Raw genomic sequence first — 57,671 nt, forward strand, 5'->3', positions numbered from 1 at the left:
TGCCCGCGCTGCTGATCGCGTCCTTCCCGCTGGAGCCCACCCGCCGCCACACCGCCCCCGGTCCGCTCACGGACTTCCTGCTGGACCGCGCGGCCGAGGCGTACGCGACGCTGCTGCGCGACTGGCATCCGGTCTCGGTCGGCTCGATCGACCTGGTCCCGGGCCAGCTGGGCCGGGGCGAGCTGGACGGGGAGCTGCGCCAGCGGGTGCTGGAGCGGCTGCCGAGGGTGCCGTTCCTGCCCAGCGCCGCCGCCCCGGCGGTGGGAGTGGGCACGGAGGACGCGGCCGTGGCCGAGGCCGTGGCGGGCTGGCTCGGCTCGCCGGAGGCGCTCGGCCCGGACGCCGCCCAGGGCGGCCCCGCGGCGGGGGAGCCGGTTGCCGCCCCGTCCGCGCCCGCCCCGGCCGACTGGGACGACGACGTGCTGGCGCGCGGCGGCGCCGAGGGCGAGCCGTACGCGCTGCGGCCCCGGGACGCCGAGATCGTCGAGGGCGCGGGCGCGGAGACGGTGGAGGTGCTGGCCGAGCTGTTCCCGACGCTGCTGCCCGCGGGTCTTGAGCGCCGCTCGGAGCTGCGGGTGCTGGGCGTGGCCCGGGTGCCGCTGGGCGAGCTCATCGACCGGCTCGCGGGGGTGGAACGCGCCCCGGCCTGGTGGCGGCGGCTGTACGACTCGCTGGGCGGCATCGACCCGGACCGGCTCAGCGGACTGCCGGTGCCGCTGGCGGACGGCCGGACGACGATCGGGCCCCGGCAGGTACTGCTGCCGCTGCCGGGCGAGGCCGACGGCGACCTGGACAGCCTGCACGGCCTGGACAGCGGCGGCGAGCTGCACGGCCTGGACAGCATCGGAACCGCCGAGTCCGCCCGAACCGCCGAGTCCGCCCGAACCGCCGGGTCTGCCGGGTCCGCCATGACCACCGAGCCCCCCGAGCCCGCCGAGCCCGCCGGAATCGCCGGAACCCCCGGGCCCGTCGGAACCCACGGACCCGCCGGAACCTCCGAGTCCGCCGGAATCGCCGAGTCCGCCGCGCCCGCGCGGACCCCCGAGCGCGGCGCCGCGGTCAGCGATACGCATCGCACCCTCGCCCGCCTCGGCCTGAAAGTTGCACATCCGGACGCCGCCCATCCGCTGCTGGAGAAGCTGGGCGCGACCCCCGCCACGCCCCGCGCCGTGCTGACGACCCCGCAGGTGCGGACCGCCGTCGCGCATTCGCTGGAGGGGGAGGACGAGTACGACCCGTTCGCGGCGGAGGGCGAGGGCGGCCTGGGCGCGGCGCTGGACGCCGACACGCTGGCCGACACCGTCCTGGGCCTGGTCCAGCAGGCCCGGCTGGCACCCGGCGACGAGCCGTGGCTGGCCGCGCTCGCCCTCCCGGACGAGGACGGTGAGCTGGCCCCGGCCGGTGAGCTGGTCCTCCCCGGCAGCGCCTTCGAGCAGGTGATGCGGGAGGGCGAACTGGCCGCGTGCGACGCCGAGCTGGCCGAGCGCTGGGGTGAGCAGCCGCTCGCCGCGGTCGGTGTGCTGGCGGGCTTCACGCTGGTCAGGGCCGCCGATGTGGTGCTGGACCCGGATGAACTGGAGCCGCGCGAGGGCGACTACACCGAACCGGATGACGTGGGTGTGCTGGACGCCGTCGACGTGTGGTGCGAGGACGTGCTGGACCGGCTGCCGGAGACGCCGGTGCCGCCGGTGGCCACCGAGATCGTGGCCGTACGCGACCTGGACCTGGTCGACGACGACGCCTGGCCGCGGGCGCTCACCATGCTCGCCCAGCCGCCGCTGCGCGACGCGCTGACCGCGCCGGTGCGGGTGCTGCTGCCGGACGGCACGACGGAGATCGTGCGCTCGTACACCGCGTGGTGGCTGCGCGGCCATCCGGTACTGGACGGCCGCCGCCCCGCCGGGCTGCGCGCGGCCGGGGGCGATCCGCTGCTGGCCGGGCTGTACGAGGCGGTGGACGCGGCCGGGTTCGAGGACGAGCAGGTGCTGCGGGCGCTGGGCGTACGGACCTCCGTCGCCGCGCTGCTGGACGAGCCGGGCGGCGCCGCCGAGCTGCTGGCCCGCCTCTCCGACCCGGACCGCGAGGTGACCCCCGCCCAGCTGCACGCCATCTACGGGCAGCTGGCCGACCTGGAGCCCGAGCAGGTCACCCTGCCGGACGAGCTGCGCGCCGTCGTGGACGGTGAGCCGACGGTGGTCGACGCCGGCGAGGCGATGGTCGCGGACGCCCCGGACCTGATGCCGCTGGCCGAGGCGGACGGCCGGGCGCTGCTGCCCGTACGGCCCACGCGGGCGGCGGAGCTGGCTGAGCTGTTCCAGGTGCGGCGGCTGAGCGAGGCGTACCGGGCGCGGGTGATCTCACAGGGCGATCCGCACGAGGTGCCCGAGGCGGTCCGCGAACTCCTCCCGGGCGCGCCGCTGTCGTACATCGAGCACGAGGAGCTGCTGATCGAGGGCTCGGGTGATGGCGAGGGCACGGGGGAGATCGAGCTGGACTGGCGGTATGTGGACGGCACCCTGCACGCCTCGACGGTCGAGGGCGTCGCGGCCGGTCTGTCCTGGGCCGCAGGCCACTGGGCGCGCCGGTTCGAGGTGGCGGCCCTGCTGGAGGATCTGACCCGTACGGAGGAGCTGGCGCGGGCCCGCTGGTTCGACTGACGGACGCGCGCGTACGGGGTGTGCGCGGGCCTTGCCCCGGGGCAAGGCCCGTTCCTCGGGGTGAGGCCCGTTCCTCGGGGCAAGGCGCGTCCCCGGGGCAAGGCGCGTCCTCGGGGCAAGGCCCGTCCCGGTCAGGGCTTGCGTGCCACGCCCGCGAAGATCCACAGCTCCTTGGCCTCCGCCTCGGCCCTGGCCTGCTCGTTCTCGGGCTTCCAGCGGTGCGGCATCACCACGCCCGGATCGATCAGCTCCAGCCCGTCGAAGAACGGAAGGATCTCTTCCTGGGTGCGTCCCTGCACATGGATGCCGCTGCTGCGGTAGAGGTTGGTAACCGCGTCCGAGACCCCGGGGCGGGGGTCGAGCGCACCGTGCGAGAGCACGAGATAGCTGCCCGAGGCCAAGGGCTCGACCAGTTGGCGCACGATCTCGTACGGCTTCTGCTCGTCCGCGATGAAGTGCATGATCGCATTCAGCGACAGGGCGACCGGTTGGGACAGATCGAGGGTGTCGTTCAGATCCTCGGCGGCCAGGATCCCCTCCGGATCGCTGACGTCCGCGTGGATGTAGGCGGTGCGGCCCTCGGGCGTGGAGAGCAACAGCGCCTGTGCGTAGGCCAGCACTATCGGGTCGTTGTCCGCGTAGACGACCCGGGAGTCCGGGGCGGTCTTCTGGGCGACCTGGTGGAGGTTGGGCTCGGTGGGGATGCCGGTGCCGATGTCCAGGAACTGCCGTATGCCCGCCTCGCCCGCGAGCCAGCGGGTCGCGCGGTGCATGAATGACCGGTTGGCACGGGTCCACGGCTTGACGTCGGGCCAGACGGCCTCGACCTGTTCGGCGGCGTGGGTGTCGACCGCGTAGTGGGTCTTGCCGCCCAGGAAGTAGTCATACATGCGGGCCGAGTGCGGCTTGCTGGTGTCGATTTCATCGGCACGAAAGCGGTTACCGGTCATATCCCTCACATTACTGGTGAGTTGGCGACCACAAGACGGTAGTTCCCGAACAAAGTGCCCGTCGTGAGGCTTCCGCAACATTGTGAACGGCCCGTGAAGATCGTACAGTTGGCCCATCCGGCTCCGCCCGCGCGTCCCCGCGGCGGAGCCCTCATCTTTCTGTGCGCACCACGGACGGGTGAGCGGGTGCGTCACGAGGAGGGGAGCGCGCCCGCGCACCAGGCCAGGGCGCCGGGCCGCTGCCGGGAACGGCGGACGTCGGACGGCCCGGCGCCGCGCCGTCGCGGGTGCCGCATTGTGCGCGCTCGGGGGCGCGTCAGCCGTTCTGCGTGTCGGCTGTTCTGGGCGTCGGCCGTTCTGTGGGTCGGCTGTTCTGCGCGTCAGCCGTTCTGCGCGTCAGCCGTCCGTGCGTCGCCGTTTCGCGAGTCGCGGCGGATCGCCGCCTCCCGGGCCCGTACGTACCAGACGCCGAGCAGTCCGAGGCCGCCGCCGGCCAGGCAGGTCCACAGCCACCACAGATGTCCGTGCTCGTGGAACCAGCCGTAGAAGGGCAGCTGGGCAAGGAAGAGGACGAACCACACGATCGTGCCGCCGGTGATCGTGGCCACGACATTGCCCTCAAGGGGCTCCGGCGCCTCGTGCTTGGGGGTCCACTTCGTCATGGCCACAGCTTAAGGGGGCCGGTCATGGGCCCGGCCGGGGTCGTGCCGGACCTCACAGAGGCCTCATAGGAGGACTCGTCGGGACCGGTTTGGCGATCGGACCTTGATAGTTTCATACTGAATACTTCTGGGTCTGAGTGGAATGTCTCGTTCGATCGTCCAAAGGGCCCGCCGTTGATGTTCACGCACACTGAGGTCCTTCATGTCCCCCTCGGCCACCGCGCCGGTCGACGCCAGTAAGCAGGCTCCGACTCCCCCCGCCAACGGCATCGACAAGTTCTTCAAGATCAGCGAGCGTGGTTCCTCGATCTCCCGGGAGATCCGGGGCGGACTGGCCACGTTCTTTGCGATGGCCTACATCGTCGTACTGAACCCGATCATCCTCGGGGCCGGTACGGACAAGTTCGGGCATCAGCTCAACAACGGCCAGCTGGTCACCGCCACCGCCCTGATCGCGGGCCTGACCACGCTGCTCATGGGGATCATCGGCAACGTCCCCATCGCGCTCGCCGCCGGACTCGGCATCAACGCCGTGGTCTCGCTCCAGCTCGCGCCCAAGATGAGCTGGCCGGACGCGATGGGCATGGTGGTGCTCGCGGGCCTGGTGCTGATGATCCTCGTCGCCTCGGGGCTGCGGCAGCGGGTGATGGACGCGATCCCATCCGGGCTGCGGCGGGCGATCGCGATCGGCATCGGTCTCTTCATCGCCCTGATCGGTCTGGTCGACTCCGGCTTCGTCAGCCGTAACCCCGACTCCGCGCACACCACCGTCCCCCTCGGCCTGGGCGTGGCCGGGCGGCTGCAGGGCTGGCCGGTGCTGGTCTTCGTGGCCGGTCTCGCGCTCACCTTCATCCTGATCGTCCGCAAGACGCGCGGCGCGATCCTGATCGGCATCGTGACCATGACCGTGGTCGCGATCGTGATCAACTCCCTGGCCCAGATCCCGGACGCCCAGTGGGGGCTGACCATCCCCTCGGTGCCGGAGAAGGTGGTCGACACCCCGGACTTCGGCCTTGTCGGCGATGTCAGCCTCTTCGGCGGCTTCCATGAGGTCGGCCTGCTCACCGGCTGTCTCTTCGTCTTCACCGTGCTGCTGTCCGGCTTCTTCGACGCGATGGGCACGATCATCGGCGTCGGCGAGGAGGCCGGGCTGACCGATGAGCGCGGTCAGCTGCCGGGCATGGGCCGGATCCTGATGATGGACGGCGTCGCGGTCGCGGGCGGCGGCTTCGGCTCGGCCTCGGCCAACACCTGCTTCGTGGAGTCAACGGCGGGCGTCGGGGAAGGCGCGCGCACCGGGCTCGCGAACGTGGTGACCGGCGTGCTCTTCCTGCTCGCGCTGGTCTTCACCCCGCTGGCCAAGGTGGTGCCCTCGCAGGCCGCGACCCCGGCGCTGGTGGTCGTCGGCTTCCTGATCATGGCGGCGAACGTCAAGGAGATCGACTGGAGCGATTCCACGATCGCGATCCCGGCCTTCCTGACCATGATCTCGATGCCGTTCACGTACAGCATCACCAACGGGATCGGGCTGGGCGTCCTCTCGTTCCTGCTGCTGCGCATCGCCACCCGGCGGACCCGGGAGATCCCGTGGCTGCTGGGCGCGGTGGGACTGTGCTTCCTGGTGTACTTCCTGCTCAACCCGATCGAACAGGCACTCGGCGTCTCCTGAGCCGAGCCGGGCGTCTCCTGAGCCGAGCCCGGCCCGGCCTGAGCCGAGTCTGGCCTGGTCCGGCCTGAGCCGAGCCCGGCCCGGCCTGAGCCGAGTCTGGCCTGGTCCGGCCTGAGCCGAGCCCGGCCCGGCCTGAGCCGAGTCTGGCCTGGTCCGGCCTGAGCCGAGCCCGGCCCGGCCTGAGCCGAGTCGTCGTCCAGTCCCTGACGTACGTCATGCCGCCCCGCGCCCTGGCGCATGAGCGTTCCGCACTGAGCGCCCCGGACCCCCGTGGTCCTGGGCGCTCATGCGTGCCGCCGTACGTCACTACCCGGAGTCAACTCACTCGTTCGGGTGAAATAGAAATAAGGGCGCAACCAGGGTTTTCATTAGACGAGGTAATGAGTTATGCTAAAGACCATGCCGGATCTGTCCCGCCCCCAGCACCAGGCGGAGGCGCCGCCCGACGACGCGGCCGCCGTGAGTGCCCTGCGGTCCGGAGTGATGCGTCTGTCGCGGCGGCTCAAGCACCAGCGGGTGGACGAATCGCTCAGCCCGACCGAGATGGCGGTCCTGGGCACGCTGGCCCAGTGCGGCTCCGCCACCCCCGGCGAGCTGGCCCGCAAGGAGCACGTCCAGCCGCCGTCGATGACCCGCATCGTGGCGCTGCTGGAGGCCAAGGGACTGGTCAGGCTCAAGCCGCATCCGGAGGACCGGCGGCAGAAAGTCGTCTCGCCGACCGAGCGGGCAGAGGCCATGCTCGAAGAGAGCCGACGCAAGCGCAACGCCTGGCTGGCCGAGCTGGTCGGGGAGCTGACCGAGGACGAGTGGGACGTGCTGCGCGCCGCCGCGCCCGTGCTGGAGAAGCTCGCGCACATGTAAGAACGAACCCGAGGCAGCCAGGAGGCGAACGCACTTGAGTACGGGACCCGGAGCAGACTCCGCACCCGCACCGAAGAACCCCGCACACCCCGGAAGCCCGGGATCCCCCGGAACCTCCGGACCCCCCGGGACCCCGAGAACCTCCGGAACCCCGGGAATCTCCGGAACCCCTGGTCACCCGGGAACGCCTGGTCACCCGGGAAGCCCCGGAACTCACGGAACCCCCGGAACCCCCGGAACACCGGGAATCTCCGTATCCGACCCCGCACCCGCCGTCGGCGCGGGACGCACGCGGGGCGGCGGGACCTTCCGTTCGCTGAGGATCCGCAACTACCGCCTGTTCGCGACCGGTGCCATGATCTCCAACACCGGCACCTGGATGTCACGGATCGCCCAGGACTGGCTGGTCCTGAGTCTCACCGGCTCCTCCACCGCGGTCGGCATCACCACCGCGCTGCAGTTCCTGCCCATGCTGCTCTTCGGTCTCTACGGCGGGGTCATCGCGGACCGATGTCCCAGGCGCCGGCTGCTGCTCTTCACCCAGACCGCGCTGGGGCTGTGCGGGCTCGCCCTCGCCGCCCTCACCCTCAGCGGGCATGTACAGGTCTGGCACGTCTATCTCATCGCGTTCCTGCTCGGTATGGTCACCGTCGTCGACAACCCGACCCGCCAGGTCTTCGTCAACGAGATGGTCGGCCCCAAGGACCTGCGGAACGCGGTCAGTCTCAACTCCGCGAACTTCCAGTCCGCCCGGCTGATCGGCCCGGCGGTCGCCGGTGTGCTGATCACCGCCGTGGGCAGCGGCTGGGCCTTCCTGATCAACGGAGTCTCCTTCGGCGCCCCGATCATCGGGCTGCTGCTGATGCGCACCAGCGAGCTGCACAAGGTCGAGCGGGCGCCGCGCGGCAAGGGGCAGTTGCGGGAGGGGCTGCGCTATGTGGCCGGGAACCCCGATCTGATCTGGCCGATCGTGCTCGTCGGCTTCATCGGCACCTTCGGCTTCAACTTCCCGATCTGGCTGAGCGCCTTCGCCGACGATGTCTTCCACGCCGGGCCGGGCACGTACGGCCTGCTCAACACCCTGATCGCGATCGGCTCGGTGACGGGTGCGCTGCTCGCCGCCCGGCGGGTGGTGGCCCGGCGGCGGCTGCTGGTCGGGGCCGCGCTGATGTTCGGCGTGCTGGAGATGGTCGCGGCGGCCACCCCGTACTTCTGGCTCTTCGCAGCGCTCATGGTGCCGATCGGGATCTTCAGCCTGACGTTCAACGTGACCGCGAACTCCAGCGTCCAGCTCGCGACGGATCCCGCGATGCGGGGCCGGGTGATGAGCCTGTTCATGATGGTCTTCGTCGGCGGTACGCCGATCGGCGGCCCGCTGGTGGGCTGGGTCACCGACACCTACGGCGCCCGCATCGGCTTCGCCGCGGGCGGTCTGATCTCGGCGGCCGCCGCGGCCGCGGTGGGGCTGATCCTGGTCCGGGCCGGCGGCCTGCGGCTGAAGCTGGACCTGCGCCGGGGCCACCCGCATGTGATCTTCGTGCCGCGCACGCCTGAGACGGAGCCGGAAGAGGAGAAGCCGCTGGCCGCCACGGCCTGAACCCACCAGGCTGCGCACAACTCGGCCCCTCCGGCGTGTGAGGAGCGGGGTCCGGGGCGGAACCCCGGCGAGGTCGGGGCGGAACCCCGGCGAGGTCGGGGCGGAACCCCGGCGAGGTCGGGGCGGAACCCCGGCGAGGGTCGGGGCGGAACCCCGGCGAGGTCGGCGAGGTCGGCGAGGGCGGGGCCAAAGGGGCAGAGCGCCTTCCCGCGCGGCCCGGGCTGAGTTGCCAACCCCCGGAGAGGCTGAGTTCCCAACCTCCGGTGCGGGAGACTGGGCGGATGAGACTCTTCGCCGCCGTGTTGCCGCCGGAGGCGGCCGTCGCCGAGCTGGCCGCGCGGGTCAAGGCGCTCCGGGCGCTGCCGGGGGCGGACGGGCTGCGGTGGACCGAGCGGGAGGGCTGGCACTTCACGCTCGCCTTCTTCGGTGAGGTGGCCGAGGACGTACTGCCCGAGCTGCACACCCGGCTGGCCCGCGCCGCCCATCGGCACCACCCTCATGAGCTGCGACTCGCGGGCGGCGGCCGGTTCGACGACCGGGTGGTGTGGGTGGGCGTCGACGGCGACAGCGAGGCCCTGCGGCGGCTGGCCGACTCCGCCGAGGCGGGGGGCCGCCGGGCCGGGGTCCCGATGGACCGGCACCGCCCGTACCACCCGCATCTGACCATCGCCCGCGCCCGCGCCCGCTCCTCGGGGCACGGCTCCCCGCACCACGGCTCCTCGCACCACGGCTCCTCGCACCACGGCTCCTCGGGGCACGGCTCCCCGCACCACGGCTCCACCACCAGCCTCGCGCCGTACGTGGACGGGCTCATGGACTTCGCGGGCCGGGAGTGGACCGTGGGCGAGCTCAGCCTGGTGCGCAGCCATCCACCCGCCCCGGGCGTCCCCGGGCAGCAGCCGCGCTACGAGGTGGTGGCGGCCTGGCCGCTGGGGCACTGAGCGGTCCGGCTAATCTCGAGGTGTGGACCCCAAGACCAGAAACATGATCATGAGCGGCGCGCTGGTGCTGATTCTCGTCGTCGTCGCCGCGGCGGCCGCCCTCGGAGGCTGAGAAGGAGGGGTGTGAGCCGTGGCCCACACCCCCATGGCTCTCGCGCTCGGCTACCAGGCGAACGCCTCCGGTGACGGCCCCGGACCCGGGAAGATCTCGTCCAGCTCCGCCAGCACCTCCTCGCCCAGCTTCAGCTCCGACGCCCGTACCGCCGACGCCAACTGCTCGGCCGTGCGCGGACCCACGATCGGACCGGTGACCCCGGGCCGGGTGAGCAGCCAGGCCAGGGCCGCCTCGCCGGGCTCGATGCCGTGCTTGGCCAGCAGGTCCTCGTACCGCTGGATCTGATCGCGCACCGTCGAGTTCTTCAGCGCGTCGGCGCTGCGTCCGGACGTGCTGCGCGAACCGCCGCCCTCGCGCTCCTTGCGGAGCGCTCCGCCGAGCAGCCCGCCGTGCAGCGGCGACCAGGGGATGATGCCCGCGCCGTAGCCCTGCGCGGCCGGGATGACCTCCATCTCGGCGCGGCGCTCGGCCAGGTTGTACAGGCACTGCTCGCTGACCAGCCCGTACGAGCCACGGCGGGCCGCGGCCTCATTGGCCTGGGCGATGTGCCAGCCCGCGTGGTTGGAGGAGCCCGCGTAGACGATCTTGCCCTGCTGTACGAGGACGTCGATGGCCTGCCAGATCTCGTCCCACGGGGTGGAGCGGTCCACGTGGTGGAACTGGTAGAGGTCGATGTAGTCCGTGCCGAGCCGCTTGAGGCTGGCGTCCACGGCCCGGCGGATGTTCACGGCCGAGAGCTTGTCGCTGTTGGGCCAGGGCTCGCCCTCGGCGGCCATGTTTCCGTACACCTTGGTCGCTAGGACCGTCTTCTCGCGCCGCCCGCCGCCCTTGGCGAACCAGCTCCCGATGATTTCCTCGGTGCGACCCTTGTTCTCGCCCCAGCCGTACACATTGGCGGTGTCGAAGAAGTTGATGCCCGCGTCGAGCGCGGCATCCATGATCGAGTGGCTGTCGGCCTCCTCCGTCTGCGGACCGAAGTTCATGGTGCCGAGGACGATACGGCTGACCTTGAGACCCGTGCGTCCGAGCTGCGTGTACTCCATGAGGATCAGCCAAGCCGTTGGAGTGCGCTCTAATCAAGGGGGGCGGGCCGGGCGTTCGGTCATCGGTGGCGGCAGGGCCCCGGCCGGGAATTCCCCGGGGGAAACCCGAAAGCCCGCTTTTTGGCCCCCCGTGCGGTCAAAAAGCGGGCGTCTTGGGGTTTTGCGGCTCCGGTCGGAATTCAATCGAGCATGATCGCCGGAGATGGCCGCTGAGTTGGGTCGCCGAATGCGACCGGTCTTTTCGGATTACCGGGCGGCGCGGGACTTCATAAAGCCGAGAATGCCGAGGGCCAGGGCCATCAGTGCGCCGACCAGGACCATGTAGAGCCCCGGTCCCGCGGTCATGTCGTACAGCTTCGAGGCCTGGTCCACCGCCTTCTCGGCAACCTCCTTCGACACCCCCTCCTCGTCCGTCAGCTTCTGGACGAGGAGTCGCTCGGGGTCCGCCATGTTGATGACCGCGACAATCGCCATGGCCAGCCCCAGAACGCCGCCGACCAGGTAGAGCGCCGCCTTCTTGGTGGCCATGGCGGCGATGAACAGGATCGCCGCGACCAGGGCGATGATCAGCGTGATGATGCCGTCGCCGTCGATGCCCTTGATGCCCCCGGTGGCGCCCTCGGCGTCGGAGATCACCCAGTTCACCATGGAGCCGACCAGTGCGATGACCGAGCCGACGATCGCGAAGATCGCGATCTTCTTGGACGGCGCTGCCGGTGCCGCACCATGGTTCGGGGCGCCGGCGGAATGTGAGGGCGGTGCGGTTTGCGCATAAGAGGACTGGCTGTATTCGCTCATGAGCTCAGACCGTAAGCGGGGCCTTTCTGTATTGCAATGCCGCCGCCCGCTATGCCGTCAATGACCGATAAATTTCTCGCCGAAATAATCCCCGGATGAGGTCAAATAATCTCGGGGTTATTTCGGGGTGGCCGCCCGCACAAATAATTGACAGACGTTATCTGCCCGTGATCGCGGAAGTCATGCGCGATCACGGAAGTGATGCTGGGCGGAAGACGGAAGGGAGACGGCGCCCAGGCGGAAGCCATGCGTGGCCGGAGGCGGCCCCTCGGCGTGGTTCCGGCGCCGGACGCCTCCGGCGGGATGGCAGGCTTGGGCCCATGCGTCCGCTTCCGTTCGTACTCGGTGCCGCCGCGCTGCTGGCCGTGTCCGCAGCCGCCCCGGCCGCCGCCGACGACTCGTCGTCGCCGTCCCCCTTCACGATCCGGGATTCACGGATCACCGAGTCCAGCGGCCTCGCCGCGAGCCGTCTCCACCCCGGCGTCTACTGGACGCACAACGACAGCTCGGACGGCCCGTACGTATACGCCGTGGACGGCAGGACCGGGAAGACGGTCGCGCGGGTCACCCTGCGCGGTATAGGGGATCCCCGCGATGTGGAAGCGATCTCGATAGGGCCGGACGGCAATATCTACGTCGGCGATGTCGGCGACAACCTGGGCGGTCAGTGGTCCCATGTGTGGATCTACCGCTTCCCGGAGCCGAAGCAGCTGAAGGACACCACCGTCACCGCGACCCAGTTCACCGTCAAGTACCAGGGCGGGCCGCGCAACGCCGAGGCGCTGATGGTCCATCCCAAGACGGGCCGCGTCTACATCGCCAGCAAGAGCGACGAGGACGGCGGGCTGTACGCCGGACCGACCACGCTGAGCCCCTCGGGGGTGAACGTCTTCCAGCGGGTCTCCGACATCGACATGGAGGTCACGGACGGGGCGTTCTCCCCGGACGGCACCCGGCTGGTGCTGCGCGGCTACTTCTCGGCCGCCGAGTACCGCTGGCGGAACGGAAAGCCGACGCGGCTGAAGGAGGAGCCGGGGCTGCCGCTGCAGCGCCAGGGCGAGTCCGTCACCTTCACCCCGGACGGCGGCACCCTCATGTACGGCACCGAGGGCGCGGGCTCCGAGGTGACGCCGGTGGACCTCGGCGGGGAGCTGCTGCCGGACGCCACCGCGAAGGAGCAGAAGAAGAACGGGGAGTACTCCGACCGCGTCGACGGCAAGCTCACCGACGACGACAAGAACGGCAACCTGGTCAAGGCCGGGCTCACCTTCGTCGGCGCGCTGGTGGTCTTCTTCGGCCTGCGCAAGCTCTTCCGCCGGGGCTGACCCCGAAGCTGACCCTGGGGCTGGTGGTCAGCGCACGCGAAGGGGCCCACGGCCGGTGGTCGGCCGCGGGCCCCTTCGCGTGCGGGGGGAGAGTGAGTCCCCTTGCGCTCGGAGTCAGTCCTCCAGGGCCCGAACGGGGCTCGGAGTCAGTCCTCCAGGGCTCGAACGGGGCTCGGAGTCAGTCCTCAGAGGTGCTCGATGACGTAGTCCACGCACGCCGTCAGGGCCTCGACGTCCGCCGGGTCGACGGCCGGGAACATCGCCACCCGCAGCTGGTTGCGGCCCAGCTTGCGGTACGGCTCGGTGTCCACGACGCCGTTGGCCCGCAGCGCCTTGGCGACCGCGGCGGCGTCGATCTCCTCGTTGAAGTCGATCGTGCCGACGACCTGCGACCGCTTGGCCGGGTCGGCCACGAACGGGGTGGCGAACTTGGACTCCTCGGCCCAGCCGTACAGCGTGCGCGAGGAGGTCGCGGTGCGGCGCACCGCCCAGTCCAGACCGCCCTGGCCGTTGATCCACTTCAGCTGGTCGTCGAGCAGGAAGAGCGTCGCCAGCGCCGGGGTGTTGTACGTCTGGTTCTTCAGCGAGTTGTCGATCGCGGTCGGCAGCGAGAAGAACTCGGGGACGTGCCGGCCGGAGGCGTGGATCCGGGCGGCGCGCTCGAGCGCGGCGGGGGAGAAGACGCCGATCCACAGGCCGCCGTCCGCCGCGAAGGACTTCTGCGGCGCGAAGTAGTAGACGTCCGTCTCGGCGATGTCGATCGGCAGACCGCCCGCCCCGGAGGTGGCGTCCACCAGTACCAGCGCGCCCTCGTCGGCGCCGGCCACCCGCTGGATGGGCATGGCGACACCGGTGGAGGTCTCGTTGTGGGTGAAGGCGTAGACGTCCGTGCCGCTCTCGGCGCGCGGCTCCGGGTGGGTGCCGGGGTCGGAGGTGATCACCGTGGGCTCCTCGAGCCACGGCGCCAGCTTCGCCGCCTTGGCGAACTTCGAGGAGAACTCGCCGAAGGACAGGTGCTGCGACTTGGAGTCGATCAGCCCGTGGGTCGCGATGTCCCAGAAGGCGGTGGAGCCGCCGTTGCCCAGGATGACCTCGTACCCCTCCGGGAGTTGGAAGAGCTCGCGCACCCCTTCGCGTACGGTGCCGACCAGGTTCTTGACCGGGGCCTGGCGGTGGGAGGTGCCCAGCAGGGAGCTTCCGGTCGCGGCCAGGGCGCTCAGCGCCTCGGTGCGCACCTTGGAGGGGCCCGAGCCGAAGCGTCCGTCGGCGGGCTTGATGTCATCGGGAATCCGGATCTCAGCCACGAGCCGAAGCCTAATCCGTCGGCCGCCGCGGTCCGACCGACCGTCCAGCGGGTGAGACGGTATGTCCACATCCTGTTGACGGGCGAGGATGTGCCGGTATAGAGGCCCGATCGCGGAACATGGCGGCCTTAAGGCGGCCATACGGGCCATGCGGCGGGCCTTAAGGCGGCCATGCGGCGGGCCATGCGGGCCATACGGCGGGCCATGCGGGCCATGCATGCTGACCCTGAAGCGGCCATGAATCGGAATTGGACATTCTCAATGGCCGCCTCGCCGTGGACCATGGAGGGCATGGCTGATCACCAGGCAGACGAGCTGGAGCAGGCGCTGCGACGAGCCGTTCGCGGGGACGTCTCCTTCGATACGGCGAGCCGGGCGCTGATGACCATGGACGCGTCGAACTACCGGCGGGTCCCCGCCGGGGTCGTCGCGCCCCGCGACGCCGACGATGTGGCGGCGGTGCTGGCCGTGTGCCGGGAGCGCGGGGTGCCGGTGGTCGCGCGCGGCGGCGGGACCTCGATCGCGGGCCAGGCCACCGGGCTCGGCGTCGTCCTCGACTTCACCCGCCATATGCGCGGCATCCTCTCGCTCGACCCCGAGCGGCGCACCGCCGTCGTCCAGCCGGGCGTGATCTGCGACGACCTCCGTACGGCGGCCGGCGCCCATGGGCTGACGTTCGGCCCCGACCCGTCCACCCACAGCCGCTGCACCCTCGGCGGCATGATCGGCAACAACTCCTGCGGCTCCCACTCCGTGGCCTGGGGCACCACCGCCGACAACGTCCACGAGCTGGACGTCCTCACCTACGGCGGGGAGCGGGTGCGCGCCGCCCAGGGCCTCCATGACCTGCCCGCCCGGCTCCGCGACGGCATACGGTCCCTGGCCGGCCAGCATCTGGCCCTGCTGCGCACCGGCTTCCCCGAGCTGCCCCGCCGGATCTCCGGCTACGCCCTGGACGAGCTGCTGCCCGAGAAGAACGCCGACCTCGCCCGCGCCCTCACCGGCAGCGAGGGCACCCTCGGCGTGGTGACCGAGGCGACCGTAAGGCTGGTGGAGGCGCCCGGCGCCCGCGCCCTGGCCGTGCTCGGCTACCCCGACGAGAGCGCGGCGGCCGAGGCCGCGCACACCCTGCTGCCGTACGGTCCGCTGACCGTCGAGGGCATGGCCGCCGACCTGGTCGCCGGGACGACCGGGCTGCCCAAGGGCGGCGCCTGGCTGTTCGTGGAGGTCGGCGGCGCCACCCGCGAGGAGGCCCTCTCCCGCGCCCAGGAGGTGGCCCGCGCCGCCGCCGAGGCCACCACGGACCACACCGTGGTCGCCGACCCGGCCGGACAGCGCGCCCTGTGGCGGGTGCGCGAGGACGCCTCCGGGACCGCCACCCGACTGCGTACTCCGGGTAGGGCGGACGGCAGCGAGGCCTGGCCCGGCTGGGAGGACTGCGCGGTGCCGCCGCCCCGGCTCGGCGCGTATCTGCGCGACTTCCGCGCCCTGATGGCCCAGCACGGGCTGCGCGGCACGCCGTACGGGCACTTCGGGGACGGCTGCATCCACGTCCGTATCGACTTCGACCTGCTGACCGAGCCCGGCATCCGGGTCTTCCGCGCCTTCTCCGCCGACCTCGCCGATCTCGTCGTCGCGCACGGCGGCTCGCTCTCCGGCGAACACGGCGACGGCCTGGCCCGCGCCGAGCTGCTGCCGCGCATGTACGGGACGGAGATGGTCGGCCTCTTCTCCCGCTTCAAGGACCTGTGGGACCCGGAGGGCGGTCTCAACCCCGGCGTCCTGGCCCGCCCGCAGCGCCTGGACCAGAACCTGCGCTTCGATCCGCTGCCGAGGCGGCCGGTGGACGTCGAGTTCGGCTATCCGCACGACAAGGGCGACTTCTCCGCGGCGGTCCGGCGCTGTGTGGGCGTCGCCAAGTGCCGTAACGAGTCGGTGTCCGGCGACGGCGTGATGTGCCCGTCGTACCGCGCCACCGGCGAGGAGAAGCACTCCACGCGCGGCCGCGCCCGGCTGCTGCACGAGATGCTCGCGGGCGAGGTCGTCCAGGACGGCTGGCGCTCGGAGGAGGTACGGGACGCGCTCGACCTGTGCCTGTCCTGCAAGGGCTGCCGCAGCGACTGCCCGGTGGAGGTCGACATGGCCACCTACAAGGCGGAGTTCCTGCACCACCACTACGAGGGGCGGCTGCGCCCCGCGGCCCACTACTCGATGGGCTGGCTCCCGGTGTGGCTGCGCGCGGCGTCCCTCCTGCGGGCGGCCCCGGCGGCCAACGCGCTGGCCGGGGTGAGCCCACTCGCCACCCTGGCCAAACGCCTGGGCGGCATCGCCCCCGAACGCGACATCCCGGAACTGGCCCACGAGCCCTTCACACGGTGGTGGCGCGACCGGGTCCGCGAGGCGGCGCGCGAGACGGGGGCCGGGGCCGGATCGGGATCGGGACGGCCCGAGCGCGGACGGACCGTCGTCCTCTGGCCGGACACCTTCACCAACCATCTCTCCCCGTCCGTCGGCCGGTCGGCGGTCGCCGTGCTGGAGGCGGCCGGGCTGCGGGTGGTCGTCCCGCCGAAACCCGTGTGCTGCGGGCTGACCTGGGTCTCCACCGGCCAGCTCGACCGCGCCCGCACGGTCATGCGGCGCACCCTGGACGTCATGGCCCCGGCCCTGGACGCCGGGCTCCCGGTGGTCGGCCTCGAACCCAGCTGCACCGCCGCCCTCCGCACCGACCTCCCCGAACTCCTCACCACCGACCCGCGCGCCGCGCGCCTCGCCGAGTCCGTCTCGACGTTCGCGCAGACACTGGAGCGGTACGCCCCCGACTGGCAGCCCCCGCGGATCGACCGCCCCGTCGTCGGCCAGACCCACTGCCACCAGCACGCCGTCCTGGGCGACACCGCCGAACGCCGCCTCCGCGAACGCGCCGGCCTCACGGGCACCTTGAGCGGCGGCTGCTGCGGCCTGGCGGGCAACTTCGGCTTCGAGGACGGCCACTACGAGGTCTCGGCGGCCTGTGCCGAGGAGCAACTGCTGCCATCCGTAAGGGCCGCGGAACCCGGCACCGAAGTCCTGGCGGACGGCTACTCCTGCCGCACCCAGCTCACCCAGCTGGCGGGCCAGAAGGGCCGCCACCTGGCCGAGGTGCTGGCGGAACGGCTGCCGTAAGGCGAGCCGGGCGCGGTTGCCGGGGGCTGGTCGGCCGAGCCACACACCTCGGCGACCGTAGGGCTGATCGAGCCGACCAGCCCCACTGTGGGCGTGCCCCGACGGGCCCTCTCAACCGGCTGAATCATGCAAGCGTGCTTGATTGTTTCTCGTCGCGCTGCCACCCTCGCTCGACGAGAGCCCTCGACGCACTCGAAGTACTCGATGAGGGCTGAAGGCTGAGGGCTGGAGAAGGCCGACACCCGACAGACCCGACGACGGGAGCGACGCGTGTCCGAGACGGAGGCTCTGCTCGGCGACCTGCGGGCGGAGGGGGACGAGTTGGACGGCCTGGTGGCCGGGCTCGGGGGCGCGGAGTGGCGGATGGCGACGCCCGCGCCCGGGTGGACCATCGCCCACCAGATCGCCCATCTCGCGTGGACCGACGAGCGGGCCGTACAGGCCGCCGAGGACGCCCAGGGGTTCGCGGACGAGGTGCGCCGGGCGTGGGCCGCGCCGGACGCGTTCGTGGACGAGGGCGCCGAGCGCGGCGCGGCCGCGCCGCCCGAGGTGGTGCTGAGCCGCTGGCGCGAGGGGCGGGAGCGGTTGCTCCGGACGCTGGCCGCGCAGCCGCCGCGCGCCCGGCTGCCCTGGTACGGGCCGCCGATGAGCGTGATGTCGATGGCGACCGCCCGGCTCATGGAGACCTGGGCGCACGGCCAGGACGTCGCCGACGCCCTGGGTGTGCACCGGGCCCCCACCACCCGGCTGCGCCATGTGGCCCGGATCGGCGTCCGGGCGCGGGGCTACGCGTACGCAGCGCGGGGGATGGAGCCGCCGGCCGAGGAGTTCCGGGTCGAACTCACCGCTCCGGACGGCGAGGTGTGGGCGTACGGGCCGGAGGGCGCCGCTCAGCGGGTCACCGGGCCCGCCCTGGACTTCTGTCTGCTGGTGACCCAGCGGGCCCACCGCGACGATCTGGCCCTGCGGGCCGAAGGGCCGGACGCGGACCGCTGGCTGGACATCGCCCAGGCGTTCGCCGGGCCGCCCGGCAAGGGGCGCGCTCCGGGGCAGCGGACGGAGCACTTGGTGGCTGGCGACACCGGAGACGGCCTCGCAAGCCCCGCCCCGCAGAGCGACGTTCCCGGACACCGCCCTGGAGGCGTCTCGTGACCCGTCCGTCCTGCCCTGGAGGCGTCTCGTGATCCGTTCGCTCCGTCCTGGAGGCGTCTCGTGATCCGTCCGTTCCGTCCCGGAGGCGCCTCGTGACCCCTCCGTTCCGTCCTGGAGGCGCCTCGTGACCCCTCCGCGCTGCCCCGGAGGCGCCTCGTGACCCCTCCGTTCCGTCCTGGAGACGTCTCGTGATCCGTCCGCGCTGCCCCGGAGGCGCCTCGTGACCCCTCCGCCCCGGCCCCTCCGTATCGGCAACGCCTCCGGCTTCTACGGCGACCGCTTCGACGCGTTGCGCGAGATGCTCACCGGTGGGCCCCTGGACGTGCTGACCGGTGACTACCTTGCCGAGTTGACCATGCTCATCCTGGGGCGGGACCGCGCCAAGGACCCCGCGCGGGGCTATGCCACGACCTTTATGCGCCAGCTCGAGGACACCCTGGGGCTCGCCATGGAGCGCGGGGTACGGCTCGTCACCAACGCGGGCGGGCTCAACCCGGCCGGGCTGGCGGACGCGATCCGCGAGCTCGCCGGGCGGCTCGGGATCGGCTGCCGGGTGGCCCATGTCGAGGGCGACGACCTCCTCGGCGCCCGCGACTGGGGGCCCGGCGTGGTCACCGCCAACGCGTATCTCGGCGGCGCTGGGATCACGGCCTGTCTGCGCGGTGGCGCGGATGTGGTGGTCACCGGGCGGGTGACGGACGCCGCGCTGGTGACGGGCCCGGCCGCCGCGCACTTCGGATGGGCCGCCGACGACTGGGACGCGCTCGCGGGAGCCGTGGTCGCCGGGCACGTCCTGGAGTGCGGCACCCAGGCGACCGGCGGCAACTACTCCTTCTTCGCCGCACACGACGTCCGGCGCCCCGGCTTCCCCGTCGCCGAGCTTCACCCCGACGGCTCCAGCGTGATCACCAAGCATCCGCACACCGGCGGCGCCGTCACGGTCGGGACCGTCACCGCCCAGCTCCTCTACGAGACGGCGGGCGCCCGCTATCCGGGTCCGGATGTCACCGCCCGGCTGGACTCGGTGCGGCTGGCCCAGGACGGCCCGGACCGGGTGCGCGTCCACGGCGTACGGGGCGAGGCGCCGCCCCGCACCCTCAAGACCGGGCTGACCCGGCTCGCCGGCCACCGCAACGAGGTGGTGTTCGTGCTCACCGGCCTGGACATCGAGGCCAAGGCGGCGCTCGTACGGGACCAGATGGAGGGGGCGATGAGGAAACGCCGCCCCGCCGAGGTCCGCTGGACCCTCTCCCGCACCGACCACCCCGACGCGGCCGTACAGGAGGAGGCGAGCGCACTGCTGCGGCTGGTGGTGCGCGACCGGGACCCGGAAGCGGTAGGCAGGGTGATCAGCGGCGCGGCCGTGGAACTGGCCCTCGCCAGTTACCCCGGCTTCCATGTCACCGCCCCGCCCGGAAAGGGCTCCCCTTACGGCGTCTTCGAGGCCGTGGAGACCCCGGCCGACACCGTGCCGCACACCGCCGTACTGCCGGACGGCTCCCGGCTGTCCGTCCCCCCGGCGCCCGCGTCTGGCACGACCGTTCCCACCGCGTCCGCGTCTGGCACGACCGTTCCCACCGCGTCCGCGCCCACCGCGTCCGCGCCCACCACGCCCGCGCCCACCGCGTCCGCGTCTGCCGTGTCCGCGTCTGGCACGACCGTTCCCACCGCGTCCGTTCCCACCGCGTCCGTTCCCACCGCGTCCGCGCCCACCGCGTCCGCGCCCACCGCGTCCGCGCCCACCGCGTCCGCGCCCACCGCGTCCGCGACCACCGCGTCCGCGCCCACCGCGCCCGCCGCCGGAGGCCCCGTGGACGAGCCTCCGCTGCCGCCCCCGCTGCCGCCGGGCCCGACCCGCCGCGCCCCGCTCGGCGCGGTCGCCGGGGCCCGCAGCGGCGACAAGGGCGGCAGCGCCAACATCGGCGTCTGGGCGCGCGGTGAGGACGCCTGGCGCTGGCTGGCCCACACCCTCACCGTCGACCGGCTGCGGGAACTGCTTCCGGAGACGGCCGAACTGAACGTCACCCGCCATTCGCTGCCCCGGCTGCGGGCCCTGAACTTCGTCGTGGACGGCCTGCTCGGCGAGGGCGTCGCAGCGCAGGCCCGCTTCGACCCCCAGGCCAAGGCCGTCGGCGAATGGCTGCGCTCCCGCCATCTGGACATACCGGAGGTACTGCTTTGAACCCTCCCCCAGCCGAAGCAGAGGGATTCCTGGCTCAGGAAGCCCCGCAGGTCAGCGACCTGAAAGGTCTTACTCCCTCAACACCAGCCGGGACGGAACCTGCCCGGTCGCCCGAAAGCACTGAGTTGCGCTGGCTTGGCTCTCGCTCAGCACGCTGTGCGCGCTTGGTTCTCGCAACGCACAACACGCATTTTACCCGATGGGGGACCAGGTGACCGTGCTCGCGTCCGCGCTCGACCCCGCAGGCGCCGACCACACGGCCCATCGGGAGGCGATGCTCACCAAGCTCGCCGAATTGGAGGGTGAGCACGCCAAGGCGCTCGCCGGGGGCGGTGAGAAATACGTCCAGCGCCATCGCAAACGCGGCAAACTGCTGGTCCGCGAGCGGATCGAGATGCTGCTGGACCCGGACACCCCCTTCCTGGAGCTGTCGCCGCTGGCCGGCTGGGGCAGCGACTATCCGGTGGGGGCCTCGATCGTCACCGGTATCGGGGTGATCTCCGGTGTGGAGTGCCTGATCAGCGCCAACGATCCGACCGTACGCGGCGGGGCCAGCAACCCCTGGACGCTCAAGAAGGCGCTGCGCGCCCATGAGATCGCCCGCGCCAACCGGCTTCCGCTGGTCAGTCTCGTCGAGTCCGCCGGTGCCGATCTCCCCTCCCAGAAGGAGATCTTCATCCCCGGTGGGGCGATGTTCCGGGATCTCACCCGGCTGTCCGCTTCAGGAATCCCCACGATCGCCGTGGTCTTCGGCAACTCCACCGCCGGAGGCGCGTACATCCCCGGGATGTCCGACCACGTGATCATGGTCAAGGAGCGTTCCAAGGTCTTCCTGGGCGGTCCGCCGCTGGTGAAGATGGCCACCGGCGAGGAGAGCGACGACGAGTCGCTGGGCGGCGCCGAGATGCACGCCCGCACCTCCGGGCTCGCCGACTACTTCGCCACCGACGAGCCCGACGCGCTGCGCCAGGCCCGCCGTGTGGTCGCGCGCCTCAACTGGCGCAAGGCGCACTCCGATCCGGGGCCCGCCGAACCGCCGAAGTACGACGCGGAGGAGCTGCTCGGCATCGTTCCGAGCGATCTGAAGGTCCCCTTCGATCCGCGCGAGGTGATCGCCCGGATCGTCGACGGCTCGGACTTCGACGAGTTCAAGCCCCTGTACGGGCGCAGCCTGGCCACCGGCTGGGCCGCGCTGCACGGCTACCCGATCGGGGTCCTGGCCAACGCCCAGGGGGTCTTGTTCAGCGAGGAGTCCCAGAAGGCCGCGCAGTTCATCCAGCTCGCCAACCAGCGCGACATCCCGCTGCTCTTCCTGCACAACACCACCGGCTACATGGTCGGCCGCGACTACGAGCAGGGCGGGATCATCAAGCACGGCGCCATGATGATCAACGCCGTCTCCAACTCCCGCGTCCCCCATCTGTCGGTGCTCATCGGCGCCTCGTACGGCGCCGGTCACTACGGGATGTGCGGCCGGGCGTACGACCCCCGCTTCCTCTTCGCATGGCCCAGCGCCAAGTCCGCCGTGATGGGCCCGCAGCAGCTCGCCGGGGTGATGTCGATCGTCGCCCGGCAGTCCGCCGCCGCCAAGGGGCAGCCGTACGACGAGGAGGCCGACGCCGCGCTGCGCGCCATGGTGGAGCAGCAGATCGAGTCCGAGTCGCTGCCGCTCTTCCTCTCCGGGCGGCTCTACGACGACGGCGTCATCGACCCGCGCGACACCCGCACCGTGCTCGGCCTGTGTCTGTCCGCCCTGCACACCGCGCCGGTCGAGGGCGCGCGCGGTGGCTTCGGCGTCTTCCGGATGTGAGTGAGGAATCCGTGAGCTGTGCCTGTTTGTCCGCTTGTTCGGTCCTCTCGCGTGCCGCGTTGGTGCGGGGTGGGGGCATGGGGGTGAGGAATCCGTGAGCTGTGCCTGTTTGCCCGCTTGTTCGGTCCTCTCGCGCGCTGCGTTGGTGCGGGGTGGCGGCATGGGGGTGAGGAATCCGTGATCCGTTCCCTCCTGGTCGCCAACCGCGCCGAGATAGCGCGGCGAATCGTCCGCACCTGCCGTGACCTCGGTATCGCCACCGTCGCGGTGCACTCCGACGCGGACGCCGACGCGCCCCACGCGCGCGAGGCCGACGCCGCCGTAAGGCTGCCGGGTGACGCCCCGGCCGACACCTATCTGCGCGGCGATCTCCTGGTGAAGGCCGCCCTGGCCGCCGGGGCCGACGCCGTCCACCCCGGCTATGGCTTCCTCTCCGAGCACGCGGACTTCGCGCGCGCCGTAAGGGCCGCGGGGCTCGTGTGGGTGGGGCCGCCGCCCGAGGCGATGGAGGCCATGGCCTCCAAGACCCGGGCCAAGGAGATCATGCGCAAGGCCGGTGTGCCGCTGCTGGATCCGCTCGACCCGGCCGAGGTCACCGCCGGCGATCTGCCCGTGCTGGTCAAGGCGGCGGCGGGCGGCGGCGGCCGGGGCATGCGGGTGGTGCGCGAACTGGCCGCGCTCCCCGCCGAACTCGACTCCGCCCGCGCCGAGGCGGCCTCCGCCTTCGGGGACGGCGAGATCTTCGTGGAGCCCTATATGGAGGGCGCCCGCCATGTCGAGGTCCAGGTGCTCGCCGACAACCACGGCACCGTATGGACCCTCGGCACCCGCGACTGCTCCCTCCAGCGCCGCCACCAGAAGGTCATCGAGGAGGCCCCGGCTCCCGGTCTTGAGGAGGAACTGCGGCGCACCCTGGGCGAGTCGGCGGCGAACGCGGCGCGCGCGATCGGCTACGAGGGCGCGGGCACGGTGGAGTTCCTGGTCTCGCCGTCGGGGCGGGCGTACTTCCTGGAGATGAACACCCGCCTCCAGGTCGAGCACCCGGTCACCGAGGAGATCCACGGTCTCGACCTGGTGGCGCTCCAACTGCGGATCGCGGAGGGGGAGCGACTCGACGCCGAGCCTCCGGCGCCCCGGGGGCACGCCGTCGAGGCGCGGCTGTACGCCGAGGACCCGGCGCGCGGCTGGCGGCCGCAGACGGGGATCCTGCACCGGCTGGAGGTCCCCGGGCTGCGGGTGGACTCCGGGCCGGACGGCGGGGACGCGATCGGCGTCCACTACGACCCGATGCTGGCCAAGGTCATCGCCGTGGCCCCCACCCGGGCCGAGGCGGTGCGGCGGCTGGCCCACGGGCTGGAGCGGGCCCGGATCCACGGCCCGGTGACCAACCGGGAACTGCTCGTACGGGCGCTGCGCCACCCGGAGTTCGAGGCGGGCCGCATGGACACCGGGTTCCTCGAACGCCATCTGCCCGAGCTGACCGCCGAAGCCTCCGAGAACGGTGAGGCGGTCCCGCTCGCCGCCCTCGCTGCCGCCCTGGCCGACGCGGCGCGGCGGCCGGCGACCGTGGCGGGGCGGCTGGGCGGCTGGCGCAATGTGCCCTCCCAGCCGCAACTGAGGAGCTACCGCGCCGAACCGGGCGGCACCGAGCACGAGGTGGGCTACCGCCTCACCCGTGACGGGCTGCTCGCGGAGGGCCTCCCCGACGTCCGGCTGCTGACCGTCGAGCCGGGGTGGGCCGCCGATCCGGGGCGGGACACCCAGTCAGGGCGGGCCGCCGATCCGGGACGGGCCGTCCAGCCAGGGCGGGACGCCGATCCGGCTCGGGTCGTCCTCGATGTGGCCGGGGTCCGGCGGACGTTCGAGGTGACGGCCTATGGCGACCGCCGCTATGTCGACACGCCCCAGGGCGGCCATGTGTTCACCGCGCTGCCCCGCTTCCCCGACCCCACCGCCCGCACCGAGCCCGGCTCGCTGCTGGCGCCCATGCCGGGCACGGTGGTGCGGATCGCCGAGGTGGCGGTCGGGGACCGGGTCGAGGCCGGACAGTCCCTGCTGTGGCTGGAGGCCATGAAGATGGAGCACCGCGTGACCGCGCCCGCCGCCGGGGTGCTCACCGCCCTTCACGCCGCCCCCGGCCGCCAGGTCGAGGTCGGAGCCCTGCTCGCGGTCGTGGCGGCGGGGGAGTGACCCGGCCCCGCACACCGTACGGGCCGCGCAGCTCGCACAGCCCGTATGGGCCGCACCGTCCGTATGGGCCGCGCAGCTCGCACAGCCCGTATGGGCCGCACCGCCCGTACGGGTCGCGCAGCTCGCACAGCCCGTATGGGCCGCACCGCCCGTACGGGTCGCGCAGCTCGCACAGCCCGTATGGGCCGCACCGTCCGTATGGGCCGCACCGTCCGTACGGGTCGCACCGTCCGTATGGGCCGCACCGTCCGTACGGGCCGCGCAGCTCGCACAGCCCATACGGGTCGCACCGCCCGCACACCCCTTACGGGCCGCACCGCCCGCACACCCCATACGGGCCGCACGGCCCGCGCCGGACCGTAACGGCCCGCGACGCGACGCGTCACAGCTGGACCGCGCAACGCACCGCAAGGGGTCCGTACAGCACAGCGCACATGGCCCGCACAACGCACGCACGTGGGAGGAGCCGTCCATGACCAGCCCGCACACGCCTGTGGACACCCCGGAGCGCGTGGCGCTCCGCGCCGCGGTGTCGTCCTTCGCCAAGGGACACGCCCCGGGCGGCCCCCAGGAGGGCGACGGGGCCGCCGAACTGTGGGCCGAGGCAGGAAAGCTGGGCTATCTCGGTGTCAACCTCCCCGAGGAGTACGGCGGCGGGGGCGGCGGTATCACCGAGCTGTCCATCGTCCTGGAGGAGCTGGGCGCGGCGGGCTGCCCGCTGCTCATGCTCGTCGTCTCGCCCGCCATCTGCGGCACCGTCATCGCCCGGTTCGGCACCGCCGGGCAGAAGGAGCGCTGGCTGCCCGGTCTGGCCGACGGCAGCGTCACCATGGCCTTCGGCATCACCGAGCCCGACGCCGGATCCAACTCGCACCGCATCACCACCACCGCCCGCCGGGCCGAGGGCGGCGGCTGGATACTCAACGGCCGTAAGGTCTTCATCACCGGTGTGGACAACGCCGACGCGGTCCTTATCGTCGGCCGTACGGAGGACGCCAGGACCGGGAAGCTCAAGCCCTGCCTGTTCATCGTGGAGCGCGACACCCACGGCTTCTCCCACCACCACATCCCCATGGAGCTGGCCGCCGCGGAGAAGCAGTTCGAGCTGGTGCTGGACGACGTGGCGCTGCCCGCCGACGCGCTGGTGGGCGACGAGGACGCCGGGCTGCTCCAGCTGTTCGCGGGGCTCAACCCGGAGCGCATCATGACGGCGGCGTTCGCGCTGGGCATGGGCCGCTACGCGCTCGACAAGGCCGTGAACTACGCCCGTACCCGCCAGGTGTGGAAGGAACCCATAGGCGCTCACCAGGCGATCGCCCACCCCCTCGCCCAGGCCCATATCGAACTGGAGCTGGCCCGGCTGATGATGGCGAAGGCGGCGTACCTGTACGACGAGGGCGATGACGCGGGCGCGGGCGAGGCCGCCAACATGGCGAAGTACGCGGCCGGGGAGGCCGCGGTGAGGGCCGTGGACCAGGCCGTGCACACCCTCGGCGGCAACGGTCTGACCGCCGAGTACGGGCTGGCGCGGCTGATCACGGCCGCCCGGGTGGCCCGGATCGCCCCCGTCAGCCGGGAGATGATCCTCAACTATGTCTCCCACCAGACCCTGGGCCTGCCCAAGTCGTACTGAGCGGGCACCGGGGCCGCGGAAGTCGTAGGGAGCGCGCGGGTAGGGCAGAACGGACAGGTAGGTCCATCAGAGCTGAGGGGAGCGGCCATGGTGCTGCGCAGCGAGTATCCCGATGTACCGCCCGTCGATCTGCCCATCCACGACGCCGTACTGGGGCGTGCGGCCGAGGAGTTCGGCGACCTGACCGCGCTGGTGGACGGCGTGACCGGGGCGGCCCTGAGCTATGCCGCGCTGGACCGCGCGGTGCGCCGGATCGGGGCCGCGCTGGCCGAGGCGGGGGTGAGCAAGGGCGATGTGGTGGCCCTGCACAGCCCCAACTCGATCATGTACCCACCGGCGTTCTACGGCACCACCCGCACCGGGGCCGCGGTCACCACGGTGCATCCGCTGGCCACGCCGGAGGAGTTCGCCAAGCAGCTCCGGGACGCGGCCGCGTCGTGGATCGTCACCGTCTCGGCGCTGCTGGGCGTGGCCCGGCAGGCCGCCGAACGGGCGGGCGGGATACGGGAGATCTTCGTATGCGACGAGGCGAGCGGCCATCGCTCGCTGCGCTCCATGCTGAGCGGCACCGCTCCCGAACCGGTGGTGGAGATCGACCCGGCCGAGGACATCGCCGTCCTGCCGTACTCCTCCGGCACCACCGGCACCCCCAAGGGCGTGATGCTCACCCACCGCAACGTGGCCACCAACCTCGCGCAGGTGGAGACGCTGGTGCCCAGCCGGCCGGGGGAGCGGGTGCTGGCCGTCCTGCCGTTCTTTCACAGTTACGGCCTTACAGCGCTCATGAACGCACCGCTCCGCAACGGCGGCACGGTGATCGTGCTGCCCCGCTTCGAACTCGACACCTTCCTCGCGGCGATCGAGAAACACCGCGCCCAGGCGCTCTACGTGGCCCCGCCGATCGTGCTCGCGCTCGCCAAGCACCCGGCGGTGGACGGCCATGACCTGTCGTCGGTGCGGTACGTGCTGAGCGCGGCGGCCCCGCTGGACGCCCGGCTCGCGGAGGCGTGCGCCCAGCGGCTCGGCGTACCGCCGCTGCTGCAGGCGTTCGGGATGACGGAGCTGTCCCCGGGCTCCCATCTGGTGCCGCGCGACGCGAAGAACGCCCCGCCCGGGACCGTCGGGAAGCTGCTCCCGAGCACCGAGATGCGCATCGTGGACCCGGACAGCGGTGCGGACCTGGCCGTGGGCGAGGACGGCGAGATCGTCATCCGCGGACCGCAGGTGATGAAGGGCTACCTGGGCCGCCCCGAGGACACCGACGCGATGATCGACGCCGAGGGCTGGCTGCACACCGGCGACGTCGGACATGTGGACGCGGACGGCTGGCTGTATGTGGTGGACCGGGTGAAGGAGCTGATCAAGTACAAGGGCTATCAGGTCGCCCCGGCCGACCTGGAGGCCGTGCTGCTCGCCCACGAGGCCGTCGTCGACGCCGCCGTGATCGGGGTGTCGGACGGGGCGGGCAATGAGATCCCCAAGGCGTATGTGGTGCCCAGGCCCGGCACCCGGATCTCGGAGAACGACCTGATCGCGTACGTTGCAGGACAGGTGGCCCCGTACAAGAAGGTGCGCTGTGTGGAGTTCACGGACGCCGTGCCGCGCTCGGCCACCGGCAAGATCCTCAGGCGTGAACTGCGCGCCAGGGAAAGGAGTTCGACCGCCCCATGACCGACGGCCCCACGACCGGCCCCACGACCGGCCCCACGACCGGCCCCACGACCGGCCCCATGGCCGATCGCCCGCTGACCGACGGCCCTACGGACGACGGCTCCGCGACCGACGGCCTTACGGACGACGGCTCCACGACCGGCGGCCTTACGGCCGACGGCTCCACAGCCGACGGCCCTACGGACGACGGCCTTACGGACGAGGCGCGAAAGCCGCTCGTACTGGCCGCCTTCGCGCGCGGGATCACCACCCTCACCCTGGACTCGCCGCACAACCGCAACGCCCTCTCCTCGCGCCTGGTCGCCGAGTTGCGCGAGGCGCTGGCGGCGGCCGGACGGGACGACCGGGTGCGGGCGGTGCTGCTCACCCACACCGGCACGACCTTCTGCGCGGGCGCGGATCTGAGCGAACCGCCCTCGGCGTCCGGGGCGTCCGGGCTGGTGGATCTGTTGCGGTCGATCGTGGAGCTGCCCAAGCCGGTGGTCGCCCGCGTCACCGGGCACGTACGGGCCGGTGGGCTCGGGCTGCTCGGGGCCTGCGACATCTCGGCGGCCGGGCGCGGCGCCAGCTTCGCCTTCACCGAGGCGCGGCTCGGCCTCGCCCCGGCCGTCATCTCGATGCCGCTGCTGCCCCGGCTGGACCGGCGCGCGGCGGCCCGCTACTACCTCACGGGTGAGCGGTTCGACGCCGCCGAGGCGGCCCGGATCGGGCTGGTGACGCTCGCGGACCCGGAGGGGGACCCGGACGAGGCGCTGGCGCCGGTCCTCGACGGGCTGCGCCGGGGCTCCCCGCAGGGCCTGGCCGAGTCCAAGCGGCTGGTGACCGCCGATGTGCTGCGCGCCTTCGACCGGGACGGCGAGGGGCTCGCCGCGCTGTCGGCCCGCCTCTTCGCCTCCGAGGAGGCGCGTGAGGGCATGACGTCGTTCCTGGAGCGGCGCGACCCGGCATGGCTGCGGCAGACGGCGGCCGACGCGGGGGCGATACCGGACGCGGGGGCGGCGACGGATACGGGGGCGATACCGGACGCGGGGGCGGCGACGGATACGGGGGCGATACCGGACGCGGGGGCGGCGGCCGACTCGGAGGCGGCGTCGCATGCCGCGGCCGCAGGGGAAACGGGGGCCACGGGCTCCGCCGGGGCGTCCCGATGACCCCCCGTACGGCATTGCGCGACCCCAAGCAGGACCGCAGCCGCGCCACCCGCAGGCGGCTGCTGGAGGCCGCCGTGGCCTGTCTCGCCGAGCGCGGCTGGGCCGGTTCCACGGTCGCGGTGGTCGCCGAGCGGGCCGGAGTGTCGCGGGGCGCGGCCCAGCACCACTTCCCGACCCGCGAGGACCTCTTCACGGCCGCCGTCGAGCATGTCGCCGAGGAGCGCTCGGCGGAGCTGCGCGCCCTCCCCGCCCCGCACAGGGAGGGCCGCGTCCCCGCGGTGGTCGAGGCGCTGGTCACCCTCTACACCGGCCCGCTCTTCCGGGCCGCGCTCCAGCTGTGGGTGGCGGCCTCGTACGAGGAGCAGCTGGGCGCCCGGGTGACCGCCCTGGAGGCGAAGATCGGCCGGGAGACGCATCGGATGGCGGTGGAGTTGCTGGGTGCCGACGAGTCGGTGCCGGGCGTCCGGGAGGCCGTCCAGGGCCTGCTCGACATGGGACGGGGCCTCGGCCTGGCCAATCTGCTGACGGACGACGGCCACCGCCGGGAGCGGGTGGTGGCCCAGTGGTCGCGGATCCTGGAGGGGATCCTGACCCCGAAGGACCCGGACGACTACCCGGACGACCACCCGGTTGGCGACTGCCCTGCCGACGACCACCCGGTTGGCGATCGTCCTGCCGACGACCACCCGGTTGGCGATCGTCCCGCCGACGACCGTCCTGTCAACGACCGCCCTGCCGACGACCGTCCTGCCGACGACCGTCCTGCCGACGACCGCCCCGCCGACGACCGCCCCGCCGACGACCGCCCCGCCGACGACCGTCCCGTCAACGACCGCCCTGCCGACGACCATCCCGCCCCGGCCGCCTCCTGACCCACCGCGAGCTGACCTATCGCGAGGCGGGGTCCCCGTAGCCGTCGACCTCGTGCGGGCTGCGCGCGCCGGGGCCGATGTACCGGGCCGACGGCCGCACCAGACGGCCGGTCCGCTTCTGCTCCAGGATGTGCGCGCTCCAGCCCGCCGTACGGGCGCAGGTGAACATCGAGGTGAACATGGGCGCCGGGACCTCGGCGAAGTCCAGCACGATGGCCGCCCAGAACTCCACGTTCGTCGCGAGCACCCGGTCCGGCCTGCGGCTGTGCAGCTCGTCCAGGGCGGCCCGCTCCAGTGCCTCGGCGACCTCGAAGCGCGGTGCGCCCAGCTCCTTGGCGGTGCGCCGCAGCACCCGCGCCCGCGGGTCCTCGGCGCGGTAGACCCGGTGGCCGAAGCCCATCAGGCGCTCGCCACGGTCCAGGGCCTGCTTGACGTAGCGGGTGGCGTCCCCGGTGCGCTCGATCTCCTCGATCATGCCGAGTACCCGGGAGGGCGCGCCGCCGTGCAGCGGCCCCGACATGGCGCCCACCGCCCCGGAGAGCGCGGCGGCCACGTCGGCGCCGGTGGAGGCGATGACGCGCGCGGTGAAGGTGGAGGCGTTCATGCCGTGCTCGGCCGCCGAGGTCCAGTACGCGTCGACGGCGGCCACGTGCTTGGGGTCCGGCTCACCGCGCCAGCGCCGCATGAAGCGCTCCACGATGGTTCCGGCCTTGTCGATCTCCTGCTGCGGCACCATCGGCTTCCCCTGGCCACGGGCCGACTGGGCCACGTAGGACAGGGCCATCACCGCCGCGCGCGCCAGGTCCTCACGGGCCTGCTCCGCGTCGATGTCCAGCAGCGGTTTGAGGCCCCAGACGGGCGCGAGCATGGCCAGCGCGGACTGCACATCGACCCGGACGTCCCCGGAGTGGACCGGGATGGGGAACGGCTCGGCGGCCGGCAGCCCCGGGTTGAAGGCGCCGTCGACCAGCAGACCCCAGACGTTCCCGAAGGAGATATGGCCCACCAGGTCCTCGATGTCCACGCCTCGGTAGCGGAGCGCACCGCCTTCCTTGTCGGGTTCGGCGATCTCCGTCTCGAACGCGACGACTCCTTCGAGTCCGGGTACGAAGTCGGACATCAGGCGGCTCCTCATGCTGCGGACGACGGTCGGCGGCGGACGGTGCCGGAACGGTTACGCGGCCGCCTGACACGGCTCGCGGTCCGTACCGGTCACTCCGTGATGTGCCCCGTGCGGGTGTTGGTCACCCAACCGCGGCGGGGAGTGACCTCCGGGACACGGGGGGTGGTGCCTGCCCAGGCGCCGAACGGGCGGCGCGTGGTCCGCTCAGTCTGGTGCGTGCCCTGCCCATGGGGAAGCGTGAGAAGTGGCACATCCCCTCCGGATCGCGTGAGGGTTACGGGGTGCCGGGGCGGGGGAGGGAGAGCGCTCTTCCGGGGCCGCCCGTGCGACGGACCGATGATGTTGCAAGATATGCCCGTGCCTCACGTTGACTCGGAGCCCTCGGCTTCTTCCGCGCGTACGTACGACCCGGCCGCCATGCGCGAGCACTACCGCGCGGCCGGCTTCGACGAGGCGGACCTGGCGGATGATCCGTTCCGGCAGTTCACCCGGTGGTTCGAGGACGCCGTCGGCAGCGGGCTCTTCGAACCGAACGCCATGGTCGTCTCGACGGCCGACGCGCGGGGCCGCCCCAGCTCCCGCACGGTCCTGATGAAGAGCTTCGACGAGCGCGGCTTCGTCTTCTACACCAACTACGGCTCCCGCAAGGGCCGTGAGCTGGGCGAGAACCCGCATGTCGCCCTGCTCTTCCCCTGGCACCCCATCGCCCGGCAGGTGATCGTGACGGGCATCGCGCGGCGCACCGGCCGTGACGAGACGGCGGCGTACTTCCGCACCCGGCCGCACGGCTCGCAACTGGGCGCGTGGGCGAGCTCGCAGTCCACGGTGGTGGGCTCGCGGGAGGAGCTGGACCGCTCGTACGAGGAACTGGCGGACCGCTATCCGCCGGGCGAGCAGGTGCCGGTGCCGCCGGAGTGGGGCGGGTTCCGGGTGGTGCCGGAGGCGGTGGAGTTCTGGCAGGGCCGGGAGAACCGGCTGCACGACCGGCTGCGGTACGTCCGGCCGCCCGAGGAGGAGGGCGGCTGGCGGGTGGAGCGACTGTACCCGTAGAAGGCCCGTGGAAGGCCCGTGGAACGCCTGTAGAAGGCCCGTAGAACGACCTGAGAACGCCCCGAGAACGCAGACAACCCGCGGGTCTCTCCCCTGACGCCCTGAGGCGGAAGGGGGCCGGTCGGACGTACCGGCGACCCGCGGGTCGGGTGACTGCTTGGGATTGGCCGGCCGCGCACCTCTGGTGCGCCAGTCCGGCGAATGCGCTGAGCGCGACGACGGACTGCTAGCCCGCAGTCACCTCACGCGTCCGGATTTCATACATCTGCCGAACCACCTCCCTTCTCGTGTACCGACACACTAAGAAGCCCCTCCTGCCACACACAAGCGAATTTCCGTGAGGCAACGATTTCGACGAATGCGGTGTGGCGCGCGTCACGTTCGAGTTCAATGTCCGACGTGCCCCACCACAGACAGCCACGTCCAGCAAGGGGTGTCAGGTGAGCGCTTCACAACGTTCCGAACCCGCACGTCCAGCGCGTTCCGCCCGGTCCTCGCGGGGGGTCCCGGGACAGCCGGGCGCGGCCCCGTCGGCGTCCGGCCACCCCGACTGTCCGGACGGCCCCGAGCGGCCCGACTCCGAACTGCTCGCCGCGCTGCTCGACGGGATGGACGCCGCCCTGTGCGCGTTCGACGCCGACGGCACGGTGACCCACTGGAACCACGAGGCCGAGCGCATCCTCGGGTGGACGGCGGCGGAGGCGGTCGGCCGCAAGGGGCTGGGCGGCTGGGCGGCCCGCCCGGGGGACGCCCGGGACGTCGAGGCGCGTCTTACGGAGGCCATGGGCGCCACGGGCCGCCGGGTGCACGAGTTCGCGCTGCTGACCAAGGACGGCGGCCGGGTCCTGGTCCGTACGCAGGCCTCGGGGGTGCCGGGCGCGGACGGCTGCCCGGCCGGGGTGTACTGCGCCTTCAGCGAGGTGCACGCCCAGGTCGACCTGGAGCGGTCGATCGCGCTGAGCGAGGCGCTGCTGGACGACGCGTCCTGGAACGTGGTCCTGGTCGACGCGGATCTGCGGGTGGCCGCCGTCAACGCCAACGCGGCGGGCGCGCTCCGCACCACCCGTAAGGCCGCGCCCGGACGGCCGCTGGGCGACTTCCTGGACCAGGGCGTGGAGGAGGCGGAGGCCGCGCTCCAGCACGTCCTGGCGGAGGGCGCGCCCCCGGCGCCCACCGAGCTGTGGGTGACGCTGCGGGACGCCGACGCCGACGCGGCGGACGGCCTCGAGGGCGCGGAGGGCGTGCGCTACGAACTGCTCGACGACGACGAGGCGGTGCGCGGCGAGGGCGGCGACCGGGGCGAGGCCGGGGCGGCGGCGCGGCGTCGCTGCTGGCGCAGCGGCTTCCTCCGGCTGGCCTCACCGCTCACCGAGGAACCGGCGCCGCTCGGAGTGGCCTGGATCTTCCAGGACGTGACGGAGGTGAAGGGCCAGGAGCAGGAGAGCGCCCGGATGCGCTTCCGGGGCAACCAGCTGCACCGGGCCGGGCGGGCGGCGGCCGAATGCGAGGACCCGATGGAGGCGGCCTCGGTCCACCTGGACTTCGCGCTGGCGGGCTTCGCCGACCACGCCCTGATCGACCTGGTCCTGGACCCGCCGCCGGGCGCCCCGGCCGACCGGATCCGGCTGGTCCGGGCGGCGGCCACGCCCACCGGCGCCCCCGGCCCCTGCCCGCCCGTCGTCCCGGGCGGCATCCCGCTGGCCTACCCGGAGGGCCATCCGGCACTCCAGGCGGTCGAGCGCTGCGGTTCGGTACGGGCGAGCGCGAGACGCTCGGACGAGTCGGGGGCGGCCCAGTGGGCGGCGGCCCGCAAATGGCCGGAGGGCGCGGTGCACGGCCTGTGCGCGGTGCTGCGCAGCCGCGGCCGCACCCTCGGCGTGGTCACCTTCCTGCGCACCTCCAGCCGCCGGGCCTTCGACCGGACGGACGCGACGTATGCGGAGGACGTCGCGGCCCGGGTCGCGGCCTCGGCGGACCTGGCCGTACGCAGGCGCTGACGCCGTGCTGGGCGGTGCTGGCGACGTGCTGGGTGGTGCTGACGACGTGCTTCGCGATACTGCCGCGGTGCTGGGTGGTGCTGACGACGTGCTTCGCGGTACTGCCGCGGTGCTGGGCGGTGCTGGCGACGTGCTTCGCGGTACTGCCGCCGTTCCGGGCGGTGCTGACGCCACACCTGGGACCGGCGCGCGCCCGGCGCCCACGGGGGGCACCGGGCGGTGGATCACCAGACAGTGGATCACCGGGGGCGTACCGTCACCGCCGGTAGAAGATCCGGTCCCCGTATTCGGTCATCACCTTACGGTTCCACTCGTGCCCGCCGTCCACGTTCCCCGACCTGAGCATGGGCGGCTCGATCCCGCGTTCGGCCAGTTCCCCGATCCCGGCCGCCACCATGGACTGCATGATCGCGCTCGTCACGACGGTGGACGCGGGCGCGAAGGGCGCGCCGACGCCGTCCGCCGTGAGCTCCGCGTCCCCGACCGCGATCTTGTTGTCGACGACCAGGTCGCAGTGGTCCTTGAGGAAGCCACCGGAAGGGTTGCGCGAGGTCGTGCCGGTCGCGTAGCCGACCGAGGTCACCCCGATGACCTTGACGCCGCGTTCCCGCGCGCTCATGGCCATCTCCACGGGCAGGGCGTTGCGCCCGGACAGCGAGATCACGATCAGCAGGTCCCCGGCCTGGAGCGGGCTGCTGTCGAGGACGGTGGTGGCGAGCCCGTCGACGCGTTCGAGGGCGCTGCCCAGGGTGGCGGGGACGACGTCCACGCCCACCGCGCCCGGCACCGGCAGCAGGTTCATCAGCGCGAGCCCGCCCGCGCGGTAGACGACGTCCTGCGCGGGCAGGGAGGAGTGTCCGGCGCCGAACGTGAAGAGGCGGCCGCCCGCGGCGACCGTATCGGCGATCAGGGTGCCCGCCGCGGCGATATGCTCGCCCTCCTCGTCCCGCACCTGCCGCAGCAGGCCGATGGCCGCGTCGAAGAATTGCCCGGCCGGTTTGGACTCGCTCATCAACGCGTCGCCTTCCCTGTGGGGGGTTTCGATCATGACGCTGTGAATAGCAGCCCGGTCCCTTGCGGCGGAAGGGGCCGACTCGGCCCCGTTGTCGGTGGGATGCGTCAGAATTGGTTGAGGGCCACCGCACGACACTTCGAGGGGCACGCATGTCCGGACTGATCGACACCACGGAGATGTATCTCCGCACCATCCTCGAGCTCGAGGAGGAGGGCGTGGTCCCCATGCGCGCCCGGATCGCGGAGCGGCTCGAGCAGAGCGGTCCGACGGTCAGCCAGACAGTGGCGCGGATGGAGCGCGATGGGCTGGTCACGGTCGCGGGCGACCGCCACCTGGAGCTGACCGAGGAGGGCCGCCGGCTGGCCACGCGCGTGATGCGCAAGCACCGGCTCGCGGAGTGCCTGCTCGTGGATGTGATCGGGCTGGAGTGGGAGCAGGTCCACGCCGAGGCGTGCCGCTGGGAGCATGTGATGAGCGAGGCGGTGGAGCGGCGGGTGCTGGAGCTGCTCCGCCATCCGACCGAGTCGCCGTACGGAAACCCGATTCCGGGCCTGGAGGAGCTGGGCGAGAAGGCCGAGGCCGATCCGTTCCTGGATGAGTCCATGGTGAGCCTGCGTGAGCTGGAGCCGGGTTCGGAGGGCAAGACGGTGGTGGTGCGCCGCATCGGCGAGCCCATCCAGGCCGACGCCCAGGTGATGTACACGCTGCGGCGGGCCGGGGTGCAGCCGGGCTCCGTGGTGAGCGTCACCGAGTCGCCGGGCGGGGTGCTGGTCGGCAGCAGTGGTGAGGCGGCGGAGCTGGAGGCGGAGATCGCCTCGCATGTCTTCGTGGCCAAGCGCTGACGCTCCCTGACCTCGTTTTACTGCAGCGCGGTGGCTTGGCTTCCCGGCAGCGTGCTGGCCTGGCTTCCTGGCAGCGCGCTGGCTGGGCAGCCAGGCTTCCCGGCAGCGTGCTGGCCTGGCTTCCTGGCAGCGCGCTGGCTGGGCAGCCAGGCTTCCCGGCAGCGTGCTGGCCTGGCTTCCTGGCAGCGCGGTGGCTTGGCTTCCCGGCAGCGTGCTGGCCTGGCTTCCTGGCAGCGCGCTGGCTGGGCAGCCAGGCTTCCCGGCAGCGTGCTGGCCTCGCTTCCGGGCACCGCGTCGGCTTGGCTTCCTGGCAGCGCGCTGACCTCGCCTCTCAACACCGCGCGAATACACCCCCGCACAACCTCCCGCGCCTCGACACGCTGACCGATACACCCGGTTCAAGTCATTCGGCCGTCACGACCTGCGACGACGGATTTTCCCGATACCGGAGTCGACAGAAACCGAGCGGGCCGGGCCGCCGCGTGCGACGCTGTCGCTGACGCTCGGATCGTCAGGGGAGGGGGTCCGGTGGGCCCGATGGGCTGTGCCGCCGAGGGGGTGTTCTTGAGCGGGGGCCCCGGTGCCGTCAGGTGCCGGGGCCCCGCTTCCCCATGTCCCCCCGCTGGGCCCCGGGCCGCACGGACCGCGCGAACGCGACCGGTGCGACCCGGGGCCCTGATGACCCGGAGCCCCGAGCTCCCAGGGTCGTCCCCCGCGGACTCCCTTCCCCGAGCAGTCCGCCTCCCGCTAGCTGTCTCCCCAGGGCGCAGACGATCAATCCCCGAGCACGGTCACTCGAACGAGGGGTGTTGGACGGCAATGCCCCCGTGTTCGAATATGAGTTCGATACTGTGAGGGTGTTCGAGAGAGGGTTGGAGGTGCCAGACCGCATGGTGCGACGTATCGAAGTGAGCGGGGCCGGCGGCGTGCGGCTCGCCGCCTGGGAGTTCACCGATCCGCCCAAGGCAGGCGCTGGCCGCGAGGGAGCGCGGGGTCCCGGAGTGCTGTTGCTCCATGGGCTGCTGGGCCGGGCCGCCCACTGGGCGGAGACGGCCCGCTGGCTCTCCACCCGCTATCGGGCGGTCGCCCTCGACCAGCGCGGCCACGGCCGCAGCCAGAAGCCGGCCGAGGGACCGTTCGGCCGCTCCACCTATGTGGACGACGCCGAGGCGGCCGTGGAGCAGCTCGGCCTCGCCCCCGTGACCCTGATCGGCCATGCCATGGGCGCCCTCACCGCCTGGCAGCTCGCCGCCCGCCGCCCCGATCTCGTCCGGGCGCTGGTCATCTGCGATATGCGGGCCTCGGCCCTCGGCGCCGCCTCGCAGCGCGAGTGGGCCGAGTGGTTCCGCTCCTGGCCGGTGCCGTTCGCCACGCTCGCCGATGTGCGCAAGTGGTTCGGTGAGGACGATCCGACGCTGGAGCGGCCGAATCCGCCCCGGGGTGACTTCTTCGCGGAGGTCATGGCCGAGCGTTCGGACGGCTGGCGCCCGGCGTTCTCCTGCCGCCAGATGCTGAAGGTCCGTGACTCCTGGGTCTATGACGCCCATTGGGAGGAGCTGGCTCTGGTCGAGTGCCCCACCCTGGTCGTGCGCGGGCTGGACGGTGAGCTGGGCCGCGCGGAGGCGCAGGAGATGGTCCGCGTGCTGCCTCGGGGGCAGTATGCGGAGGTGGTGGACGCGGGCCATCTCGTCCACTACGACCAGCCGGACGGCTGGCGCCGCGCCGTGGAGCCCTTCCTGGCCTCGGTCCTGCCCGTTTAGGGGCACAGTGGCCCTGCGGAGGCCCGACCCCGGTGATGCGGCGCCCGGTTGAGGAGGCCCCGTTCAGGACCTCCCGTTCAGAGGGGCCCGTTCAGAGGGGCCCGTTCAGAGCGTCCCGTTCAGAACCTCCAGACGAACGGCTCGCCGCCGATCTCCGTCCACATGACCTCGACCGACCTCGCCCGCGCGGGGATCAGGAAGGTGTTGCAGAGCAGATGGCTCTGCCCGCTCCTCCAGTTCTTGATCTCATCCGAGTCCGCGCATCCCTTGGGCCGTCCGGCATCGCCGCCGGTGACCTTCGCTCCCCGCCGCCCGTCCGCGTACACCTCGGCGTAGTCCCCGACCCGTGGATACTCGTTCACCGTCGCCCCGCGCAGATGGGTGTACTTCACATAGGCCACCGCGGGCACCTTGCCCTCGGCGTCCGCCGGGTTGGACACCAGCGCCTTCGCCTCGGCCGCCGTGCCGATGTCGACCTTCTGTGCCGCGATCCGATAGGTGGGCTCGACCCCGGTGTCCTCCTTGAACGCGCGCGTGGCGGCCTGGCCCGGCTGGAGCGGCGGCTCACCTTCCGATCGCATACCGACCTTCTGCGCACCGCTCTGGTGACCATCGGTGACACCCGAGCGGGAAGTGTGGCGTGCGTTCTCGGATGTATCGCCCTTTTCGCCGAATGGTCCGCACGCGGTCAGGGCGAGAGCCAGTACGGCAACGGGCGCGCCGGCACGCAGCCACGTTGTCTTGGTCAGCGGCAAGTGGAACTCCAATGCGGGAACGTGGCCTCATCGCGTTCCGGTGTGATCCCTTGAACGCGATCGACGGTTCGTTGATCCTACGAGTCCTCTACTCCCTTACAGCAATGGGAAATTGACCAGTAATGGACAGGTGAAGGGAAGCACATGATCGGTGGCGACAGCACGGAACCGGAACCCGGCAAGGACTGGGCGGCATTTCAGTACGAGATCTATCTGAACGGGATGACCGGCACCGTTCCCCGGCTTCCCGCCGATCTCACCCGGCTCGAGGAACTGGCCGAGGCGCGGCTGGGGCCGGGGCCGGTGGGCTATGTGGCGGGCAGTGCGGGCAGCGGCAGCACCGAGCGGGCCAACCGGGCCGCGCTGGACCGGCATCGGATCGTGCCGCGGATGCTCCGTGACGTACGGCGGCGGAATCTGTCGGTCGAGCTGTTCGGCACCCGGCTGCCCGCGCCGCTCGCGCTCGCGCCGATCGGGGTGCTGTCGATCATGCACCCGGAGGCCGAGTGCGCGGCGGCGCGGGCCGCCGCGGCGCAGGGCGTGCCGTTCATTCTCTCCTCCGCGTCCAGTACGCCCATGGAGCGGGTGGCGGAGGCGATGGGAGACGGTGAGCGGTGGTTCCAGCTCTACTGGGGCAAGGACCGCGAGGTCACCAGGAGCTTTCTGAGCCGGGCCAAGTCCTGTGGTTTCACGGCCCTGGTGGTCACCCTCGACACCCCGCTGCTGGCCTGGCGGCCGCGCGATCTCGACCAGGCGTATCTGCCGTTCCTGCACGGTGTGGGCACGGCCAACTACTTCACCGATCCGGCGTTCCAGGCCGGGCTCGCCAAGCCGGTCCACGAGGACCGGGACGCCGCGGTGCTGCACTTTGTGCAGCTGTTCGGCGACCCCGGGAAGACCTGGGACGACCTGGTGTTCCTGCGCGAGCACTGGGACGGCCCGATCGTGCTGAAGGGCGTGCTGCACCCCGATGACGCCCGGCGCGCGGCGGACGCGGGGATGGACGGTGTCGTCGTGTCCAACCACGGCGGCCGGCAGGTGGGCGGCTCGATCGGGGCGGCCGACGCGCTGCCGGGGGTGGTGGAGTCGGTCGGCGACCGGCTGGCGGTGCTCTTCGACAGTGGAGTGCGCACCGGTGACGATGTGTTCAAGGCGCTCGCCCTCGGCGCCCGCGCGGTGCTGCTGGGGCGGCCGTACGCCTATGGGCTCGGGCTGGACGGGCAGCCGGGGGTGGAGCATGTGATCCGCGCGCTGCTGGCCGAGTTCGAGCTGACGCTGGTGCTGTCGGGCCATACCGATGCCGCGGGGCTCAGCCCGGAGGCGCTCGGCTGACAATTCCCTTCGGCTTTCAACTTGTCAGCCGCACCCGGCCGCCAACTTGTCGGCTACACCGGTCCATCGGCGACTCGCCGAGCGGCCGTTGGGGTTTTACCGGGTCCTCAGCCTCCGGATTGACGGGTGCTACGCTCCTTGGCGCGCAATGAATTAACTGATCATGGGGGGTGGTCGCGTGAAGATCAAACGTAAAGCCTCGGTGGTCGTGCTCTCGGCGGCGCTGATGCTGGGCGGTTCCGTCGCCCTGGCGCCATCGGCGTCGGCGGTGGGGTCATCGGCGTGTCAGTTCAATTCCCCGGATGTCAATTTCAAGGTCTCGACCAGTGGCGCGAGATTCCGCACCGGACCGGGAAAGCGGTACCGCGCTATAGGGACGCTTTACCGAGGGGATTCCTTCCGGTACTTCTGCCGCACCCGGGGCTTTGAGAACAGCTGGTCCTACGGGAAGATCCTCAAGCGGACCACGACCGGAATTCATGCCGGGACCAGAGGCTGGGTGTACAGCAAGTACCTCGACTAGCCGGAACGTTACGGCAGTTGGGTACCCGGCGGGGCGGGGGCTCGCCCCGGCCCCGCCGTCCGTGTCCGGCCCCGCCGCGCGCGCAGGTGCCGGCGTCGTCACCCCTTGCTGACCGCCGCCAGGATCTCCGGGAGCCGCGCCGCGACCCGCGGCGCCGCCACCCGCAGGCCGGTCTCCGCGATGGCCGCGCCGTACACCGTGCCCAGCGGGAACACCACCCACAGCAAGCCGTGCGTCCCGGAGACATGCAGCCAGATCGTCAGGCCCAGCACCGGCGCGCAGAGCACGGAACCCACGACTATCCCGCCGAGGATGCTGATCCAGGCGATCCCCGCCTGCCCCGGGACGACGTTCTTGTAGCCGCTGTCCTGCGGAATGGAGTACGGGGCCAGCACCGAGGTCAGGGCGCCGGTCGCCAGCATCGAGCCGAGCAGCGCCAGGGCGATTCCGAGTGCCTCCGGGGCGGCGGACCAGTTCTTCAGGACGGCGGCGCAGCCGAGCACCGCCACCGCGACGTACGGCACCGCCACCAGGAGCAGCGCCAGCGCACGGCCCCGCAGCTCCAGATAGGCGTCGCGGGGCGAGGAGATCGTCTGCGCGACCATCCAGAAGGCGGAGGTGTCCTGGCCGAACTGGTTGTACATCAGCATGCCGAGCATCCCCGACGCCCAGCAGGCCCAGTAGATCGAGCCGTTGCCCTGGGCCGCGGTGATGAAGGGGAGCAGCAGACCGACGCCCAGCGAGGTGACCCATGCCGACTTGGTCTTCGGGTCCCGTACGGCATAGCGCAGCGTGCGCAGCAGCACCGTGCCGGTGCGGCCGGAGGGCAGCAGCCGGGCGAACGGGCCCGAGGCGTCCGGGGTGTCCGGGGTGTCCGGGGTGTCGGCCGCGCCGGAGGACCGGCGCTCGCGCGGCGCCGGCGCCTGGATCGTGGAGGCGTCCGGCGTGGTCATCAGATGGGTGAGGGTGCCCCGCCACCACCACATCAGCAGCGCCAACGCCGCGAGGGTGAGCGCGAACTGGGCCGCGGCAACCCCGTAGGCGCCGTCGCTCACGCCCTGGACGGCGTCCACCGCCGCCGCGGGCGGCACCCAGCGCAGCACCGCGGCGGCCGGTTCCAGCACGGACAGGCCGTTCTTACCGCCGAGCTGCTGGGCCCCGAGGTTCACGAACTGCGCGCCGATCGCCACGAACAGACCGCTGAGCACCGCCATATCGCGGCCCTTACGGCTGGTGAGGAGGCGGGTGTTGGCCGTGGCGACGGCGCGGGCCAGCGCCACGCACACCAGCACCGTCAGCACCACGGCCACGGCGCCCGCCGCCGCGGCGGCCGCCCCGTGCGCGACGGCGATCGCCGAACCGGCCACCAGGGTCAGGGTGAACAGCGGGCCGATGCCGATCAGCGAGGACACCAGCAGTGCGGTGATCAGCGAGCGCGGCCGCAGCGGCAGCATCACCAGCCGGGTCGGGTCGAGGGTCTCGTCGCCGCCGGGGAAGAACAGCGGCATCACCGTCCAGCCGAGGGCGAGTACCGCCGTCAGCAGCGTGACGAGCGCGTCGACGTGGTTCGTACCGCGCAGCAGCACCAGGCCGAGCAGTTGCAACGCGGCGAACAGCATGGCCAGCACCAGCGAGGTGATGTACGCGGCCCGCCGGCCGCCGGACTGGCGCAGCCCGTTGCGCAGCAGCGCCAGCTTCAGCGAGACGAAGACGGGGGTGGGGGAGCCGGTGGGGACCGTGGGCGGTGCGGGAGCCGCGGTGCCGAGCGGGCCCTTGGCGTCGAGCGGGTCGGTGAGCGTCATCGGGCGCCGCCGCCCAGCCAGTCGAGGCTCTGGCCCGCCTCGCGCCGGTTGGCGCCGACCAGTTCCAGGAAGGCGTCCTGCAGGGAGGGCGCGTCGCCCCGCACCTCGGCCAGCGGGCCATGGGCCCGGATCCGCCCGCTCGCGATCACCGCCACCCAGTCGCACAGCGACTCCACCAGCTCCATGACATGGCTGGAGAAGACGACGGTCGCGCCGGAGCGGGTGTAGCGCTCCAGGACGCCGCGGATGGTCTGGGCGGATACCGGGTCGACGCCCTCGAAGGGCTCGTCGAGGAAGAGGACTTCGGGGTTGTGGAGCAGCGCGGCGGCCAGTCCGATCTTCTTCCGCATACCGGTGGAGTAGTCGATGACCAGCTTGCTCTGGGAGCCCGCGAGATCGAGGACGTCCAGCAGCTGGGTGGCGCGCCGGTCGATCTCCGCGCCGGGCAGCCCGCGCAGCCGGCCGGTGTAGGTGAGCAGCTCCCGGCCGGAGAGCCGCTCGAACATCCGCAGCCCCTCGGGCAGCACCCCGATCCGCGCCTTGACCTCGACCGGGTCCCGCCAGACGTCATGGCCGCCGATCTCCACGGTCCCCTTGTCGGGGCGCAGCAGGCCGGTGATCATCGAAAGCGTGGTGGTCTTACCGGCGCCGTTGGGTCCGACGAGTCCGATGAACTGCCCGGCGGGCAGCTCCAGATCGATCCCGGCGACCGCGACCTGCTCCCCGTAACGCTTCCACAGGCCGCTCACCCGCACGGCTGCGGCCCGGGACGACTGTGGCTGTGTGCTGTCTGCTGCTTGCTCCTGCGGCACCGGCTTACCCCGTTTTCCCGTGGGACGTGTCCCACTGACGTATCACGCGGGGGCCGGTCACGACGCCCCCGCCGTCGCTCCACGATAGGGGCCGTCCCGGGGAGCCCTTCGGGGTGTCAGCGGCGCTCGCGGCCGCAGGCGTAGGCCAGGGCGCTCACCAGCTCTTCCGCGTCGGGCAGCCAGCGGTTGGCGGCGGTGGGCCGCCGGGCCCACTGGATCGGGCCGCGCACGCCCACCCGGGTCGGCGGCGCGACCACGTAGTCGCCCTCGCCGCGGGCGGTCAGGTCGATCGAATTCGGCGGCCAGCCCAGGTTCCGCACCAGGTCGGGGACCTTGGCGGCGGCGCCGGGGAGGACGAAGAAGAGCATCCGGCGCCCGGGGGTGCAGGTGACCGGGCCCAGCTCGACCTGGCGGCGCTCCATGCGGGCGAGCGCCAGACAGCCCGCGGACTCCGGGACGTCGAGCGCGTCGAAGGTGCGGCCGGTGGGCAGCAGGATGGAGGCGCGCGGCGTCCTGGCCCACATGCGGCGGATCACGACCGCGCTGCCGGTGGCCTGGTTCACCCAGTCCCGGCCGGTCGGATGGGCGCCGGGGGCCGGGCAGTCGGCGGCTCCGCAGGAGCAGCGCTCCACTCCGTCCAGGGCCTCGAGCCAGGCGCCGGAGAGCACGTCCCAGCGCCGCTCCTCGGCGTATCGCACCGCCGTGTCGCGCAGCTGCTCCCCGCGCTGCTGAGGGATCTGCGGGGTTCCCGCGGGGAACCGCGTTGGTCCTGTCACGTCCATGGTCTCTTCCACGCACAGGACAACTTCCGCCGTCAACGAGAGTTACGGCCGGGCCCCCGCACGGGCGGTGCCGTCGGGGGTCCGGGGTGCGCGGTGACGGCACGGCGGGGCGCATGGGTGCACGGGCGGGGGCGCGTGTGGGGTTGCGGCTCCGTAAGCGGGTAGCCACCATGCGTGACGGGCGTGCGAGTGTCCGGCGGCCATGCCGCGGCGCCAGGGGGAGGGCGGTCCCGGACTCGGATCGGCGCCGTACGCGAACGGTGCGGTCTATGCGGTCAATACGGGCAAGTTCCGCATTCGCCGTATACCTGCGATATCTGCGGGGCATCACTCAGCAACAGAACGGATACGCCGAGAACGCAAGCAGTCACTGGGGGTAATGTCATGGCCGCTAGGCCGCTTGTGGCGCGGCAGCCGAACGAACGGCTGCAGGCGCTCATCCAGGAAGCCGGCTGCTCCAACGCCGGATTGGCGCGCAGGGTCAATATGTGCGGCGCCGAGCACGGTCTCGATCTGCGGTACGACAAGACGTCGGTGGCCCGTTGGCTGCGTGGCCAGCAGCCACGGGGCCGGGCGCCGGGCATCATCGCCGAGGCGCTCGGCCGCAAGCTCGGCCGTACGGTCACGATCGACGAGATCGGCATGGCCAACGGCAAGAACCTCGCCTCCGGGGTCGGTCTGCAGTTCTCGCCCACCGTCCTCGGCGCGATAGAGCAGGTCTGCGAGTTGTGGCGCAGCGATGTGGGGCGCCGCGACTTCCTCAGCGGCTCGACGGTCGCCGCCTCGGCGCTGGTCGAGCCCAGCCGCGACTGGCTGATCACCGGTGCGGACGTCCAGGTGGCGCGCAGCGCGGGCGCCCGGGTGGGGCGGTCCGACGTCGCGGCGGTGCGGGCCACGACGGACGCGCTCGTCGACCTGGACCACCGCTACGGCAGCGGCCACGTGCGTCCCGTCGTCGTCCACTATCTGAACAGCGTGGTCTCCGGGCTGCTGGCCGGCTCGTACACCGAGGCGGTAGGGCGTGAACTGTTCGCGGCCGTCGCGCGGTTGACGGAGCTGGCCGGATATATGGCGGTCGACACCGGTCAGTCCGGTCTCGCCCAGCGCTACTACATCCAGGCGCTGCGGCTCGCCCAGGCCGCCGGGGACCGGGGCTACGGCGGCTATGTGCTCGCCGCCAGCATGAGCCATCTCGCCGCCCAGCTGGGCAATCCCCGGGAGATCGCCCAGCTGGCGAAGGCCGCGCAGGAGGGCGCGCGGGGCCAGGTGCCGCCGCGTGCCGAATCGATGTTCCTGGCGGCCGAGGCGCGCGGCCACGCCCTGATGGGGGACGCGCGGGCCTGTCAGTCCTCGGCCGGGCGGGCGCTGGACGCCATGGAGCGGGCGGTGGGCAGCGGTTCGGGCTCCGTCACGGGCGACGAACCCAACTGGATCCGCCACTTCGACCACGCCTATCTCGCCGATGAGCTGGCCCACTGTCACCGCGACCTGGGCCAGGCCGAGCAGGCCCGGCGGCGCGCCGAGGAGGCCCTGGAGGGCCATCCGGAGGGGCGGGTGCGGCGGCGGGCGATCGGGCTGCTGCTGCTGGCCACCGCGCATGTGCAGCAGCGCGAGGTGGAGCAGGCGTGCCATGTGGGCACCCAGGCGGTGGATCTGCTGGGCACGCTGCGGTCCAACCGGGGCGCGGAGTATCTGGACGACTTCCAGCAGCGGTTGGAGCCGTACCGGGACGAGCCGGTGGTGCGGGAGTTCGGGGCGCGGCTCCAGGTGCAGGTGGCCTGAGGCCCGCCTTGAGGCTCGGCTTGAGACTTCTCCCGGGTGTGGGGGCGTTGAGCGGTGTGGGCGCTACAGGTGTGTTGTGTTGTGGTGGCTGATGCGCGTGTGGTGAGGCATGGGTGTTGTGGAGTGTGTTGCGTTGTGTTTACCGCGGGTACGGATGGGGTTCATATCGCCCCCGATCGTGGTGATGTGCCCCATGTCGCGGTGACCAGTCTCTCTCCGTCCCGATGGGCTCATGGGCACCGCGCCCTCTGGGGAACCGGTAGCGTGACCCGACGATTCCGTCGTTCCGTATATCAAGGAGTCCCGGTGACGCAGAGCGGTCAGGGGAATGAGCCGCGGCTTCCCGCGGTCCCGCCCGCGCACCCCGTGCGCGAGGGGGTTGTGCTGCCTGCCCAGGGGGACTACAGGCCCTCGGACGCCCAACAGGGGGCCCCGGCCGGGGGACAGGCGTGGGGGGAGCCTTGGGGGCCGCAGAGCGCTCCGGAACCGCAGCAGCAGGGCGAACTGCCGCCGCCGGGTCAGTTCGGCGCGCCGCCGCCGCAGGGGGAACTGCCCCCGCGGGCCGAGTTCGGTGCCCCGCCGCCCGAGGCGCAGCCGTACGGGCAGCAGCAGGGCTGGACGTCTCCGGAGAGACCGGCCCAGCCGCCGCACAGCGCTCAGCTGCCGCACAGCGCTCAGCCGCCGCACAGCGCCCAGCTGCCGCACAGCGCTCAGCTGCCGCAGCCGCCGCACAACGTCCCGTCGCCGTACCAGCCCCAGCAGCTGCCGTACCAGGCCGCCGACGAGACCCAGGTGATGCCGCCGCAGCCCGCCGGGGACGCGGACGCGACCCAGGTCATACCCCCGGTCCCGGGTGAGGCCCCGCCGCCCCTGGACACCCCCACCACCACGCTCGCCACGGTCAAGAGCGCACCGCTGCCGCCCGAGAACCGGCCCGAGTCACCGGCCGAGTCCACCACCCAGCTGCGCGCCGTCCGCCCCGGCCGCCGGGGCGCCCACCGCCAGCAGCCCCCCGCGGCCGCGGCCGCGGAGGAGACCGCGGTGCTCCCGCCCACGCCCGCCGCGCCCGCCCCGCCCGCGCCGATTCCGGAGCGGCCCGGCAGCGCCCCGTACGCGATCCGTCCCGGCCGTCCCGGGGACCGGCCGCCGCCCTCGGAGTTCGACGGTCTGTTCCGCGACTCCGGCGGTGCCGGTGGCGGTGGCGCCGATGAGACGCAGCAGCTTCCGCAGTTCGGCCCGGACGTTCCGCGACCGCCGTCCGGCGGCCGTGGTGACGGCGGCGGTCATGGCGGCGGTGGGCGGCGCCGGATGTCCCGGGGCATGATCATCGGCATCGTGGTGGTGGCGAGCTGCGCCGTCGCCGGACTCGCCGCGGGAGCCGTGCTCAGTATGGGCGGCGATGACGACGGTAAGGACAACTCGACGCTGAGCAGCGCCTCGCCGAGCGCCGCGGAGTCGTCCAAGGCCCCCGACCCCGTCGAGACGCAGGCGAAGGCGCTGGACGCGCTGCTCGCCGACAGCAACAACAGCCGGGCATCGGTGATCAAGGCCGTGGACAACATCAAGTCCTGCAAGGACCTGACCACCGCGGCATCGGATCTGCGGACCGCCGCGGGCCAGCGCAATGACCTGGTGACCCGGCTGGGCAAGCTGTCGGTGGACAAGCTGCCCGATCACGCGCGGCTGACCGCGTCGCTCACCAGGGCGTGGAAGTCCTCGGCCAGGGCCGACAACGAGTACGCGGCCTGGGCCGACCAGGTCGGTGGCAAGAAGGGCTGCCCCAAGGGCAAGGCCCGCCATTCGCCCCGGGTCGGGGCGGCCGAGCGGGCGAGCGGCGAGGCGACCCAGGCCAAAAAGACGGCCTCGGGGCTGTGGAACCCGATCGCCTCCCAGTACGGCCTCACCCCGCGCCAGGCCACCGACCTGTGACCGGACGGCCGGGGGCGGCAGCAGCGCCGCCCCCGGCCCACTCCGTGGCCCAGACCCGCGGCTCAGACCCGTGGCGCAGGCCCCCGGACCAGACTCGTGGCCCAGACCCGTGGCGCAGGCCCCCGGACCAGACTCGTGGCCCAGACCCGTGGCGCAGGCCCCCGGACCAGACTCGTGGCGCAGGCCCCCGGCCCACTCCGTGGCCCAGACCCGTGGCGCAGGCCCGCGGCTCAGGCCCCCTCCAGACTCGTGGCCCGGACCCCCGGCCCGGCCCAGACCGTGGCTACTCCGTGGCCCAGACCCGCGGCTCAGTCCGCCGGGCGGTAGCGCTCCAGGATCTTGGACACGTTGACGAAGCCCTTGCGCACCGCCACCAGCCGGCCGTCGCGCACCATCTGGTAGGTGACGTCCGCGTTGACGATCCGCGAGTAGTTGGGCACGTGCAGCGTGTCGTCGTAGCCCCAGCGCAGCGTGGGCGTCAGCCCGCCGGTGTTGACCGCGTGGCCGTTGTCCAGCGCGTTGCGCACGGTGCGGGCGCTGATGTCGTCGGCGTGCAGGGACATCAGCACCGAGCGCAGCACCGTGTAGCCGATCCAGGTGGTCTGCGTACCGGGGTCGTCCGGGTCGATGCGGTTGTCGTCGAAGGCGTACTTGTTGATGACCTTCTTCATGGGGTTCCAGCGCGGATCGTCCCCGGCCGGGTACCAGCCGGTGGCGTAGGTGCCCTCCAGGGGGCTGGAGGTGCCGCCGGTGGAGTCGATCAGGGACTGCCGGACGCCGCCGAGGATGGAGGCTATCCGCACCTTCGGATGGTTCTCCTGCACCCGGCGGAAGGAGTCGAAGAATGTGCCGGTGCGGTTGCCGAGCGCCGCGGTGACGCACGAGTTCTCCAGGGCCGCGCCCTGGTCGGCGCCGCCGAGGGAGCTGTCGGCGCCGACGCCCTCCAGGGCCGTGGTGGCCTGCTTGCTGTAGTCGCCCGCGCCGTCGGGGGCGCGTACGTCATGGGCGTCGGCGCGATTGCCCGCCCTGAGGCCGGTGTTGAGGAGCTGGGGGAGGTCGTCGCCCGCGATGGTGTCGGGGCGCACCAGCGCGGTGCGTTCGCAGCGGGAGGCCAGCTGGCGGCCGTTGCCCACCAGCAGGGCGGCCTGGCCGCCGTTGACCGGATAGGAGTACGGGCTGTCGAACTCCTCCTGCGTCAGCCCGTAGCCGCCTATGTAGGGGATGCCGGCGACCTCCAGCGGGGAGATGAAGGACCGGCCGTACTGGCTGTACGAGCCGACGACCGCGACGGCCTTGTCCTCCTTGGCCCGCTGGGCGCAGCCGGCGGCCTGGACGGCGTCGTTGCGCTCGTTGCAGGTGACGACCTCGAGTTTGCGGCCGTGGATGCCGCCGGAGTCGTTGACCCAGCGGGCAAATGCCTTCGCCATAGCGGGCATTCCAGGCATATTGGTCGCTTTGGTGCCCTCGGGGGCCCAGGTCATGACGGTGATGGGGTCGCTGTCGCTCTTGTTCGACAGCACCGCGCCGCAGCCGGACAGCAGCGACGCGCCGACCGCCGTACACAGTGCCGCGACGGCGGCTCGGAAGGGGCGGGAGGAGGGGCGTCGCCGTCCGGTCATGGCAAGCGAGCTTGGTGCTTCGCGAGGAACGCAGCCGCTATGAGAAGACAAGGAATGGTGACGTAGAGGTGAACAGCGGGGGCTGATCCGTCTCTGTGTGTGAAGAACGTACGATCGGTGACTGTGCAAGGTTCGGAGAAGTCTTCCCGTCGCGCCCGTCGCTCGACCACCATGGGAGGCATGCCTGTCAACGACATGCCCTGGTGGCGCTGGCGCACCAATGTGCGCTCGGCGCTGCATATGCTCTCGGATCCCGTCTTCCAGCAGGAGTGCTGGCTGGCCGGCCAGCCTGGGTACGGGGATGTGACGGACGCCGTCTACCGGCTGGTCGAGGACACTTGGCTGGACAACTGGTCCGCCGAGAAGTACGTCGGCACGATCTTCCGTGACTCGCAGGAGGCGGCGCTGGTCGATGTCGCCGTGCTGCGGGTGCTGAGGATCATGCACCAGGCGGGCGCGGACGCCCCCGTCTCGGCGTACCTCGAGCACCATGGCTGGCCGGAGGCCGTACGAGCGGCCCGTGAGGCCCATGTGCGGCTGGCCACCAACGACGGCGAGGATCCGGACATCCCACCGCGCACCCTCGAAGTATTGGCGATCATGACGCAGGCGGTCTGAACGACGTCGCGGGTGTGGGGCGCTGTCGCGGGTGTGGGACGCTATGGAGTCATGAGCGAGTCGCATCCCGTCCCCGACCAGTACATCCTCACGCTGTCCTGCCCGGACAAGCAGGGCATCGTGCACGCCGTGTCGAGCTATCTGTTCATGACCGGCTGCAACATCGAGGACAGCCAGCAGTTCGGGGACCGTGACACCGGGCTCTTCTTCATGCGGGTGGCCTTCCGTGCCGTCTCGCCGGTGAAGGTGAAGGACCTGCGGGCCAGCTTCGCGGCGGTCGGCGAGTCCTTCCAGATGGACTGGGAGATCCATCGCGCCGACGAGAAGATGCGCATCCTGCTCATGGTCAGCAAGTTCGGGCACTGCCTGAACGACCTTCTCTTCCGGTCGCGGATCGGCGCGCTGCCGGTCGAGATCGCCGCGGTGGTCTCCAACCACACCGACTTCCAGGCGCTGGTCGGTTCCTACGGGATCCCGTTCCACCACATCCCCGTGACGAGGGACACCAAGCGGGAGGCCGAGGCCCGGCTGCTGGACCTGGTGCGCGCGGAGCGGGTGGAACTGGTGGTGCTGGCCCGCTATATGCAGGTGCTCTCCGACGACCTGTGCAAGGAGCTGTCGGGCCGGATCATCAACATCCACCACAGCTTCCTGCCGAGCTTCAAGGGCGCCAAGCCGTACCACCAGGCGCATGCGCGCGGGGTCAAGCTGATCGGGGCCACCGCCCACTATGTGACCGCCGATCTGGACGAGGGCCCGATCATCGAGCAGGAGGTCGAACGCGTCGGCCATGGGCTCACCCCGGACCAGCTGGTGGCGGTCGGCCGCGATGTGGAGTGCCAGGCGCTGGCCCGCGCCGTGAAGTGGCACAGCGAGCGCCGGGTGCTGCTCAACGGGCACCGTACGGTCGTCTTCGACTAAGGCCGAGCGCCGCGCTCCTCGGAGACGCCGCGCTCCTCAGAGACGGGACAGGGACGCTGTGGCGAACAGCACATCCCGGATCGCCTCGGTGTCCCCGGACAGGCCCGCGGCCGCCTCCTGCGGCGGCACATGCCCGGACGCCAGCAGATAGAACGCCTCCTGGTCCAGCGCGATCGTCGCCACCGCTTCCTCCGGCGCGGCCATCGCCGCCGGGGAGTCCAGCGGGATGTACCAGTCGCCGCCGCCCGTGCCCTCCACCTGGAGATGGAGCGTACGGCCCGGGGTGCCCGCCTCGACCAGCCGGCGGGGCGGGGACGCGAGCCCGGCCCGGCGCCGCTCGGCCAGCGTCCCCGGAAGCAGCCGGGCACACAGGTCGATCATGGCCTTGAGGTGGGCTGAGGCCGGTGGTTCATAGGGGTAGTCGATGGCCTCGGCGATGTCCCCGGCGTGCACCCAGCACTCCAGGGCGCGGTCGAGGAACGCGTCGCGGATCGGCAGCGCGAAGTCCCCGTACGGCACATCGAGCTCCGCGACCCCACGCCCGGCGAACGACACCGTACGGACCAGGGCATGGCCCTGCTCGCGCCACAACTCCCGTACCGCGCCGGGCGGACCGGCCCCGTACGCGGCGCCGGGCTCGTCGTGCCAGTACGCCTCCGTACGGGCCAGGGGCGAGCCGGGGGCGCCGGCGCCCATCGCGGCGCCCATCGGGTCGGGGAGGCCGAGGGAGGCGGCGACGATGCCGTCCACGACCATCAGATGGCCGATCACCCCGGCGACGGTGGTGTCCCGGCTGGTGAGCCGCCGCCCGTCGAACCACTTGAGCCGTACCGGCGCACGCCACTCGGCCTCGCCCATGTCGCGCAGCAGCGCGTCCAGCCGGGCGGCCTCGGCGTCGTAGGCACTGGCCCAGCCGGGCATGGGTATCCGGGCCGGACGGCGGCCCAGACAGCCCGCGAGCACCCGGGAGCGCAGCATCGGGTCGAGGTCCAGGCTGTGCTCGGTGTGCAGCAGCCCGACGGCGTCGCGCAGCCGCAGCGCCTCCTCGGCGCAGGAGGGGCAGTGGTTGAGATGCGCCTCGACTGCGGAGGTCTCCTCCTGCGAGCACGCGGTCAGTGCCCAGGCGCCGAGCAGCGAGCGGAGCAGATCGTGCGAGAGCGGATGGGCCGCGGAGGGCGTGGGCGCCGCCAGGGGCGGGGCCGGTGGCACGGGGGCGGCCGGTGGCACGGGGGCGGCCGGTGGGGCGGGGCGTGCCGGTGGGGCGGGCACGGCCGGTGGGGTGGTGGGCCCGGCCGCGGGCGCGGGCAGCGCCGCGGAGGCGGGCGGTGCCGGGGCCGGACGCGGCTCCGGTTCTGGTTCCGGGCGCGGATCCGGTTCCGGGCGCAGTTCCGGTTCCGATTCCGGTTCTGGATTCGCTTCCGGGGCGGGGCCCGGGGTCGGTTCCGGTTCGGGGCCCAGGGCTGGTTCCGGCTCATGGCCCGGGCGAGGCTCCGGCGTCGGTGTCGCTTCCGGTTCGGAGCCTGCGGCGGGTTCCGGGTTGGGTGCGGTATCGGGCTCCGGTCCGGGCTTCGGTGTCTGTTCCGCCCGTACCTCGTCCGCCGGTGCGTCGTTCGCCGGTGCGTCGTTCGCCCGTGCCTCGTTCGCCGGTGCGTCGTCCGTCCGTGCCTCGTTCGCCCGTGCCTCGTTCGCCGGTGCGTCGTTCGCCCGTACCTCGTCCGCCGGTGCGTCGTCCGTCCGTGCCTCGTTCGCCGGTGCGTCGTCCGTCCGTGCCTCGTTCGCCGGTGCGTCGTCCGTCCGTGCCTCGTTCGCCCGTGCCTCGTTCGCCGGTGCGTCGTTCGCCCGTACCTCGTCCGCCGATGCTTCGTCCGCCGTGGGCGGGCGCGGGGCGGGGATGCCGCCGTCCAGGGCACCCGGCCAGTGGCCGCTGTCCTCGGCGGCCGGCCGCGGCGGCGGTATGCGTGGTGGCCCGGCGGGGTGGGACGGCAGATCCGCGTCGCTGCCCCGTCCGGGCCCGTCTCTTCCGTCGCCGGAGCCGCCGGAGCTCTCACCGTAGGCGTCGTCGTACGGGTCCGGCCCGCCGCGCCCGGTCACAGCGCCCGTCCGTAGCCGGGGGGCGAGACCGCGCGGGGCGGCTGGACATGGGCCGTGGACAGCAGCTGGAGGCCGAGCCGGAGGCGGCGCCTGGCCTCGTCCTCGGTCACCCCGAGGGCGGCCGCGGCCTGCCGGTAGTCGCGGCGGTCGAAGTAGGCGAGCTCCAGGGCGGCGCGCAGCGGGGCGGGCATGGAGGTGACGATGTAGTCGGCGCGGGCGGCCACGGACGCCTCGCGGATCCGCTCCTCCAGGGCCTCGCTGGTGAGGGTGCCCCCGCAGGCCGAGGCGGTCTGCGACGCGCGCAGCCGGTGCACCGCCTGGCGCTGGGTGAGCATGGCGATCCAGGCGCGCAGCGAGCCCTGCTGGGGGTCGTACGCGTCCGGGTTCTCCCAGACGTAGCCGAAGACTTCCCGGGTGACGCGGTCGGCACCGGTGTCGTCCTCGAGGACCCGATGCGCCAAGGTGTGGACAAGTGAGGCGAATCGGTCATAGAGCTCGGCAAGTGCGGCCGCTTCGCCGCGCGCCAGACGCTGTTGCATCCTGCGGTCCCAGCGGGGCGGTGCGTCGTTCGCCATGCGGCCCCCAATCCCGAGTTGTCCGGCCGGCCCTCCAGGCACTATGCCCACGTTCATATCGAATGTAATGCCGGTGGCTCTCACAACACGCGTCCATCAGGCAAAGTGCGTGAGAACGGGGCTGCGCATGGTATTGGAACGGTCGCTTTGCGCAGGATCGGGGAGACGAAACGCTTCGGCGCGGCATAGGGTCGTCCCTCAAGGCGTATGCCTGGGGGAGTTTCATGCGCCGATGGGCGGGCAGCCGCCCGGGAACAGCAAATTCCGGTTAGCGGCGAGCGAAGGGCTTCGGGCGCGTGACGTTGAAGGTGATGGAGGACCGGCGGGGGGAGTGGGTCGTTCTCCAGGTCTCGGGAGAGATGGACCTGGTGACCTCGCCCGCAGTCCGGCAGCACGTCCACGACGCGGTCGCCGAGGGCCGCCATTGGCTGGTTCTGGACCTCTCGGAGGTCCGGTTCTGCGACTCCAGCGGGGTCGGCGTACTGATCGCGGCGCGTCGGCTGATGCGGTCGTGCTCGGGTCGGCTGCGGCTGATCCTGCCGCCGCAGGACGCCGCGCACGGTTCGCATGTGCACCGGGTGCTGGCGGCCCTGGGGGTGCGACGGCTGTTCGACGTCTACCCCGACCTGGGGGCGGCCACGGAGCTGGACGAGGATGACGAGGACGCGGTCGACCCCCTGTCGGCCTGAGCGCTCCGCTGGGAGTGCCCTGACCTGCCGTCGATCGTCCGCGGCGCCGTCGTGGCTGGTCGCGCCCGCACGGCGGAGCCGCACATCGACACAGCCCCGCGCCCCTTCGGGGCGCCACCGAACCGCAGCCGACTTCCACCTCCGTACGCCTACGGGTGCGCCCGGGGCGGTATGCGGCCCGCTCATGCCGGACCCGTGACGCGCGGGGTCTTGGGGAAGTCGGCCCGTACGACGAAGCCGCCCTCCTTCGTGGGCCCGGCCTCCAGCGTGCCGCCCAGCAGCTGTGCGCGCTCCCGCAGCCCGACCAGACCGTGACCGCCGCCCGGCAGCCCCGGGGCCACGGCGGAGGCGTCGGGCGGGCCGTTGCGCACCTCGACCCGCAGGCCCCGGGTCTCCTCCGCCGCTTGAGCCGCTCCGGGTGCCGCCCCGGGCGCCGTCTCGGGCGCCGCTTTCTGAGTCGCTCCCCGAACCGCCTTGCGATCCCGTCCCGGCCCGTCCGCCGCCTCCGGCCCCTCCGGCTGAGCGTCGTTGACGCGTACGGTCACCCGCGCCCCCGGCGCGTGCTTGCGGACGTTGGTGAGCGCCTCCTGGACGATGCGGAAGGCGGCCCGTTCCACCGCCTCCGAGTGGCCCGGCCGCTGGGTCGCGCTGTCCGTCTCGAAGCTGACGTCCAGCGCGCTGAGTTCGATCAGCCGGGGCAGATCGGCCAGCCGGGGCTGCGGGGTCAGCTCCTCGTGGTCGCCGCCCGCCGCGCGCAGGATGCCGACCATATGGCGGAGTTCGTCCAGGGTCCGCACGGACAGCTCGCGGATGGTCCGCGCGCCCTCCCGCGCCTTCGCGTCCTCCGCGCTGATCTGCACCGCACCGGCCTGGAGGCTGATGAGGCTGACCTGATGGGCGACGACGTCGTGCATCTCGCGGGCGAGCCGGGCGCGTTCGGTGGACAGCACCTGCTCGGCGATCAGCTCGTCGGCGTGGCGGCGGCTGCGGGTCAGGTCCTCGATCCGGGCGGCGAGCTCCCCGCGCGTACGCACCAGGAGGCCCAGCGCGATGGGTCCCACGGAGGTCACACACGCGTCGATCAGCGTGAGGGTGTTCTCCCGGTACGCGGTCGACTCGAAGTCGGAGACCGGCCAGGGGATGAAGTGCGCGGCGGCCAGCAGCAGCGCGGAGATGCCCAGCAGCCGCCGGTCGGGGCGGAGCCGGGCCACCGTGTAGAGGGCGATCATCGGCGCGAACCAGACGTAGCCGATGAGGATTCCCGGCAGCGTGACCAGGAAGACCAGCGCGGGCAGCTTCCGGCGCACCAGCAGCGCGGCCGCCGCCACCAGCGAGACGTTGAGCTCCAGGCCGAAGGTGACGCCGTTGACGAGCAGCGCGTCGGCGACCGCGAGGAGGACGGGGACGATCAGCGAGCCCCACCGCATGACCCGCTGCGGCGGCCGCCGCCGGGCGGCCGGGGCGGACGGCGGCGAGGAGGGGGAGTGGGTGGGTGGCGGCGTGGGCGACGCGGCCGGGGACGCGCCGGGCGCGCCAGCGGTACCGGGCGTGCCGGGCGTACCAGCGGTACCGGGCGTGCCGGGCGTGCCGGGGGACGAACTCCGGGGCGGGGGCAGCGGGGAGACGGTCATCGGGTGCCACCTATCGGCGGACGGCTGGTGACGAGCCCGGCGCGGTCGGCGACGATCGCCGCCTGGACGCGGTTGAGCCCGCCCAACTTGCCGAGCACCGCCCGTACATGGTCCTTGACGGTGCTGGGCGCCAGCCCCATCCGCTCGGCGATCTGCGGATTGGCGAGCCCCTCGCCCAGCAGCGTCAGCACCTCGCGTTCGCGCGGGGTGAGCGCCTCGACGGCCTCGGCGGCCGTCGCCTCCGCCTCGGCGGCGAGATAGCCGCCGATCACGGCGCGGGTGACGGCCGGGTCGAGGACGCTGCCGCCCTCGGCGAGCGTGCGCACGGCCCGTACGAGCTGTTCCGGATCGGTGTCCTTGAGGAGGAAGCCCGCGGCCCCGGCGCGCAGCGCGGCCGCCAGGTACTCCTGGACGTCGAAGGTCGTCAGCATCGCCACGGCGGGGGAGGCGGGCGCGGCCCGCAACTGTCTGAGGACGCTGAGCCCGTCGGCGTCCGGCATCCGGATGTCGAGCAGCACCACATCGGCCTTGCTGCTCAGCACCGTGTCCACCGCGAAGGCTCCGGAACATTCCGCGACCACTTCGATGTCCGGGGCCGTGCCCAGGATCAGTCGCAGACCGGATCGTACGAGCGCCTCGTCGTCCACTACAGCCACACGGATCACCGGCCGCTCCCTGTCCTCAGCTGTCATGCCCATTGCCCGGACAGCCTGCCTCATCGGAGAGCGAATATGGAGTGGTTGGCTCCGTCAGTGGGCGGGAACACCCCCGCCGGTCGGAGGGGGTGACGGCAGACCAATGGTGGATTTCCCCGGCGGCTCCCAGCAGGCAGAGTGGATCGCAAGCCGCATCACCCCGTGGGGTCGTCCCGAACCCCAGCCCCGTGACCGCGCCGGAGTGCCTCCCGATGCGCGATCGGCGGACACGGCAGCGGGGCGTTGCCGCGGTCAGGCCGCCGCGACCCCCACACGCGGCGGCCTGTTCGTCTCTCCGACCGCCTGCCGTGCGGTGCGCCCCGACCAGGCGCTCGCCCGGCGACCCAGGCGCCGGCCGGCCCCCGAGAAGCTACGGGGAGGGGCCGGGCGGGCGGTCGGTGGGGGCGGGAGGGGCCGATGGACGCCTCACATGGGGGGCTCGGCGGGGGCCGGGCCCAGGGTGGTGGTGCCGGGCGCGGCGCGGTGGCCGAGCCCGGTGCGGTAGGCGTCCATCGCGGCCTCCTGGCGGCCCTCCCGGCGCAGCAGATCGCCCAGCAGCCGGCACAGGTCGGCCAGGTCACCGGCCGCGCCGGTGCGTTCGAGCAGGGACAGCGCCGCGCAGTAGTGCTCCTCCGCGGCCTCGGCGTCGCCGCGTTCGTCCGCGATCAGACCCAGCAGCCGGTGGGCGCCGCCCGCGTGGACCGCGCCGCGGTCGGCGGTCAGCCCGGCGTCACCCGCCCCGGCCTCGCCCGTCCCGGCCATCCCCGTCCCGGCCCCGCCCGGTGCCGCGTCCGGCTCTCCGGCGGTGTTCGCGGCGCCCGCGGCGGGCGAGCTCGTCAGCAGCGGCAGCAGCAGGGCCTCCGCCTCCGCCGTACGGCCGCGACGGCGCAGCACATCCGCCAGCTCGACCTCGACCTGCACGGTGAACAGCGCGGCCCGCTTGGAGGCCAGCATGTCGCGGGCGGTGCGCAGTTCGCGCTCGGCGCGCTCCAGATTGCCGTCCTGGGCGTGCACATAGCCGCGCATCCAGTGGCAGTGCGCCAGGTCGGTGTGGATGCGCAGCTGCTCGTACAGCTCCTGAGCCTTGGCCAGGGAGGCGTCGGCCTCGGCCGTCCGCCCCTCGGCGATCAGGGTGCGGGCCACTCCGCGGTGCATCCGGGCGATGAGCCCCGGGTCGTCCACGCTCGGCGCCAGCGCGAGCGCCAGCTCGGCGGCGCGTACGGCGCGGGCGTGCGCCCCCATGTCCATATAGGGCGCGATGGCCGCCGTATAGAGCAGCAGCAGCGCGTACGGGTCGTGCAGTCCCGAGGCGTTGAGTTCGTCGATGGAGCTCTCCAGCAGATAGCAGGAGTAGCGCAGTTCGCCCGCGAGGAGGTGCGCCACGGCCCGGCCGCGGATCGCCGGGATCCGGCGGGGCAGCGGTTCCCCGGCGAGCAGCCGCTCCACGGCCTCGAAGTGGTCCCGCGCGACGGTGAGGTCACCGGTCTCCAGCGCGCAGTCGCCGAGCCCCAGCAGGGCCGCCGAGCGCTCCTCGGCGAACCCGAGCCGCTCCGCCTCGTCGCGCACCTCCGCGAAGAGCAGGG

General features: G+C 72.4%; 41 protein-coding genes and 2 pseudogenes (2 of these 43 cut by a window edge). 26 read left to right on the forward strand and 17 right to left on the reverse strand.

Features of this window, described 5'->3' with window-relative positions; translation table 11 throughout:
- On the forward strand, positions 1-2,657 hold the 3' portion of the coding sequence (locus LIV37_RS28375; protein WP_214663870.1) for a sacsin N-terminal ATP-binding-like domain-containing protein. 988 nt of this gene lie to the left of the window's left edge; 2,657 of the gene's 3,645 nt are visible here — the last part of the coding sequence; its start codon lies off the left edge, out of view; the stop codon is at positions 2,655-2,657.
- Between the two features lie 131 nt (positions 2,658-2,788).
- Here the strand turns inward: LIV37_RS28375 and LIV37_RS28380 are convergent, their stop codons facing one another.
- Both LIV37_RS28380 and LIV37_RS28385 read right to left on the reverse strand, forming a co-directional pair.
- Positions 2,789-3,607 (reverse strand): SAM-dependent methyltransferase, encoded by an 819-nt coding sequence (locus LIV37_RS28380; protein WP_020870522.1) that lies wholly within the window; start codon positions 3,605-3,607, stop codon positions 2,789-2,791.
- 380 nt (positions 3,608-3,987) lie between these two features.
- Positions 3,988-4,269: a DUF2530 domain-containing protein gene (locus LIV37_RS28385; RefSeq protein ID WP_020870523.1), complete on the reverse strand. Its 282-nt coding sequence runs from the start codon at positions 4,267-4,269 to the stop codon at positions 3,988-3,990.
- Between the two features lie 202 nt (positions 4,270-4,471).
- On the opposite strand from LIV37_RS28385, the gene LIV37_RS28390 reads away from it, so the two are divergent.
- The 4 genes from LIV37_RS28390 (at position 4,472) to thpR (ending at position 9,337) form a co-directional block, all read left to right on the forward strand.
- Positions 4,472-5,938, forward strand: coding sequence for an NCS2 family permease (locus LIV37_RS28390; RefSeq protein WP_020870524.1), 1,467 nt, complete (start codon positions 4,472-4,474; stop codon positions 5,936-5,938).
- A 399-nt stretch (positions 5,939-6,337) separates the two neighbouring features.
- Positions 6,338-6,799, forward strand: a complete 462-nt coding sequence (locus LIV37_RS28395) for a MarR family winged helix-turn-helix transcriptional regulator (RefSeq protein ID WP_020870525.1) — start codon at positions 6,338-6,340, stop codon at positions 6,797-6,799.
- Positions 6,800-7,046: 247 nt separating this feature from the next.
- Complete coding sequence (locus LIV37_RS28400) at positions 7,047-8,396, forward strand: MFS transporter (protein WP_243146285.1); 1,350 nt, start codon at positions 7,047-7,049, stop codon at positions 8,394-8,396.
- Positions 8,397-8,677: 281 nt separating this feature from the next.
- Positions 8,678-9,337 carry an RNA 2',3'-cyclic phosphodiesterase gene (gene thpR / locus LIV37_RS28405; RefSeq protein WP_020870527.1) on the forward strand — a complete coding sequence of 220 codons (660 nt, stop codon included), beginning with the start codon at positions 8,678-8,680 and terminating at the stop codon, positions 9,335-9,337.
- A 162-nt stretch (positions 9,338-9,499) separates the two neighbouring features.
- Here thpR and LIV37_RS28410 read toward each other — a convergent pair whose 3' ends face one another.
- Both LIV37_RS28410 and LIV37_RS28415 read right to left on the reverse strand, forming a co-directional pair.
- The gene (locus tag LIV37_RS28410; RefSeq protein ID WP_020870529.1) at positions 9,500-10,495 is read right to left on the reverse strand and encodes an aldo/keto reductase; all 996 of its coding nucleotides are present in this window, start codon (positions 10,493-10,495) and stop codon (positions 9,500-9,502) included.
- A 246-nt stretch (positions 10,496-10,741) separates the two neighbouring features.
- A complete protein-coding gene (locus LIV37_RS28415) occupies positions 10,742-11,293 on the reverse strand; it encodes a hypothetical protein (protein ID WP_020870530.1) in 552 nt (183 codons plus the stop codon).
- Positions 11,294-11,613: 320 nt separating this feature from the next.
- Between LIV37_RS28415 and LIV37_RS28420 the strand changes: the two genes are divergently transcribed.
- Positions 11,614-12,618, forward strand: a complete 1,005-nt coding sequence (locus LIV37_RS28420; protein ID WP_020870531.1) for a membrane protein — start codon at positions 11,614-11,616, stop codon at positions 12,616-12,618.
- Between the two features lie 185 nt (positions 12,619-12,803).
- On the opposite strand, the gene serC is transcribed toward LIV37_RS28420, so the two are convergent.
- Positions 12,804-13,922, reverse strand: a complete 1,119-nt coding sequence (gene serC / locus LIV37_RS28425) for a phosphoserine transaminase (RefSeq protein ID WP_020870532.1) — start codon at positions 13,920-13,922, stop codon at positions 12,804-12,806.
- A 291-nt stretch (positions 13,923-14,213) separates the two neighbouring features.
- On the opposite strand from serC, the gene LIV37_RS28430 reads away from it, so the two are divergent.
- The 9 genes and pseudogenes from LIV37_RS28430 to LIV37_RS28470 all read left to right on the forward strand — a co-directional run.
- Positions 14,214-17,084: an FAD-binding and (Fe-S)-binding domain-containing protein gene (locus tag LIV37_RS28430; RefSeq protein ID WP_121825216.1), complete on the forward strand. Its 2,871-nt coding sequence runs from the start codon at positions 14,214-14,216 to the stop codon at positions 17,082-17,084.
- Positions 17,085-17,354: 270 nt separating this feature from the next.
- A complete protein-coding gene (locus LIV37_RS28435; RefSeq protein WP_020870534.1) occupies positions 17,355-18,236 on the forward strand; it encodes a TIGR03084 family metal-binding protein in 882 nt (293 codons plus the stop codon).
- Positions 18,237-18,534: 298 nt separating this feature from the next.
- Positions 18,535-20,418 (forward strand): acyclic terpene utilization AtuA family protein, encoded by a 1,884-nt coding sequence (locus tag LIV37_RS28440; RefSeq protein ID WP_243146284.1) that lies wholly within the window; start codon positions 18,535-18,537, stop codon positions 20,416-20,418.
- Between the two features lie 211 nt (positions 20,419-20,629).
- Entirely contained in the window at positions 20,630-22,228 is a 1,599-nt protein-coding gene (locus tag LIV37_RS28445) for an acyl-CoA carboxylase subunit beta (RefSeq protein WP_121825215.1), read from the forward strand.
- A 177-nt stretch (positions 22,229-22,405) separates the two neighbouring features.
- On the forward strand, positions 22,406-24,418 hold the full coding sequence (locus LIV37_RS28450; RefSeq protein ID WP_020870537.1) for an acetyl/propionyl/methylcrotonyl-CoA carboxylase subunit alpha: 2,013 nt from the start codon (positions 22,406-22,408) through the stop codon (positions 24,416-24,418).
- A 472-nt stretch (positions 24,419-24,890) separates the two neighbouring features.
- Positions 24,891-26,051: an acyl-CoA dehydrogenase family protein gene (locus tag LIV37_RS28455; protein WP_020870538.1), complete on the forward strand. Its 1,161-nt coding sequence runs from the start codon at positions 24,891-24,893 to the stop codon at positions 26,049-26,051.
- A gap of 87 nt (positions 26,052-26,138) precedes the next feature.
- Positions 26,139-27,722: a 4-coumarate--CoA ligase family protein gene (locus tag LIV37_RS28460; protein WP_020870539.1), complete on the forward strand. Its 1,584-nt coding sequence runs from the start codon at positions 26,139-26,141 to the stop codon at positions 27,720-27,722.
- A 203-nt stretch (positions 27,723-27,925) separates the two neighbouring features.
- Positions 27,926-28,678, forward strand: a pseudogene (locus LIV37_RS28465) (enoyl-CoA hydratase family protein); the annotation flags it as partial.
- Positions 28,679-28,869: 191 nt separating this feature from the next.
- Positions 28,870-29,463: pseudogene (locus LIV37_RS28470) on the forward strand (TetR/AcrR family transcriptional regulator); the annotation flags it as partial.
- A 298-nt stretch (positions 29,464-29,761) separates the two neighbouring features.
- Here the strand turns inward: LIV37_RS28470 and LIV37_RS28475 are convergent.
- Positions 29,762-30,865 carry a citrate synthase 2 gene (locus tag LIV37_RS28475; RefSeq protein WP_020870542.1) on the reverse strand — a complete coding sequence of 368 codons (1,104 nt, stop codon included), beginning with the start codon at positions 30,863-30,865 and terminating at the stop codon, positions 29,762-29,764.
- 354 nt (positions 30,866-31,219) lie between these two features.
- Between LIV37_RS28475 and pdxH the strand changes: the two genes are divergently transcribed.
- Both pdxH and LIV37_RS28485 read left to right on the forward strand, forming a co-directional pair.
- Positions 31,220-31,918 carry a pyridoxamine 5'-phosphate oxidase gene (pdxH, locus tag LIV37_RS28480; protein ID WP_243146151.1) on the forward strand — a complete coding sequence of 233 codons (699 nt, stop codon included), beginning with the start codon at positions 31,220-31,222 and terminating at the stop codon, positions 31,916-31,918.
- A 440-nt stretch (positions 31,919-32,358) separates the two neighbouring features.
- Entirely contained in the window at positions 32,359-33,915 is a 1,557-nt protein-coding gene (locus tag LIV37_RS28485) for a PAS domain-containing protein (protein WP_121824405.1), read from the forward strand.
- A gap of 256 nt (positions 33,916-34,171) precedes the next feature.
- Here the strand turns inward: LIV37_RS28485 and LIV37_RS28490 are convergent, their stop codons facing one another.
- Positions 34,172-34,927, reverse strand: a complete 756-nt coding sequence (locus LIV37_RS28490; RefSeq protein WP_020870545.1) for an SIS domain-containing protein — start codon at positions 34,925-34,927, stop codon at positions 34,172-34,174.
- 152 nt (positions 34,928-35,079) lie between these two features.
- Between LIV37_RS28490 and LIV37_RS28495 the strand changes: the two genes are divergently transcribed.
- On the forward strand, positions 35,080-35,772 hold the full coding sequence (locus tag LIV37_RS28495; RefSeq protein ID WP_020870546.1) for an iron-dependent transcriptional repressor DtxR: 693 nt from the start codon (positions 35,080-35,082) through the stop codon (positions 35,770-35,772).
- Between the two features lie 890 nt (positions 35,773-36,662).
- Positions 36,663-37,532: an alpha/beta fold hydrolase gene (locus tag LIV37_RS28500; protein ID WP_020870547.1), complete on the forward strand. Its 870-nt coding sequence runs from the start codon at positions 36,663-36,665 to the stop codon at positions 37,530-37,532.
- Between the two features lie 119 nt (positions 37,533-37,651).
- On the opposite strand, the gene LIV37_RS28505 is transcribed toward LIV37_RS28500, so the two are convergent.
- A complete protein-coding gene (locus LIV37_RS28505; protein ID WP_243146150.1) occupies positions 37,652-38,113 on the reverse strand; it encodes a hypothetical protein in 462 nt (153 codons plus the stop codon).
- Positions 38,114-38,431: 318 nt separating this feature from the next.
- Between LIV37_RS28505 and LIV37_RS28510 the strand changes: the two genes are divergently transcribed.
- Positions 38,432-39,619: a lactate 2-monooxygenase gene (locus tag LIV37_RS28510; protein ID WP_020870550.1), complete on the forward strand. Its 1,188-nt coding sequence runs from the start codon at positions 38,432-38,434 to the stop codon at positions 39,617-39,619.
- Between the two features lie 178 nt (positions 39,620-39,797).
- Entirely contained in the window at positions 39,798-40,142 is a 345-nt protein-coding gene (locus tag LIV37_RS28515; RefSeq protein ID WP_020870551.1) for an SH3 domain-containing protein, read from the forward strand.
- A 98-nt stretch (positions 40,143-40,240) separates the two neighbouring features.
- On the opposite strand, the gene LIV37_RS28520 is transcribed toward LIV37_RS28515, so the two are convergent.
- The 3 genes from LIV37_RS28520 to LIV37_RS28530 form a co-directional block, all read right to left on the reverse strand.
- Positions 40,241-41,944, reverse strand: a complete 1,704-nt coding sequence (locus LIV37_RS28520; RefSeq protein ID WP_020870552.1) for a hypothetical protein — start codon at positions 41,942-41,944, stop codon at positions 40,241-40,243.
- The gene (locus LIV37_RS28525; protein ID WP_243146149.1) at positions 41,941-42,756 is read right to left on the reverse strand and encodes an ABC transporter ATP-binding protein; all 816 of its coding nucleotides are present in this window, start codon (positions 42,754-42,756) and stop codon (positions 41,941-41,943) included. Before LIV37_RS28525 ends, LIV37_RS28520 begins: the two co-directional genes overlap by 4 nt.
- A gap of 116 nt (positions 42,757-42,872) precedes the next feature.
- The gene (locus LIV37_RS28530; RefSeq protein WP_020870554.1) at positions 42,873-43,538 is read right to left on the reverse strand and encodes a bifunctional DNA primase/polymerase; all 666 of its coding nucleotides are present in this window, start codon (positions 43,536-43,538) and stop codon (positions 42,873-42,875) included.
- Between the two features lie 384 nt (positions 43,539-43,922).
- On the opposite strand from LIV37_RS28530, the gene LIV37_RS28535 reads away from it, so the two are divergent.
- Both LIV37_RS28535 and LIV37_RS28540 read left to right on the forward strand, forming a co-directional pair.
- A complete protein-coding gene (locus tag LIV37_RS28535; RefSeq protein WP_121824403.1) occupies positions 43,923-45,320 on the forward strand; it encodes an NsdA family TPR-like regulatory protein in 1,398 nt (465 codons plus the stop codon).
- A gap of 306 nt (positions 45,321-45,626) precedes the next feature.
- Positions 45,627-47,249 (forward strand): hypothetical protein, encoded by a 1,623-nt coding sequence (locus LIV37_RS28540; RefSeq protein WP_121824402.1) that lies wholly within the window; start codon positions 45,627-45,629, stop codon positions 47,247-47,249.
- 308 nt (positions 47,250-47,557) lie between these two features.
- Here LIV37_RS28540 and LIV37_RS28545 read toward each other — a convergent pair whose 3' ends face one another.
- Positions 47,558-48,868 carry an ABC transporter substrate-binding protein gene (locus tag LIV37_RS28545; RefSeq protein WP_020870557.1) on the reverse strand — a complete coding sequence of 437 codons (1,311 nt, stop codon included), beginning with the start codon at positions 48,866-48,868 and terminating at the stop codon, positions 47,558-47,560.
- Positions 48,869-49,039: 171 nt separating this feature from the next.
- Here LIV37_RS28545 and LIV37_RS28550 point away from each other — a divergent pair, with 171 nt between their 5' ends.
- Entirely contained in the window at positions 49,040-49,486 is a 447-nt protein-coding gene (locus LIV37_RS28550; protein ID WP_214663074.1) for an SCO4402 family protein, read from the forward strand.
- Positions 49,487-49,537: 51 nt separating this feature from the next.
- The gene (gene purU, locus LIV37_RS28555; protein ID WP_020870559.1) at positions 49,538-50,407 is read left to right on the forward strand and encodes a formyltetrahydrofolate deformylase; all 870 of its coding nucleotides are present in this window, start codon (positions 49,538-49,540) and stop codon (positions 50,405-50,407) included.
- Positions 50,408-50,443: 36 nt separating this feature from the next.
- Here purU and LIV37_RS28560 read toward each other — a convergent pair whose 3' ends face one another.
- Positions 50,444-51,793 carry a zf-HC2 domain-containing protein gene (locus tag LIV37_RS28560; protein WP_121825213.1) on the reverse strand — a complete coding sequence of 450 codons (1,350 nt, stop codon included), beginning with the start codon at positions 51,791-51,793 and terminating at the stop codon, positions 50,444-50,446.
- Between the two features lie 701 nt (positions 51,794-52,494).
- On the reverse strand, positions 52,495-53,073 hold the full coding sequence (locus LIV37_RS28565; RefSeq protein WP_020870561.1) for a sigma-70 family RNA polymerase sigma factor: 579 nt from the start codon (positions 53,071-53,073) through the stop codon (positions 52,495-52,497).
- Positions 53,074-53,384: 311 nt separating this feature from the next.
- Here LIV37_RS28565 and LIV37_RS28570 point away from each other — a divergent pair, with 311 nt between their 5' ends.
- Positions 53,385-53,762 (forward strand): STAS domain-containing protein, encoded by a 378-nt coding sequence (locus LIV37_RS28570; RefSeq protein ID WP_020870562.1) that lies wholly within the window; start codon positions 53,385-53,387, stop codon positions 53,760-53,762.
- A 182-nt stretch (positions 53,763-53,944) separates the two neighbouring features.
- On the opposite strand, the gene LIV37_RS28575 is transcribed toward LIV37_RS28570, so the two are convergent.
- The 3 genes from LIV37_RS28575 to LIV37_RS28585 form a co-directional block, all read right to left on the reverse strand.
- Positions 53,945-55,393 carry a sensor histidine kinase gene (locus LIV37_RS28575; RefSeq protein ID WP_121824399.1) on the reverse strand — a complete coding sequence of 483 codons (1,449 nt, stop codon included), beginning with the start codon at positions 55,391-55,393 and terminating at the stop codon, positions 53,945-53,947.
- A complete protein-coding gene (locus LIV37_RS28580) occupies positions 55,390-56,058 on the reverse strand; it encodes a response regulator (RefSeq protein WP_121824398.1) in 669 nt (222 codons plus the stop codon). The genes LIV37_RS28575 and LIV37_RS28580 overlap by 4 nt, the downstream gene beginning before the upstream one ends.
- Before the next feature lie 456 nt (positions 56,059-56,514).
- Positions 56,515-57,671, reverse strand: partial view of a helix-turn-helix domain-containing protein gene (locus LIV37_RS28585; protein WP_020870565.1) — the 3' portion only. 346 nt of this gene lie beyond the right edge of the window; the window shows 1,157 of its 1,503 coding nt (coding positions 347-1,503); its start codon lies beyond the right edge, outside the window; the stop codon is at positions 56,515-56,517.

It is taken from the genome of Streptomyces rapamycinicus NRRL 5491 (assembly GCF_024298965.1).
GTDB classification, from domain to species: Bacteria; Actinomycetota; Actinomycetes; order Streptomycetales; family Streptomycetaceae; genus Streptomyces; species Streptomyces rapamycinicus.

Coding starts and splice junctions, on each gene's coding strand:
- LIV37_RS28380 (WP_020870522.1), bottom strand. CDS start 3,607: ATGACCGGTAACCGCTTTCGTGCCGATGAAATCGACACCAGCAAGCCG.
- LIV37_RS28385 (WP_020870523.1), bottom strand. CDS start 4,269: ATGACGAAGTGGACCCCCAAGCACGAGGCGCCGGAGCCCCTTGAGGGC.
- LIV37_RS28390 (WP_020870524.1), top strand. CDS start 4,472: ATGTCCCCCTCGGCCACCGCGCCGGTCGACGCCAGTAAGCAGGCTCCG.
- LIV37_RS28395 (WP_020870525.1), top strand. CDS start 6,338: ATGCCGGATCTGTCCCGCCCCCAGCACCAGGCGGAGGCGCCGCCCGAC.
- thpR (WP_020870527.1), top strand. CDS start 8,678: ATGAGACTCTTCGCCGCCGTGTTGCCGCCGGAGGCGGCCGTCGCCGAG.
- LIV37_RS28410 (WP_020870529.1), bottom strand. CDS start 10,495: ATGGAGTACACGCAGCTCGGACGCACGGGTCTCAAGGTCAGCCGTATC.
- LIV37_RS28415 (WP_020870530.1), bottom strand. CDS start 11,293: ATGAGCGAATACAGCCAGTCCTCTTATGCGCAAACCGCACCGCCCTCA.
- LIV37_RS28420 (WP_020870531.1), top strand. CDS start 11,614: ATGCGTCCGCTTCCGTTCGTACTCGGTGCCGCCGCGCTGCTGGCCGTG.
- LIV37_RS28430 (WP_121825216.1), top strand. CDS start 14,214: ATGGCTGATCACCAGGCAGACGAGCTGGAGCAGGCGCTGCGACGAGCC.
- LIV37_RS28440 (WP_243146284.1), top strand. CDS start 18,535: ATGCTCACCGGTGGGCCCCTGGACGTGCTGACCGGTGACTACCTTGCC.
- LIV37_RS28455 (WP_020870538.1), top strand. CDS start 24,891: ATGACCAGCCCGCACACGCCTGTGGACACCCCGGAGCGCGTGGCGCTC.
- LIV37_RS28460 (WP_020870539.1), top strand. CDS start 26,139: ATGGTGCTGCGCAGCGAGTATCCCGATGTACCGCCCGTCGATCTGCCC.
- LIV37_RS28475 (WP_020870542.1), bottom strand. CDS start 30,865: ATGTCCGACTTCGTACCCGGACTCGAAGGAGTCGTCGCGTTCGAGACG.
- pdxH (WP_243146151.1), top strand. CDS start 31,220: ATGCCCGTGCCTCACGTTGACTCGGAGCCCTCGGCTTCTTCCGCGCGT.
- LIV37_RS28490 (WP_020870545.1), bottom strand. CDS start 34,927: ATGAGCGAGTCCAAACCGGCCGGGCAATTCTTCGACGCGGCCATCGGC.
- LIV37_RS28495 (WP_020870546.1), top strand. CDS start 35,080: ATGTCCGGACTGATCGACACCACGGAGATGTATCTCCGCACCATCCTC.
- LIV37_RS28500 (WP_020870547.1), top strand. CDS start 36,663: ATGGTGCGACGTATCGAAGTGAGCGGGGCCGGCGGCGTGCGGCTCGCC.
- LIV37_RS28505 (WP_243146150.1), bottom strand. CDS start 38,113: ATGCGATCGGAAGGTGAGCCGCCGCTCCAGCCGGGCCAGGCCGCCACG.
- LIV37_RS28510 (WP_020870550.1), top strand. CDS start 38,432: ATGATCGGTGGCGACAGCACGGAACCGGAACCCGGCAAGGACTGGGCG.
- LIV37_RS28520 (WP_020870552.1), bottom strand. CDS start 41,944: ATGACGCTCACCGACCCGCTCGACGCCAAGGGCCCGCTCGGCACCGCG.
- LIV37_RS28530 (WP_020870554.1), bottom strand. CDS start 43,538: ATGGACGTGACAGGACCAACGCGGTTCCCCGCGGGAACCCCGCAGATC.
- LIV37_RS28535 (WP_121824403.1), top strand. CDS start 43,923: ATGGCCGCTAGGCCGCTTGTGGCGCGGCAGCCGAACGAACGGCTGCAG.
- LIV37_RS28545 (WP_020870557.1), bottom strand. CDS start 48,868: ATGACCGGACGGCGACGCCCCTCCTCCCGCCCCTTCCGAGCCGCCGTC.
- LIV37_RS28550 (WP_214663074.1), top strand. CDS start 49,040: ATGGGAGGCATGCCTGTCAACGACATGCCCTGGTGGCGCTGGCGCACC.
- purU (WP_020870559.1), top strand. CDS start 49,538: ATGAGCGAGTCGCATCCCGTCCCCGACCAGTACATCCTCACGCTGTCC.
- LIV37_RS28565 (WP_020870561.1), bottom strand. CDS start 53,073: ATGGCGAACGACGCACCGCCCCGCTGGGACCGCAGGATGCAACAGCGT.
- LIV37_RS28570 (WP_020870562.1), top strand. CDS start 53,385: ATGGAGGACCGGCGGGGGGAGTGGGTCGTTCTCCAGGTCTCGGGAGAG.
- LIV37_RS28575 (WP_121824399.1), bottom strand. CDS start 55,393: ATGACCGTCTCCCCGCTGCCCCCGCCCCGGAGTTCGTCCCCCGGCACG.